This is a genomic window from Amycolatopsis orientalis DSM 43388 (genome assembly GCF_000411975.1).
Classification (GTDB): Bacteria; Actinomycetota; Actinomycetes; order Mycobacteriales; family Pseudonocardiaceae; genus Amycolatopsis; species Amycolatopsis orientalis_D.
This window is the reverse complement of record NZ_ASXG01000004.1, coordinates 1-56138: the sequence shown is the minus strand read 5'-3', so window position 1 is coordinate 56138 and position 56138 is coordinate 1. Positions and strand designations below refer to the sequence as shown.

Genomic DNA, 56138 nt, shown 5'->3' with positions numbered 1-56138 from the left:
GGATTCTACCTGTTCTCGTTGTTCGTCATCACTTATGTCACGACGGTGCTCAAAATGGACAGTTCGGTCGGGTTGACGGCGGTGCTGGCCGGCCAGGCGTGCGCGGTGGTGACGATCCCGCTGTTCGCGCTGCTGGCCGACCGGGTCGGCCGGCGGCCGATCTACGTGGTCGCTTCGGTGGCCACGATCGGCTGGGCGTTCGCGTTTTTCGCGCTGGTCGACACGCGGAGTCCGGGACTGATCACGGTCGCGGTGGCCGGCGGGTTGCTGATCTTCGCCGCGTACAGCTCGGTGATCGGGGCGTTCTTCGCGGAGTTGTTCCCGACTGAGGTGCGGTATTCCGGCGTTTCGCTGGCGTACAACCTGGCGTCGGTGCTGGCTGGTTCGCTCGCGCCGATCATCGCGATCGGACTGTACGCGAAATTCGGCACCGGGTATGCGATCGGGGCGTACCTGGCGGTGATGGGCTTGATTTCGCTTGTCGCCTCGCTGATCGCGAAGGAGACGAAGTCGGTCGATCTCGGTGCAGTGGCGGAGAAGGCGGAGGAGGAAGTTCGTGCACCCGTTGAATGAGTATCTGGACGCTTACGGTCGCAGCGAGGAGGAGCTTCTCGACGGCGAACGCGAGCAGATCGCGGCCGCCGATGCGGACTACGCTACGGACAAGCACTGGGCGTTCGAGATCAAGCCCGAAGAATGCGCGCTGATCGTGGTGGACCTCCAGGAGGATTTCGTCCGCCCGGACGGCCCGATGCGGGTGCCGGAGGCCTACCGGCAATTGCCGCGGGTGCAGGCGTTGATCGAGGCGTGCCGGGAGGCTGGGGTGCCGGTGCTCTACACCGAGCACACGATCGCCCCGGATGTCGCACACGACTTCTACGCCTTCTGGCCGCCGATCGCGAACGGCGCGATCGCGGAGGGCACGCCTGGCGCCAAGCTGTACCACGGGTTGAAGCCGCGGGACGACGAGCGCATTATCTCCGCGAAGCACACGTACGATTCCTTCGCGGGCACGGATCTGGACTACGCGTTGCGCTGTCAGGGAATTCGGACGCTGATCGTCTGCGGCACGCTTACCAACTTCTGCTGCGAATCCACCGCTCGCACCGGTTATTTCCTCGGCTACCACATCGTGTTCGGTTCAGACGTCAACGCGACGGACAATGCCGAAGCACACCGCGCCACCCTCCGCACCATCCGGCGCGGTTTCGGCCGGGTAATGGATCACCAGGCGATCATCGCGGCGCTGAATGAAGGTGACACCCTGCACCGCGAGGCGAAACTCAAGACAGCGCCCGGACATGCAGCAACTGATTGACATGCGCGGTGAGCGCCGCCGCTTGGTCGAGGTCGATTTCCCGGAACGTGACGGTGTCTCGGCCCGGCCGGAGCTGCCCGACTTTCCACAGCGAAGCCGACGCGACGGTGGCGATCACCGCGAATCCGCCGGAAGTGTTGCTGTCCGGGCCCAAAACGGGGGACCGAAGCGACTACCGTCTCCGCACTCAGCAGCCCGCGGATTCCCTGAACTAGCAAGAAGGTTTCCTGTCCACGTCCTGCTCCACGCCCCCGCTGACGCGGTGTGGCGGGAGCTCGGCGACCCTGCCTCGGTCGCGGAGTAGTTGCCGTCGATTGAGTCCTCCACTAGCGACATCCGGCACCGCACCGTGGTCCTGGAGTCCTTCACGGCCTTTCCGCGAGCCGGTAACCGGAGCCGTGGCGGATCAGGCGGCCGCCGGTGGGCGGGGTGAAGTGCGTGCCCAGCACGAGAGTTCCCGAATCCGCCAGCTCGGCGAGAAGGCGGCGGCGGGTCTTGTCCGATTCCGCCGGGTCGATGTCCACCGACGCGCCGATCTCCGGGTGCGCGAACTGCACGGGATGGTGCACCGCGTCCCCGGTGATCAGCGCGGTTTCGCCGGCGCTGCTCAGCTCGATCGAGACGTGCCCGGGGGTGTGGCCGGGCGTCGGCAGCAACCGCACGCCGGACACGATTTCCACGCCGTCCGCCGGGATGTCGACCAGGTCCAGCAGTCCCGCGCGTTCCACCGGCAGCACCGAATCCTCGAACATCTGCCGCCGCGGTCCGTCCATGTCGTAGCCGGCCCAGAACTCCCGTTCGGCGCGTGCGGTGACGTGCCGGGCGGAAGCGAACGTCGGCACCCACTCGCCGTCTTGCTCGCGCGTGTTCCAGCCGACGTGGTCCGCGTGCAGGTGGGTGAGCAACACGAGGTCCACCTCTTCCGGCGCGAATCCGGCGGCGGCCAGCGCGGTGAGGTAGCCGGTGTCGAGGTCGTGCCATGCCGGGTTGGCTCGGGTCTTCCCGTTGCCGATCCCGGTGTCCACGAGGATCTTCGTGCCGTCCTTCTCGAACGCGAAACTGTGGCTGTGCAAGCGGATCGCGCCGCGGTCGGCGAAGTCCGGCCGCAGCCAGGCCTCGCGCGCGACGACCTCGGCGGTCGCGCCGGGAAGCAGCCACGGTCCGGTCGCGGCGGGGAATTCGATCTCGTCGATCCGGTGGACAGTGATCTCGCCGATGGTCCAGAACATGGCCAGCGCCTCCTTAACGCAACATGTTTGCGTTAAGCGACGATAGTGGCTACCGTCGCTTAACGCAAACACTTAGCTTTTAGGAGTGCTCGTGTCCGAACTGACTCCCGACGAGGCGGCTCGTCTCGCCGCACGCGCCGGGTTGCCGCTGGCTGCCGCCAGACACACCACGGTGGCGGCCGTCGCCAATCACATCCATTCCGTCGTGAGCGTGCTGCGCGACCTGGATTTCGGCGACACGCCACCGGCTTCCGCGTATCGAGTGGAGGAGGGCGGCCGTCATGTCGCTGGCTGACCTCACCCTCGCCGAAGCGTCCGCCGCGATCCGGGACCGGCGCGTGTCGCCGGTCGAGCTGGTCGAGGAGGTCCTCGCGCGCATCGACGAGGTTGAACCCCGGCTGCACGCGTACGTCGCGGTCGACGCGGAGCGAGCCCGCGCGGAAGCGGCGGAACTCGGGGAAATCCGCGGCCCGCTGCACGGCATCCCGATGGGCTTGAAGGACCTGATCGACGTCGCCGGAACCGCGACCACCGCCAGTTCGCAGGTCCGCGCCGGGCATCGCGCCGAGCGGGACGCCACCGTCGCCGCCCAGCTCAAGGCCGCCGGAGCGGTCCTCCTCGGCAAGACCCACACGCACGAATTCGCTTACGGCCTCACGACTCCGCAGACGCACAACGCCCGCGATCCGTCGCGCGTCGCCGGGGGATCCAGCGGCGGTTCCGCGGTGGCCGTCGCCTCGGGCACCGCGACGTTCGCCCTCGGCACCGACACCGGCGGCTCGATCCGGGTCCCTGCCGCGCTGAACGGAGTCGTCGGCCTGAAACCGACCTACGGCCTCATCCCGCGCAACGGCGTGACGTCGCTGTCCTGGTCGCTGGACCACGTCGGCCCGATCACCCGCACCGTCGAGGACGCCGCACTCGTGCTGTCCGTCCTCATCGGACAGTCGTTACCGGCCGGCGGCGACCTGGCCGGGCTGCGCGTCGGAGTTCCCGGCAACTACTACTTCGACCACGTTGACCCGGCAGTGGAAGCCGCCGTCCGAGCGGCTGTCGACGAGCTCGCGGAACTGGGTGCCGAGCTGGTCGACGTGGAAATCGCGATGACGCGCTACCTCCAGGCGGCACAGTGGGGCCTGATGGTCCCGGAGGCAACGGCCTATCACGAGCGCAGCCTGCGCACCGTGCCGGATCAGTACGCCGCCGACGTCCGCGTCCTGCTCGAAGCCGGCGAGCTGATGAGCGCGGGCGACTACCTGCGCGCCCAACGCGCTCGCACGCTCATGCGGCAGGAGTGGGCGCAGCTGTTCGAGAAGATCGACGTGCTCGCCGCGCCGACCGTCCCGATGACCGCCGTCCCGGCTGGTCAGGAGACGGTCACCTGGTCTGACGGGAGCGTCGAGGCAGTCTCGGACGCGTACGTGCGCCTGTCGGCCCCGGCGAACATCACCGGTGTGCCAGCCTTGACCCTGCCCGTCGGCGAGGACCTCGACGGGATGCCGATCGGCCTGCAACTGCTCGCCCGGCCGTACGGCGAGCCGGTGCTGCTGCGGACCGGACATGCCCTGGAACGGACGCGGCTTAAAGTGGCACGGTGAGCCAGAAGCGGATGGTGCGTCCGGGCGGGCGCAGCGCGCGAGTCCAGGAATCGGTGCACGCCGCCGTCCGCGACCTGATCGCCGAATCGGGCCGGGACGCGCTGACCGTGCCGCAGGTCGCCGCGCGGGCGGGCGTCACGCCGTCGACGATCTACCGGCGGTGGGGCGATCTGCAGGAACTCCTGTCAGACGTCGCGGTCGAGCGGCTGCGCCCGGAAGCCCCGCCGGAAGACCACGGTTCGCTGGCCGCGGACCTGACGGCGTGGACCGAACTGTTCCTGGACGAAATGTCCTCACCCGCGGGCCGCGCGTACATCCGCGACGCACTGCTCGGCGACCCGGACGGCAGCAACGCCGGACAGTGCTCGGCGTACGCCGCTGACCAGGTGGAAGTCGTCCTGGCCAGGGCGGCCGCCCGGGGCGAGGCGGCCCCGTCCGCGGAGACGGTGATGGACCGCGTGGTGGCTCCGATCATGTACCGGATCCTGTTCCGCCCGTACGGTCTTGACGCTGCGTATGCCCGCCGGTTGGCCGCTGAGGTGCTGGCGTAGCGGCCGGTCCGTGCGGGCGGGCGGGGGCTTAGAACCAGTGCACGCAATGCGGCGCGCGGTCGGACCGGAACAGCGCGTCCGCCAATCCGGCCGCCTCGGTGTTGTGGGCGACAGGTCCGGCGCGAGGTCCGTTCGCCCGTACGGTCTTGATGCTGCTTATGCCCGCCGGTTGGCCGCTGAGGTGCTGGCGTAGCGGCCGGTCCGTGCGGGCGGGCGGGGGCTTAGAACCAGTGCACGCAATGCGGCGCGCGGTCGGACCGGAACAGCGTGTCCGCCAGCCCGGCTGCGTCGCTGTTGTGGGCGTGGATGTGCCCGGCCCGGGCCAGGACGCTCGGCAGTGTCCCGCCGAGGTAGATCGACCCGAGGTCGCTGATGTCCAGCGACAGGTCCGGTTCGACGTCCGTCCGCACGCACTCCGCTTTCCCGTCCCGCACGGTCAGCCGGTAGCGGCCGTGGTTCTCGAGGAACGGGTCGGTCACGTCGAGGACCAGCGAACCGTCGGTGAACCAGCCGCGGGTGGTCAGGGCGCGCGGCACGTCCAGCAGGCGCACCCAGAGCCAGTCCGTCGTGGTGGGCTCGCCCGCGCGCAGGTCCGCCAGCTGCCAGCGCAGCGGGTTGCCCGGCGGGAGGTGCTTGAACTCGATCTTCCCGACCAGGTCGTGGCCGAGCAGGAACTGGGTGAGCGAGGCGAACGCGGCGTCGTCGGCCGCGATGACCTCGTCGACCGTCAGGGTGCCGTCGTTGACCAGGTAGCTCGCGTATCCGTCCGCCGTTCCCGAAGCGTCCCGGTGCACGGCCAGGTACCGCGGCTCCGGGCCGGTCGGCGGATGGCCCGCGCCCAGCTCCCACCAGCGGTGCGGCCGCGACAGCGCGCCCGGCTGCGTACGGCGGTAGCGGTCGTAGATCTCTTCCAGCAGCTCGCCGCAGTCGGCGCGGCGGAGCAATTCGACGGAGCCGGTCGCGACCGCCGTACCTCCGCGCGGGACGCCGAAGGCAGAGCGGTGCCGCTCGACGGTCATCCGCTCCGTGTAGGTCGCCGGTCCGTAGCCGAACCGCCGGTAGATCACCGCTTCGGAGCAGAGCAGGACGGACAGGAACTCGCCCCGGGCGCGGACGTCGGCGAGGTGCTCCCGCATCAGCTCCCGGAGCACGCCCTGCCGCCGGTGCGTCGGCAGCACGCCGACCGCGGTCACCCCGGCGGCGGAGGCGAGCACGTCGCCCGGCAGCGTGAGGTCGAAGGAGTACGCGCCGGCGGTGCCGACCGGTTTCCCGTCCGGCGCGCAGGCGAGCAAGCTCCGTTCGCTCTCGAACGCGCCCAGGATGCCGCTGCCCGGCGAGTCGGGCCAGTACCGGCCGAACGCGGCTTGGACGGTGCGGAAGAAAACGTCGTAGTCGTTGTTGCGCCGGATTTCCATCGCAGAAGGCCCCCAGGAGCTGACGGTGTCTCCCCGTATCCCAGCCGTGCTCCCGGGGGCAGGCAAGCGATTTACGCCGGAAGGGCTCCCGGCCGGACCCGCGCGGAGAATTTCTGCAGCAAGGCCGCCGCGACGCTCACCGCGATCACCGCCGGTTCCTTCCCGGTCAGCTCCGGCAGCCCGATCGGGGTCGTGATCCGGGACAGCGCCGCCTCGTCGTGGCCGAGGTCGGTCAGCCGCTTGCGGAACCGAGACCATTTCCCCGCGGACCCGATCAGCCCGATCGACCCGCACGTGCCGCTGCGCAGCGCCGCGTCGCACAGCGCGATGTCCTCGGCGTGATCGTGCGTCATGATCAGCACGTGCGTGCCCTCCGGCAGCTCCGACAGCACCGTTTCCGGCAGCAGCGGGACCTGGTGGACGTGCACGCTCGCCACCGCGTCGTCGAGCACGGCCAGCCGTTCCGCGGTCAGCTGCGCCGGCCGGCTGTCGATCAGGTGCAGCGAAACCTCGTGCCGGGCGAGGATCCGCGCCAGCTCCAGGCCGACGTGGCCGACCCCGAAGACCGCCACCGCCGGACGCACCGGAAGCGGCTCGAACAGCAGCGTCATCGTGCCTCCGCAGCATTGCACGCCGTGCTGGTAAGGAGCTTTGTCGGACAGCGAAAGCGTTTGCAGCACCGGCGCGGTCGCGTTGTCCCGCAACAGTTCCCGGGCTCGCTCGATCGCCACGGCTTCGGCGTTGCCGCCGCCGATCGTGCCGTGGCATTCCGCCGAGCCGACCACCATTTTCGCGCCGCCCTCGCGGGGAGTGTGCCCGCGCGAGGACGTCACGGTGACGAGCACGCCCGGCAGCCCCGCGTCCCGCAGGTGCTGGACCGCGCTGATCCAGTTCACGGCTGGCCCACCAGATCCGGTACCTGCTCCTCGACCACCGGTGCGGGGGCGACCGCACGGTCGATCGCCCAGAACACGGCTTCCGGCGTGGCCGGGGACGCGAGATCGACGCTGTGCCCGGGCTCGCCGAACGCGGCGACCGCCTGCCGCAACGCTTCCCGCACCGCGAAGGCCAGCATCAACGGCGGTTCGCCGACCGCCTTCGAGCCGTAGACCGCGCCTTCTTCCGCGGCATCGGCGAGCAGCGTGACGTTGAATTCCTCCGGCATCTCCGACAGGCTCGGCAGCTTGTACGTGCTGGCCGCCTGGGTCGCGAGCCGTCCGCGGGTCGGCCGGTCGGACTCGTCCCAGCGCAGGTCCTCCAGGGTCAGCCAGCCCATGCCCTGCACGAACCCGCCCTCGATCTGGCCGATGTCGATCAGCGGGGACAGGCTGTCGCCGACGTCGTGCACGATGTCGACCCGCCGCGTCCGGTACGCGCCGGTGAAGTCGTCCACCTCCACCTCGGCCAGCGCCGCGCCGTAGGCGAAGTACTTGAACGGCGAGCCGCTCATCGTGGCGGAATCCCAGCTCAGGCCCTCGGTCCGGTAGTACCCGGCGGCCGACAGGTGCACCCGGTCGAAGTAGGCCGCGTGCACGAGTTCGTCCCAGCCGATCTCCTCGCCGGACGGGGTGCGCGCGGCCCCGCGGACGATCCGGACGTCGCTTTCCGGCACGCCGAGCTTGCCCGCCGCGACGGCGACCAGCCGGTCGCGGATCTGTTCGCAGGCGTTCTTGACCGCGCCGCCGTTGAGGTCCGCGCCCGAACTCGCCGCGGTGGCCGAGGTGTTCGGCACCTTGTCGGTGCGGGTCGGGGCCAGCCGCACCTTCTCCGGCGGCACGCCCAGCGCGGTCGCGGCCACCTGCAGCATCTTCGTGTGCAGGCCCTGGCCCATTTCGGTGCCGCCGTGGTTGATCAGCACCGAGCCGTCCTTGTAGACGTGCACCAGCGCGCCGGCCTGGTTGAACGCGGTGAGGTTGAACGAAATCCCGAACTTGACCGGCGTGATCGCGAGGCCGCGTTTGGAGTGCGCGTGTTTCGCGTTGTACGCGGCGATCTCGGCCTGCCGCCGTTCGGCGTCGCCGGAGTCCAGCAGTTGCTGCCAGATCCGGTGAATGCGTTCCGGGTGCCGCACCGGCATCCCGTACGGCGTGTCCTGGCCTTCGGTGTAGAAGTTGCGCCGCCGCAGCTCGGCCGGGTCGATGCCGAGCAGCGGGGCGCAGCGGCCGAGGATGTCCTCGATCACCAGCATGCCCTGCGGCCCGCCGAATCCGCGGAACGCGGTCTGCGACGTCTTGTTCGTCTTGGCGATCCGACCCATCGCGCGCACGTGCGGAATCCAGTACGCGTTGTCGACGTGGCACAGCGCCCGGGCGAGCACCGGCTCGGACAGGTCGAGGCTCCAGCCGCCGTCCGCGGTGAGCACGACGTCGAGCGCCTGCAGCTTGCCGTCGGCGTCGAAACCGACGCTCCATTCGGCGTGGAAACCGTGGCGCTTGCCGGTCATCGTCATGTCCTGCGTGCGAGTCAGCCGCAGCCGCACCGGACGTCCGGTGAGCGTCGCGCCGAGCGCGGCGACGGCGGCGTATCCATGCGGCTGCCATTCCTTGCCGCCGAACCCGCCGCCCATCCGCAGGCTCTGCACGGTGACCTCGTGGCTGTGCTTGCCCAGCACGTGCGCCACGATGTCCTGCGTTTCCGACGGATGCTGCGTGCTGCTCTGCACGAAAACCTGGTCGGACTCGTCGAGGTGCGCCAGCGCGCACTGGGTTTCCAGGTAGAAATGCTCCTGGCCGGCGAAGTCGAACTCGCCGCGGAAGACGTGCGCCGAGCCGGCCATCCCCGAGTCGACGTCGCCGCGCGCGACCACTCGCGGCTCGCCCTGGAAACTGCCCGCGGCGATCGCGTCGCCGACGGTCACCAGCGACGGCAGCGCTTCGGTGTCGACCTCGACGGCCGCCGCGCCGAGCCGCGCCGCTTCCAGCGTTTCGCCGAGCACCCAGCACACCGCGTGGCCGTAGAACATCACCTCGGACGGGAACAGCGGTTCGTCGTGGTGCACGCCGGAATCGTTGACGCCGGGCACATCCGCTGCGGTGAGGACGCGGACCACGCCGGGGACGGCTTCCGCGGCTTCGGTGCGGATCGCGAGCACCTTCGCGTGCGCCTCGGGTACCTGTACCGGGTATGCGTGCAGGACGTCTTTGGTCCGGGCGACGAGGTCGTCGGTGTACAGCGCGGTGCCCCGGACGTGCGCCGCGGCGGCTTCGTGCGGCCGGGCGATCCCGATGGACGGGCTTTCCGGGCGTTCGGAGAGTGCGCTCATGCTCGTGCTCCCTCGAGAGAGTCGGCGTGAAGTTTCAGCAGGCTGCGGCCCAAGGTCGCGGCGCGGTAGGCGGCGCTCGCGCGGTGGTCGTCCATCGGCGTGCCCTCGCCGCGCAGGATTTCCGCCGCGGTGCGGACGGTTTCCTCGTTCCAGGTCTGTCCGACGAGCGCGGCTTCGGTGGCTTTCGCGCGGATCGGCGTCGCGGCGACCCCGCCGAGCCCGATCCGCGCGGTGCGCACGAGACCGTCCTCGATGTCGAGCGCGAACGCCACGGCGACGCTGGAGATGTCGTCGAACCGCCGTTTGGCGACCTTGTGGAACGCGGTGGTCCCCGCCAGCGGCAACGGAATCCGCACCGAACGGATCAGCTCGTCCTCCCGCCGGACGCTCTGCCGGTAACCGGTGAAGTACTCGTCGAGCGGCACCTCGCGCTCTCCGTCCACTGAGGACAGAACGACGCTCGAGCCGAGCGCGAGCAGCACCGGCGCGGAGTCGCCGATCGGCGAGCCGGTGCCGAGGTTTCCGCCGAGGGTGGCGGCGTTCCGGATCAACCGCGACGCGAACTGGGGAATCAGCTGGCTCAGCAACGGAACCCGGCCGTCGAGGCGGCGGTCCATTTCGGTGAGGCTGAGCCCGGCCCCGATTTCGATGGTGTCCGCGCCGATGTCCAGCGCCTGCAGTTCCGGCACGCGATCGATGGCGACGACGCAGTCCGCTCGCACGCCGCGGATGTTCACCTCGACGCCCCAGTCCGTCGACCCGGCTACGAAGGTCGCGTTAGGACGGTCGTGCCGCAGCTGCAGTGCTTCGGCCCAGGTCGCCGGACGCAGGTAGGCGCGGCCGTCGCGGTGCAGCTGGGTCGCAACGGGTTTCGGTGCGCCTCGCGTGCGTCGCTGCGCCAGCGGGTCGTCGGCCGGGGGAGCGCCGAGCGCGTGTGCGGCATCGCGGATCGGCCGGTATCCGGTGCAGCGGCAGAGGTTTCCGCTCAGCGCGTGGATGTCGAAACCGTTCGGCGCGTGGTCGTCGCCGGATGCTTCGCGATCGCCGCGGTAGTACTCGGCGGCCATACTGCAGACGAACCCGGGCGTGCAGTAGCCGCACTGGGATCCGCCGCGCACGGCCATTTCGTGCTGCACCGGGTGCAGGTCCTCGGCGGAACCGAGGCCCTCGGCCGTCCACACTTCCTGCCCGTCCAGCGCGCCGACCGGGGCGAGGCACGCGTTGATCGCGACCAGGTCGGTCGGGGATTCGACGCCGGGCCGGGCGACCAGGATCGCGCACGCGCCGCATTCGCCTTCGGCGCAGCCCTCCTTGCAGCTGGTCAGGCCCTGCCCGCGGAGCCAGTCCAGTGCCGTGGTGTGCACGGGGACGGCGCCGATCGCGGTGCGTTTCCCGTTGACGGTCACCTCGGGGTCGACCATCGGAGTTCCTCTCGTCTTTTCTCGGCTGGGGCCACGGCCGCCGACGCGCCGATTCGGCGGAGGTCAGGGACCGTGGGGGTGCAACGGGACCAGGGCCCGTGCGAGAACGCGACCGAGCGGGGAGACCGCTCAGTGCCGCGTTGGCCAGCCGTGCGCGACGCGCCCCTTGTTCCAGGCGGACTGGCGCGTGCGCTGACGGAGGTCGGCGAGCTGTCCGGAAGTCAGAAGCACGCGCACCTCCTCGAGAGCGAACGGAACGGGCGGTGCGGGCGCACCGCCGTTGACGAAGCGTAACGCCGGGCACAGCCCGAGACAAGGGTCCGCGTCGCCGGGAAGGAGACCCAGGACACACTTCCATATACCCCATAGGGGTATAAAGTCCGGGTCGTCGAGAACGAGCGAAGGAGAAAGCGATGAACGTCAACGGCACCGCACTTTCGACCGGCGAGGTCCAGCTCGGCGTGGTGCACGCCCCGGTTCGGGCGGGAGAGGACGGCGAGCTTTCGTTCACCGTCACCACTGCCGGCGGACAGCCGGTAACCAAATACGAAGAGGCGCACGGCAAGCAGTTGCACCTGATCGTGGTCCGCACCGACGGCGCGCACTTCCGGCACCGCCATCCAGTGCTCGACCCGGAAACCGGCGTCTGGACGATCCCGTGGACCTGGGACGCGGCAGGCACGTACCGGGTCTTCACCGGCCTGACCCCGGCGGGCGGCGACAGCGTGACCCTGTCGCGGACGGTGGAAGTGGCCGGTGACTACCAGCCGCGGGCTGCGGAACCGGTCGCGCAGAGCGTGGTGGACGGCTACGAAGTGACCCTCGAAGGCACGCTCGCCGCCGGTGCCGGGACGATGCTGACCGCCCGCGTGACCCGCGGCGGAGAGCCGGTCACCGACCTGGAGCCGTACCTCGGTTCGTTCGGCCACCTGGTCGCGCTGCGCCAAGGCGACCTCGCCTACCTGCACATCCACGCGCTCGACGACGGAAAGCCCGGTCCGGAAATCCGCTTCCACGCCGAGGCCCCGACGACCGGCCGGTACCTGCTGTACCTCGACTTCCAGGCCGAGGGCGTCGTGCGCACCGCCGCCTTCGTCCTCGACGCGGCCTGAGCAGCTCTATGCCGTGCTGCCGATCCCCTTGAAGAGAAAGAGAAAACGATGACTACTCCGCCGGAAACCCGGCCGGACACCCTCCGCTGGTGGGCGCTCGGACTGCTCGCCCTCGCCCAGTTCATGGTGATCATGGACACCTCGATCATCGGCGTCGCCCTGCCGCGCATGCGCGACGCGCTCGGCTTCACGCCCAGCACGCTGTCCTGGGTCTTCAACGCTTACGTGATCGCCTTCGGCGGGCTGCTGCTGCTCGGCGGACGACTGTCGGATTTGTTCGGCGCCAGAAGGCTTTTCGCCGCCGGCTGGGCGATTCTCCTGGCCGGTTCGGTGCTCGCCGGAGCGGCCGGGAACGTGCCGGTCGAACTCGCCGGCCGGATCGTGCAGGGCGCGGGAGCGGCGCTGATCGCCCCGTCCGCGCTGACGCTGCTGATGCTGCTCTTCGGCGGCACCCCGAAGGAGCTCACCAAAGCCCTTGCCCGGTACGGCGCGGCGGCCCCGGCTGGCGGCACCGCGGGAGTGTTCCTCGGCGGGGTGCTCACCGAGTACCTGTCGTGGCCGTGGGTGTTCTACCTGAACGTGCCCATCGCGGTGCTCGCTCTGTTCGCCGCTCCCGCCGTTCTGCCGAGGGGAGCGACCGGCGCCCGCGGCAGCGTCGACCTCCTCGGCGCGCTGACCGTCACGCTCGGCTTGGGCACGCTGGTGTACGGGATCGTCCGGGCGCCGGAAGCGGGCTGGACAGCCACCGGGATCGCGCTCGGGGCAGGTCTCGCGCTGCTCGCGGTTTTCCTGGTCCGGCAGGCGAAAGCCGGTACTCCGCTGATGCGGCTGTCGATCTTCCGTGTCCCGCGGCTCGGCGCGGCGAACCTGGCACAGGTGTTCTTGGGCGCGGCCTGGATTCCGATGTGGTTCTTCCTGAACCTCTACCTGCAGCAGGTGCTCGGCTTCCGCGCCTTCCCGGCCGGCGCCGCGCTGCTGCCGATGACCGCGCTGATCATGCTGGGGATGATCGCCTTGGCCCCGCGGGTGATCGGCCGCTTCGGCCCGAAACCGCCGATCGTCGCCGGGCTGCTGATCCTGGCGGCCGGGCTGGGCTGGCTGGCGCTGGTGCGCGCGGACGGCAGCTTCTGGGCCGACGTCCTGCCCGCGTCGCTCGTCGCGGCGCTGGGGATGTCGCTGGCGTTCATCCCGTCGCTCAGCGCCGCGATTTCCGCCGCTCGGCCGGAAGAAGGCGGGCTCGCGTCGGGGATCGTGAACACCGGTTACCAGGTGGGTTCGGCGCTGGGCCTGGCCGTGCTGACCGCTGTGGCGGCCGCTTCGGGCGCGGGTGCGCTCGGCGACCCGGCGGCGTTGACGCAGGGGTACTCAGTCGCCTTCATCGGCTCGGCAGTGATCGCGCTCGCCGGCGCCGGACTGGCCGCTCTGACCTTCCGCCGCCGGTAAGTCCGTGAAGGGCTCCTTGCCGGAAGCAGATTCCCGCAAGGAGCCCTTCACGTCACGCCTTTGCTTCGGCGGCCTTCCCGATCCGCCCGTGCAGGCCGACGAAAAGCAGGACGAACGCGACCGTCAGCAGGATGTGTCCCAGCCCGGCGATCCCGGCGATCGCCGCGCCGGATTCCTTGCCCAGCACGGTGAGCGTGCCGTGCACGACCATCCCGCCGACGGTGAGGAGCATCCCGGCGTGGTAGATCCAGAAGAACGGCGCGAACGACCTCGTCGCCGACAGCGTGAACACCTTGTCCAGCACCAGCACGATCAGGAACACCAGCGTCCCGAGCGCGAGCAGGTGGGTGTGCACGACGGACAGCTGGGTGTCGCCGGTGAAGTGCTCCGCCTTGGTCAGTTCGCGGTAGTAGAGCCCGGCCAGCAGGCCGAGGATCGTGTAGATCGCGGCGGCCCAGTAGATCTTCTTCGTCATCGGTTCTCCTCGGCGCCGGCCCGGGCCGGCTGGTGGATCCGTCCGTCGACGACCTCGTGCACCGAGTCGACCCCTTCGAGGTGGGAGCGGTCGTGGGTGACCAGCACGGTTGCCGTCGCCTGTTGACGCGTGATCGTAGTGAGCAGATCGACCACCGCCGCGCCGCGGTCCTGGTCCAGCGCGCTCGTCGGTTCGTCGACCAGCAGCACGGCCGGCTCGTTCATCAGGGCGCGCGCGATGTTCACCCGCTGCTGCTGTCCGCCGGAAAGCCGCCCCGGACGGTGTGCCGCGCGATCGGCGAGCCCGACCGCGTCGAGCAGCTCCTTCGCTCGTTTCGTCGCCTCGCGGCGCGGAGTTCCGTTGAGGTGCGCCATGACTTCGAGTTGTTCCACCGCGGTGAGCGAGGCGAGCAGATTCGGTTGCTGGAACACGATCCCGATCGTGGTGCGCCGCAGCTCCGCCAGCCCGGCCCGGTCCAGGTCGGTCGTGTCGACGCCGCCGACGACCACGCGTCCGCGATCGGGCCGGATGAGCGTCGCGGCGACGGCCAGCAGGCTCGATTTGCCCGATCCGGACGGTCCGACCACTGCGGCGACGTTCCCGGCGGGCACGTGCAGGTCGACCTGGTCGAGCGCGGTGAGGCGGGAATCGCCGTCGGGGTAGGTGAGGGTGATGCCGGACAGATGCAGGCTCATCAGTGCGCTCCGGAGGCGAGGGCGGTCAGCGGGTCGACGGAGGTGATGCGGCGGACTGCCAGCGCGGCGCCGAGCACGCCGAGGACGATCAGCACCGCGGCCGGGCCGAGCACCGTGCCGGCGCTGCGCACGAACGGCACGGTTCCGGACGCGACCGCTCCGAGCGCGGCGGCGAGCCCGGTTCCGAGGACGGTCCCGCCGATCAGCAGCACCGCGGCTTGGCCGAGCGCGTCGCGCAGCAAGTACTTCGTGGTCGCGCCGAGCGCTTTCAGCACCGCGATGTCGCGGCTGCGCTGGATCGTCCACACGGTGAAGAACGCGCCGATGACCAGTGCCGCGATCACGAACAGAAAGCCGCGCATGAGCCGCAGCGAGCCGTTTTCCGCCGAATAGGAACCGATCGCGGACAACGCGTCGTCCTTCGTGACGGTCTGGGTGCCGAGCCGGGCGTCCGCGGCGGCGAGATCGGCGGAGGAGTCCGCGGTCACCGCGAGGACTGTCGCGTTTGGACCGGCGAAGTGCGTCCACACGACCGGGAGATGGCTGTAGAACGCGTCTCCGTCGATGCCGGACACGGTGACTTTCTCGCCTTGCAGGGTGAGCTGGTCGCCTGCACTGGCCTGCAACGCGTCAGCCGCCCCCGCGGACAAGACGACCGTGCCCGGGCTCGGGTTCCGGACGCCGAACGCCGCCACCGTCGCGGTGCGCCCGCCGCCCGCCGCGCCGGCCGTGCTGATCGCGATCGGCTCCGCGCTGGTCACTCCCGGAACGCGGGCGTACTGCCCGGCCTGCTCGCGGGTCACTGTGGACTGTCCAAACGAGAGCGAGCCGCTGCCGGGTTCGGCGAAGACCAGATGATCGGCCTTCAGCCCGGTGATCGCGGACGTGCTCTGCTCGGCCAGTCCCGCGGTGAGCCCGGACAGCAGCCCGACCAGCAACGTCATCAGCACGACGACGGTCCCCAGCAACGCGAACCGGCCCTTGGCGAAGCGCAGATCCCGCCACGCGACGAACATGTGCGTACCTTCCTTCTCGGTGTGCCGTCCAGCTTCGTCCGGCGGGGACGCGGGAACATCGCGCCGCGGACGGCCTTCCCGGAATCGATGGGTGCACCCGGCGCTCAACCTTTCGATTGATGCGGATTCCGCAGCGGACCCGGACAATCGAGACAGGAGGCTTTCGTGAACCCGCACACCCTCGACCGGCCGTTGCGCGTGCTGCGCGTCTGCCTGCACCTCCTGCTGGCCGGGTTGCTGGTGCTCGCCGTCGCGCGCGCGTTCGCCGGAGGGTTCTCGAACGCACCCGCGGTGCTGGCCGGCGCGCTGGTGATGGGCGGCGTCTACACCGCGGGTCCGTTGCTGCCCCGGGTCGGCCGGTTCCCGGGCGCGACGGCCGGATGGCTGGCCGTGCTCGGCGTCGCGTGGTTAGCGCTGCTGTGGCTCACCCCGGACGGGGTGTGGCTGGCTTTCCCGCTGTATTTCCTGCAGATGCACCTGCTGCCGACGCGCTGGGGTCCGGCGGTGGTCGCGCTGACCACCGTTCTGGCGATCGCCGGTTTCACCCGCCACCAAGGCGGATTCAGCGTCGGCGTGCTCCTCGGCCCGGCGCTCGGGGCGGCGGTCGCGATAGCCACCGTCCTCGGCTATCAGGTGCTCTACCGCGAAAGCGAACAGCGGCGGCAGCTCATCGAGGAACTGCGCGAGACCCGCAACGACCTGGCCGCGATGGAACGCTCCGCGGGCGTCCTTGCCGAACGCGAACGCCTCGCCCGGGAAATCCACGACACCCTGGCGCAGGGCCTGTCGAGCATCCACCTGCTGCTCCGCGCCGCCGAACGCGCGCTCCCGGACCGTCCGGACGCCGCGGTCCCGCACGTGATGCAGGCCCGGCAGGCCGCCCAGGACAACCTCGCCGAAGCCCGCCGCCTCGTCTACGCGCTGGCCCCGGTGGAGCTGGAAGGCGCTTCGTTGCCCGCGGCCCTGGAACGACTGTGCGCGACCACGCAACAGCGTTCCGGCCTGACTGTCCACTTTCACCTCAGCGGCACCCCGTTCGACGTGCCCACCGCGTACGAGGTCGCGCTGCTGCGGATCGCCCAGTCAGCACTGGCCAACACCGTCCGGCACGCCGCGGCCAGCCGGGCCGAGTTGACCTTGAGTTACATGGACACGAGCATCACCCTGGACGCCGTGGACGACGGCATCGGCTTCGACCCGCAAGCAGTGCGCGGCGGCAGCGGCTTCGGCCTGCCCGCGATGCGCGCCCGCGCCCGGTCCCTTGGCGGCTCGTGGACAGTGGAATCGTCGCCGGGCAACGGCACCGCGCTGGCCGTGAGCTTCCCCGTGGACGCGCGATGATCCGCCTCCTGCTGGCCGATGACCACCCGGTCGTGCGCGCCGGTTTGCGCGCCGTCCTGGAAACCGAACCGGACCTGGAAGTCGTCGCCGAAGCGTCGTCCGCCGAGGAGGCCGTGCGCCTCGCGGGCGGCGCGGACGTCGTGCTGATGGACCTCCAGTTCGGCTCTGGCATGTCCGGCTCCGAAGCGACCGCGGCGATCACCGCGCCGGCGGACGCCCCGAAAGTCCTGGTCCTGACGACCTACGACACGGACGGCGACATCCTGGCCGCGATCGAAGCGGGCGCGACCGGGTACCTGCTGAAGGACGCGCCGCCGGAAGACCTCGCCGCCGCGGTGCGGAACGCCGCCGCCGGGCAGACCGTCCTGGCCCCCGCGGTCGCCCACCGGCTGATGAACCGCATGCGCACCCCGGCCGCCGCGTTGTCGCCGCGGGAAATCGAGGTGCTGGGGCTCGTCGCGGACGGATTGTCGAACCTGGAGATCAGCAAGCGGCTGTTCCTGAGCCAGGCGACGGTGAAATCGCATCTGGTGCACATTTACTCGAAACTTGGGGTGGATTCCCGGACCGCGGCGGTGGCGGCGGGGAAGGAACAGGGGCTGATCCGCCGCTGACGGCAGGCAGCTGCGCACCCGCGGCCTCCGTCGCCGAGGTCCGTGAAGGACTCCTTGCGGGAATCAGATTCCCCCAAGGGGCCCTTCACGGACATTCGTCGGGCGGGCAGGGATCGCTTCGCGCGCCGTGGGCACTGTCCGCTGCGGAGAAAGCGCCGAGCTGCGGCGTGCTTGTGCCCGGCCGGCCGATCGCGCGCCGCGGTTCCGCGAGCGGACCGCATCCAGGTGATGCGGACTAGCCCGGGCAGCCGCGCCGGGCGACAATGCTCGGCGGGAGGAGGCGCGCCGATGACCTTGTTCGCGATGGCGGTCGTCCTTCTCGCCGGCCTGGCCGGGCCGCTGCTCGCCACCCCGCGACGGGCCCGGATCCCGATCGTCGTCGGGGAAATCCTGCTCGGCGTCGCGGTCGGCCGGACCGGGCTCGGCTGGGTGAACGCCGAGGAGCCGATCCTCTCCTACGTCGCGTCGGCCGGGTTCGCGCTGGTGATGCTGGTCGCGGGAAGCCATGTGCCGTTGCGGGACCCGGCGTTGCGCGTCGCGGCCGGGCGCGGGGCGTTGCTGGCCGCGACGGCGGGCGTGTTGTCCGTGCCCGCCGGGTTCGGCGTGGCGGCGCTCGTCGGCGCCGGGCACGGGCTGCTCTACGCCGTCCTTATCGCGTCCAGTTCCGCGGCGCTGGTGATGCCGGTGCTGAACGAGGCGAAACTCGGCACGCCGCCCGCGCTGGCGCTGACCGTGCAGGTCGCGATCGCGGACACGGCGTGCATCGTGGCACTGCCGCTGGCGGCCGCTCCGGCGCGGGCCGGGCGGGCCGCGCTCGGGGCGCTGGCGGTCGTCGCGGCCGGTGCCGTGTGGTTCGCGGTCCTGCGGTGGCTGCATGCCCGCGGGCTCGTCGACAAAGCGCACGACCTCAGCAAGTCCCGGCATTTCGGACTCGAACTGCGGATCGCGCTGATTGTCCTTTTCGGACTCGCCGGGCTGGCGCAGCTCGTCGGGGTGTCGGTGATGCTGGCCGGGTTCGTCGCGGGGCTCGCCCTGGCCGCGGTGGGGGAGCCGCGCCGGCTGGCCCGGCAGCTGTTCGCGGTGACCGACGGCTTCCTCGGGCCGGTGTTCTTCGTCTGGCTGGGCGCTTCGCTCGATCTGCGCGCGCTCGGCCAGCATCCGGTGATGTTCGTGCTGGCGGCGTTGCTCGCGGCCGGCTCGGTGGTGGTCCACGGTGCGACGCGGCTGCTCGGGCAGCCGTTGCCGCTGGCGGTGCTCGCGGGCGCGCAGCTGGGCGTGCCGGTCGCGGCGGTCACCATCGGCACGCACGAACGATTGCTCGCTCCGGGCGAAGGCGGAGCGATGCTCGCCGCCGCGCTGATCAGCGTCGGCGTCACCGCGTGGGCCGCGTCCCGCGCGGTCCACGAGGTCGAGGTCCGCGCTGCCGAATCGAGGGAGGACCCATGAAGGAACACTGGAAAAACGAGCCGGACGACCACGATTATCCGGCCGCGTTCGACTATCTCACGCTCGTCGCGCCCGAGGAGACCGCGACCGGCTTGATCGGCCAGCTGAAAGAAGCGGAGCTGACCCACCGCAAGGCGAAGGACATCCTGCGGGCCAGCAGGCTGAAGCTCCTGCCCGAGGACAACGTGCACGTCGCGAAGGACCTCGAGAAGGTCAAGAACGGCAAGGCACTCTCGCCGGTCCTGCTCGTCCGCGGCCACGGCCACCCCGGTTTCGAGACGGCCGACGATCTCGTCATCGCGGACGGTTACCACCGCGTGTGCGCTTCGTATCACCTCGACGAAAATGCCGACATTCCGTGCAAATTGATTTGAGTGCCGCGAAGATCCCGAAATGATTGCGAAGCACCGCTGCTCGTAACGCCTCCCCGCGGTTGTCGATCTTCGAGGCAGGATCGACGACGCGAGGCGGGCAAGTGGACGAGCACGACATCGAGCGCCACCCGGACCTGATGGATCCGGATTGGCAGCGGCACGCCGAGAAGGAAGCCTGGACCGGCTTGCGCCGCGACCGCCGCCGGGCGCGCCGGCGCAGGACCGCGGCCATCTGGGCCGGGGTGGTGCTCGTCGTGGCGGCGGCCGGGTTCTACGTGTGGAAGCAGGGGACCAGCCCGGAGGAAGTCGCCGGGAAAAGCCCGGCTGCGTCCGCGTCCGCGCCGGCCGCCACCACCGCGCCCGCGCCGACCGATCTCCCGGACTCGGGGCACGTCGACCTGGCCCGGCCGTTCCTCGACACCCCGGCGCAGAACTGGCCGGAGGGCATCGCCGGGCTGGCGATCCCCGCCCCGGCGAAGGCCGGCTCGTTCTCCGCGAAGCAGGTGGGCGAGGCGCAGGAGCAGGTCAAGCACGCGGTCGAGATCGCGCAGTTCGACCCGGACACCCAGGTCGGGCGGCATCCGGGCGGGTACGTCGGCCTCTTCGCCCCGGACGCGCGCAAGGACGTGGAAGACCACGTGCAGGGCTACGTGACCTACTTCGCCGAGGGCTACCACCTGCTTCCCGTGCCGCCGCGGATGACGGGGAAGATGACCGTCCGCCCGGGCGCACCCGGCGAGTTGACGGTGCACGTCTCCTACGTGGTGGCCTACGCCTTCGACCCGGGCAACCGCGTCGTCGAGGGGCCTGGCGACCTGGCCCCGTTCGTCCGGGTCGACCGCGACTACATCCTGCGCAGCGGCTCGCGGTGGGCGCCGGGCAGCCGCGGCCTGTGGCTCGGCGACGGCGGCGGGTTCTACACCAGCATCGCGTGCCACACCGGCAACCCCGAGGACCTCGCGCCCGCGTTCAGCGACCCGGACTACGGCGCTCCCCCGCTGAGCCGGGAACCGGGTCAGTTCGACCCGGACAAACCCTTGCCCACCAAGGGAAACTGCACTCGGTAACCAAGCCCGGAACCGAACGGGGGATTCTCTGGCGGCCGCCCGGGCACGGCCCGGTACCATCTCTCCCGATGATCACGAATGCGTCTCGGCGGTCCGCGTCCGGTGTCGTCGCCCCGTGGCGGGTCGACGAGGTCGGCCGGAAGGTGCGGCTGCGCGAGGTCCGCCCCGGCGACCAGCGCACCCTCGCCGGGTTCGACCGGGACTCGGTCCGGGCGCGGGATCCGCAGGTCGGCGGCTACCGGCACTGGGCGACGCACCGCGCGCACTCGTCCCCGGACGGCTTCCACTTCGCGATCGAGACGCTGCACAACCGGACGCTGGTCGGCTCCGTGTGGGTCGAAACGGACCCGGTCGCCGGCCGGTTCAGCTACGGGATCGGGGTCGGCCCGCAGCACCGCCGCTGCGGTTACGCCGCCGACGCGGTCGCGCTGCTGCTGGCGTTCATGTTCGGGCGGTGCCGGTACCGGGCGTGCGAGGTGAGCGTCAACGGGAGCAACTTCGCGTCGTTGTCGCTGCACGGCGAGCTGGGCTTCCGCGAGGAGGGCCGGCTCCGCGACGCTGAGTTGCTGCGCGGGGAAGTCAAGTACCCGGTTCTGATGAGCATCACCGCGGAGCAGTTCGCGGAACGTCACCTGGCCCTCGCGGCCCGCGGCGACGGCCGGTCGTCGTCGCGCGGACGGCATTGGCGGGTCCAGCGTCCGGGACGGCACCGCCGCGTCGCCTACTCCGCCGGCGGCTAGCTCCCGTTTCTCCAAGCCGTCGGCCGCGGCGGTCTGCGACGCTGGCCGGGTGATCAAGCGCATCATCGCCTACTCCGAAGGCTCCGACGACGCCGCGACCCGCGACTTCTACGTCCGCGTCCTGGGGCTCGACGTCGCCATGGACGACCCCGTTCTCGGTTTCCGCGGCGGCGACCGCCCGGCTGCTCAGGTGCTCGTCCTCCCGCCCGGAAGCACCGACCCGGTCCCGCGCTGGGGAATCGACCTCGGCGAACCGGAGGCGGTCGACGCGGCGCACGCCGAGGCGGTCCGGCGCGGGCTGCGCGTCGTCTATCCGCTGACCGACGAACCGTGGGGCGTGCGGCGGTTCTTCGTCGAGGACCCAGGCGGCACTGTCGTCAACGTGCTCGCCCACCTGCCGGGATAGCAGACCGCGTTCCCCTTGCCGCGTAGACGGCGGTGCACTGTCCACTGAGGACCCAGCAGTGCCGGCGGAAAGGGGAGTCGCTACCCGTGGCCCGGAAGCACCCGTGACCGGACCTGGAACCGGACCCCTTCCGGGGCTTCGAGGGAGAACTCGTTTCCGCGGCCGGGCACGACGTCGACGGTCAGGTCGTTGTGCCGCCAGTGCTCGTACTGGTCGGCGCTCATCCAGAACGGCGTGCCGCCGGCCAGTTCGCCGATCAGGACGTCGGAACGGCCCAGCCGGAATTCGCTGTGCGGATGGCACATCGGCTCGCTGCCGTCGCCGCGGCCGCCGGTCTGCTGGACCATCAGCGGGCCGTGCCGCCGCCGCAGCCGCAGGATCAGGTCCTCGGCGGCCCGGGTGATCCGCACCCGGACGTAAGGCCCGGTCGCCGTCCCGGATTGTCCTTCCACCGTGTCCCCTTCCTCGCCGGTCTCGCGTGACGGGGCTCACGATGCGCGCGGAAGGTTGGCACGGGGTTGGCGCCCGGCGTCACTCCTGCCGGGCGACGGCGAGGCGGCCGGCGGCGAGGGCCCGGCGGGCGTCGCCGCGGGGGAGCGAACCGAGGGCGTGCTCGTGGATTTCCGCGTCGTACCAGGCACGTTCGCCGTAAGCGAGTGCGGGTTCCGGCGCCTCGCTGGCGAGCACCGCTTCCCGCATGGTCACCTCCAGGTGGTCCCGCCAGCGCACGATGCCGGGTGCTTCCGACTGCGGCAGCAACGGACCGCGGTACAGCCGCACAGCCGTGGCCAAATCCCGGCGCTCCAACGCTTTCAGCACGTCCACCGCGTCGCATTCGATCGGCACCGTCGAGGCGTAGCGGCGGGCGGTGAGGACGCCGCCGAGCGCGTTGCGCAGGTGGGAGGCCTCGGCGCGGACCGTTGTCGTGCTCACCATCCGGTCGCCGTACAGCGCTTCGCGCAGCGCGTCGAGGGAGTATCCCTCCGGCTGCAGCGCGAGCAGAGTCAGGATCTCGAGCTGCCGCGGGCGCAGGTTGAGCCGCACGCCGTCGCGGGCCGCCGCGGCCACTCCCAGCGCCGACACCCGCAGTCCGGCGGGCGGCGCCGCGGGCAGTCCCGACTCGATGGCCGAGACCAGCGATCGCACCGTCGACATCGCCAGCGGATGCGAACGGTCCCAGGTGCTCGACAGGTCGAGGACACCGAGCACCTGGCCTCGCGCGTCCCGGATGGGAGCGCAGTAGCAGACCCAGCCGTGCAGCGCGGCCACCAGATGTTCGGCCGAGAACACCGCGCTCGGCCGTCCGGTGCGCAGCGCGAGCGACAGCGCGTTGGTGCCCATCGCCGTTTCGTCCCACCGCCCGCCGGGAGCGAAGTTGACCTGCTCGGCCCGCCGGCGCATCACCCGGCCGCCGCAGGTCCACAGGATCGTGCCGGTCTCGTCGGTCACCGCGGCGATGAAGCCCGCGTCGTCGGCGATCGTCCGCAGTTCGTCCTCGACGCGCCGCACCGGCTCGCGCAGCGGCGACCCGGCCCAGCGCGGCCGGACGACGCCGCCGTCGGCGACCGGAGCGCTGTCGGTCGCGGGATCCACGGTGGACAGCGATCTGATCCACGATTCGGCGACCTCGCGGCGGAGCATCAGGTCGCCGGATCCGGCCCGGGGCGCCGCCTGCCGCAGCCGGGGCACCGCCTCCGCCCACCGCTGTTCGAGATCGATCCTGCGCCGGCGAAGCGAATCGAGTTCGTGCATGGACATCCCGACGTCGTCGTCTTGTGTGCCAGTCGTCCATCCTCGCAAGCGCTTCCGCCGTTCGCACCTGTCCGACCGGACAGGTGCGAACGGCCGCGAAGGAGGGGGCGCGGCGGGCGGCGGGGGCTTACGCTGGAGGACGCTGCGCCGGGCGGCGGAGGGGTTACCCTCGTGCAGGCATCACGCTCCTCAGCAGGTCGGGAGGTCCCGATGCTCCGACTCGCGGAAGGCGCTGCGATCACCATGGACCACGGGGCGGGCGAGGACGGGCCGGCGGAGCTGTCCGGCCCGCAGGTCGTCGGCGCGCACCCGGCGCGCGGACCGGCGGGGCTGGCGAAGTTCCACGCCCCGGAGATCGTCTTCGGGCCCGGTTCCCTGGCCGAGCTCGGCCACTGCACGCTGCGGGTCGGCGCGCGCCGACCGTTCCTGGTCACCGACCCCGGGCTGATCGAGGCGGGCTGGGTCGACGAGGCCATCGGGCACCTGCGGCTGGCCGGGCTGGCTCCGGTCGTCTGGCACGGCGTCACGCCCAATCCCAAGGACCACGAGATCCAGAGCGCCTTCGAGCGCTACTGCGAAAGCGGCAGCGACGTGATCGTCGGACTCGGCGGCGGGTCGTGCATCGACGCGGCGAAGGGCGTCGCGATCCTGTCCGGCAACGGCGGGCGCATCCTCGGCTACGAGGGCGTGGACAAGGTCGTGCACCCGATCCCGCCCACGGTCATGGTGCCCTCCACCTCGGGCACCGGCGCGGACGTGTCGCAGTTCGCCGTCGTCACCGACACCAGCCAGCACGTCAAGATCACCATCATCAGCCGGACGCTGGTGCCGGAGATCTCGGTGATCGACCCGCGGCTGCTCACCACGATGCCGGACCTGCTCAACGCGGCGACCGGCCTCGACGCGCTGACCCACGGCATCGAGGCGTTCGTCTCCAAGGCGCACAACCCGCTCACCGACAACCACGCGCTGCAGGCCGTCGGGCTGATCACCCGCAACCTGCTGCGCACGCAGCTCAAACCGCGCGAGGCGCGGGCGCGCACCGCGATGGCGCAGGGCTCGCTGGAGGCCGGGATGGCCTTCACCAACGCGATCCTCGGCGCTACGCACGCGATGAGCCACCAGGTCGGCGGTCTGCTCGACGCGCCGCACGGCGTGGTCAACGGGGTGCTGCTGCCGCACGTGATCCGGTTCAACGCCGCGCGGGAGCCGGAGCGGTTCGTCCCGCTCGCCGCGGCCGCCGGGATCGACACCGAGGGGCTGCCCGGGCTCGAAGCCGCGCACCTGCTCGCCGACCGCGCCCGCCAGCTCGCCGACGAGGTCGGCGTGCCGCGCGGACTGGCCGGGCTCGGCGTCACCGAGGACAAGATCCCCACGCTGGCCCGCACCACGATGAAGGACGCGTGCCTGGCGACCAACCCGCGCCAGGCCCGGGTGGAAGACATCGAGGCGCTGTTCCGGGCGGCGCTGTGAACGATCCCGAGCGAGTCGCGGCCGACCTGGGCGTCCTGACCGGGGTGCGGTCGGGCAAGCGGTCGTTCTATCCGGAGTACGTCCGTTCGACCGAACGGGTTTCGCGGGCGGTCGAAGCGCTCGACGGCATCTCCCGGGCGCTCGTGCGCACCGCGGAGGGGCCGCGGGCGCTGGTCGAAGCGGTGCTCCGGGCGGCTTCGGAGCACCTGCAGGCGGACTGGCTGCTGCTCGCGGTGGCCGACGGCGCGTTGCGCGCGGCGCGGCCGAGGTTCGTGCTGAACGTCGGCGGGACGATCGTCGACGACCGGGCGGACGTTCCCGAGGAGGTCCTCGAACATCTCGACGTGCTGCGCACCCGGCCGTGGGAACTCGACGCGTGGCCGCACCGCGACGGGTTGGTCCGCGCGACGATGACGCTGGACGACGAACCGGTCGGCGGGATCGTCGCCCGGCCCGCGCCGGGCCTGGAGGTCGCCGCCACCGACGTCGCCATCCTGCGCGTGCTGGGCAACCAAGCCGCGGTCGCGCTGCACAACTCGTTCCTGTTCCACGCGGCCGCCCAGCTGCGCGGCCGCACCGAACGGCTGTCCGAGGCGGCCGAACGCCAGGCCCGCGACCTCGCCGCGCGCAGCGCCGAGCTGGCCCAGACGCAGGAACGGCTGGTCGAGGTCATGCAGCGGCAGGTGCTCGACGACGAACGGCACCGGATCGCCCGCGAACTGCACGACAGCGTGGCGCAGTCCGTGCTGGGCGCGGGCATGACGATCGAGGTCTGCCGGGCCGAGCTGGCCGCGCTGGGCGGCCGGGCCGCGGAGATCGCCGAGCAGCTCGCGCCCGCGAAGGAAATGACGAGGCAGGCGGTCGAGCGGCTGCGCGCGTCGATTTACGCGCTGCACCACGCTTCCGGCGAAACGCCCGGGCCGTTGCCGGTGCTGCTCGAACGGCTGTCCACTGTGCACGGACTGACCGAACTGTCGGTCCAGGTGCGGGTCGCGGGCAGCCCGGTGGCGCTGCCGCCGCGGGCGGAGCAGTCGATCGTGCGGATGGCCGGCGAGGCGTTGTTCAACGCGGCCGCGCACGGCAAAGCCGAGCGCGCGCTGGTGCGGCTGCAGTACCGGCCGGACGGTTCGGCCGTGGTGCTCAGCGTGTCCGACGACGGCGACGGCGATCCCGCGCAGATCCGCCGGGCGCTGCGGCTGACCAAGGCGGCGGACCTTTCCGGGCGGCACCGCGGCCTGGCGAACATGCTGGCCCGAGCGGAGGAACTGGGCGGGGAGCTGACGATCCGCCGCTCCCGGATGGGCGGGATCCGCCTGCAGGTCCGGGTGCCGCTGCCGGTGCCCGCGGAATGGGAGGCACCCGATGACGGCTGAGCAGACCGTGCCCGCCGGCCCCGTGCGGATCGTGCTCGTGGACGACCACGCGATCGTCCGGCAGGGCCTGCGCTCGCTGCTGGAGCGCGAAACCGACCTGCAGGTCGTCGGCGAGGCCGGGGCCGCGGACGAGGCGCTGGCGGTGATCGAGTCCGTGCGGCCGTCGATCGTGCTGCTGGACCTCAAGCTGTCCACCGGCGCGGACACCGAAGGGCTGGACCTGTGCGCCCGGCTCACGCGGCGCTATCCGGACCTGGGGGTGCTCGTGCTGACGACGTTCCTCGACGACGCGCTGGTGGTCGACGTGGTCCACCACGGCGCGCGCGGCTACGTGGTCAAGGACGTGGACACCACCGAGCTGCTGCGCTCGATCCGCGCGGTGGCGCGCAACGAAAGCGCTTTCGATTCGCGGTCCGCGGCGGCGATGGCGCGGTCGATGCGGGTGGCCCGGGAACGGCCGTCGTTCACCGACCGCGAGCTGAACGTGCTGCGGCTGCTGGCGAACGGCCTGAGCAACCGCGTCATCGGCGGCAAGCTGTACATCTCCGAAACCACGGTGAAGTTCCACGTCCGCAACATCATGCGCAAACTCGACGCCAGCAGCCGGGCCGAAGCGGTCTACGAGGCCAGCAAGGCGGGCGTGATCTGAAACGGCCGGTCCGCCGCGGACGGAACCCACGCGACGGACCGGCCGGGCCTGCTTCAGCCGACCACCGGACGGCCGAGCGGGAGCCCCTTTCCTCCGGTGGCCAGCGAGGCGGCGTGGAAGAACAGGTAGACGCCGACCGCGACGAACGCGAACACCCCGATGCCGCCCGCGGTCTGCAGTGTCGCGGAGCCCTGGGCGGTCGCCGTCAGCACCAGCGCGAGCGCCACGTCGACGAGCACGAACAGCAGCGTGAACGCGAGCGGCAGCCGGAGCGTGGCGAGGGTGAGCAGGACGATGGTGACCAGCCAGGAGAGCAGGAACAATTCCTGCGTCGCGGCGGTGTTCGCGGCGGGGACCGCGAACCAGTTGTGCAGCAGGCCGAACACCAGCACCGCGTAACTGAGCCAGAATCCGGAGAAGACGCCGAAAATCCCGGCGACCGCGTTCTGCCCGAGCGCCGCCGCCCACACCGCGGACACGAGCTGGCCGATCCCGGTGGCGACGAGAATGATCGCCAGCGGCGCGCCGACCGCGGCGGCCGGGACGAAACCGACCAGCGTGAGCCCGAGCGCGATCGAGCCGACGAGGAAGGTCGGCACGCCGATCAGGGCCGGATCGCCGCCGAGCGGCGAGGGCGCCGGGTCCGGTTCGGCGGCCGCGGGCGAAACAGGGACGTCGATTTCCGCTGCAGTCATCATTTCCTCCTTAGGTCGCCGCGCATCGCCTGCGCGGCAGTCAGCGGGGATGCAGGACGAGCCAGCCGCCGTGGTGCTGGTGCACGCTGAACCGGCGGCCCGAGCGCGCTCCGAGCCGGTGCAGTGCGGGCAGGTCGAAGACGCGGACGTGTCCGTACTCATCGGCGGGTTCGTCCTCGAACGGCACGGCGATCACCACCGGCCCGCGCGCGAGCCGCAGTGCTTCGCGCACGACCTCTTCGCCGACGTCCGGATCCAGGTGCTCCAGAAGGTGCAGCAAGGTCACGGTGTCCGCCGACGCGTCCGGAAGCGGCAGCCGGGCCGCGTCGCACACGAGCGTTTCCAGCGGGAGGTCCCGCCGCGTCGCGTACGCCTCGAGCAGCTGCATGGCACCAGCTGACACGTCCGAGGCGACCACTTCGTTGCGGCCGCGTTCGGCGAGCAGCAGCGCGAAAAAACCGAAGCACGAGCCGAGGTCCAGCACCCGTCCGGGCGGCGTGAGGCGCAGCGCGTGCTCGTACACCGGCGCGAACCCGGCGATCACCGAGCGGCCGGGCCGCCGCGGCGGCTCCCGCAGGCACGCGCGAATCCGGCCGAGCGTGTTGTCGTAGAACCGCAGCCACGCTCGCCTCGGATCGTCCACAGTGGACTTGACGATGCCGGTGAACGCGTGCTCGAAAACCTCGGCTCCGGACAGCCAGCCGGGCGCGAAGAGTTCGTCGGCCAGCAACCCGGCCAGGTCGTTGTCGAGGTCCTCCGGGCGCAGCCGGTGCCGCAGCTCCACCCGGCGGCCGTCCTTGTGCAGGCTGAAGTGCTCGGTCCGGACCAGCGGTTCGCTCCCGTCCCGCCGCGCGGTTTCCCTGGCCACGGCGAGCGGCCGCGCGAAGTACGCCCCGGCCAGGACGGGGGCGAGCGGATCGAGATAGCGGCCGGCGGTGCTCGGCGCGGTCGTGGTCATCCCAGCACGTCCTCGGCCAGCCGGAACGCTGTCCGGTCGAGGCTGGCCAGGTCCGCGACCACCTGCACGTGGTCGCAGAACTCCGCGTACGCGGGCAGATCGCATCCGCCGAGCCGCCACGAATACCGCGGTTCCGGGGTCAGCCACAGGGTTTGCCGCACGCGCCGGGTGATTTCCTCGAACACTTCGAGCTTCGGATCGTTCCCGTTTCCGCGGCCGTCTCCGAGCACCAGCAGCGTCGTGCGCCGGTTCAGCGCGGCGCTGTGGTCCTCGAGCAGTTGCTCGAACGCCTGTCCGTAGTCGGAGTTCGCGTCGACGTCCAGCAGCCCGCCCGCGGGCAGGCCGTCGAAAACCAGCCCCAGTGCCCGTTCCAGCGGGTGTTCGGCGAACAGCTCGGTGATCTCGGCCGGTTCGTCGACGAACGCGAACGTGCGCACTTGCCCGAAAAGCGATTGCAGGCCGTGCACCAGGTGCAGGGTGAACCGGGCGGTGGCGCGCACCGACAGCGAAACGTCGGCCAGCACGAGCAGCCGCGGCTTGTCCTCGGCCCGGGTGACGGTCACCGGGCGGAACGGCACGCCGTCGTACCGCATGTTCCGCCGCATCGTGCGGGCCGGATGCACCCGGCCGCGCAAGGTGTTGCGTTTGCGGCTGGTCAGCGCGCCGCGCAAGGTATGTGCCAACCGCCGCAACGACTCTTCCAGCTGTGCACGTTCGCGTTCGTCGACCCGCTCGGCCCGCGCGGCTTCCACCACTCGCGTCTCCACCGCGGTTTCGGCGAGTTCGGCCAGCTTCTCCAGATGCCGCCGCAGGAGTTCCGGAAGGTTCTCCAGCACCCCAGCCAGTCCGGGCGCCAGTTGCGCGAGGTCCACTTCCGCGTCGTTCAACCAGCCGAGCAGGGCGTTTTCCTGGGCGACGGTGAGTTCGACGTCGAGCCGGCGCCCGGTGGCGGGCGCGAGTTTGCCCGGCACGCCGGCGTTGTGCAGCGACGAGGTTTCCAGTTGCACGCTCGGCGTGGCCGCTCCGCCGGACGCGGTGTCCTTCGAGACCACGATCTCGTCGGTCATCGCGGCCAGATCGATCTTGTTCGCTTCCTGGTGCAGGTTGTACTGCTGGGCCAGGTCCTGCTGATCGAAATAGTCCCGGATGTCGGCGGGCTTGCCGTGGCTGTGCCCCTGCTCCGGAGTGTCGGACGGCTCCGGCGAGACGGTGAACGTTTCGAGTTCGCCGGTGTCGGACAGGTCGTCGTGGCCGTGCCCATGGCCGGTTTCTTCGCGCAGCCGCTCGATCTCCCGCAGCGAAAAGTAGGCGTCGAACGCTTCCTCGAACAGTTCGTCGTCGCGCTGGTCCTTGACCAGCGTCATCCGCAACGCCTCGCGCAGGGCGGCGCGCTCCGCGAGCACCCCGGCCTGGGCCGCCGCGCGCATCGCGTCGGTCGCCTCGGAAACCGACATGCGCAAGCCGAACAGGCGCAGCAGGCGCACGAACCGGTGCAGGCTGCTTTCCACGGCCGCCGCCTCAGACCGGACGCCGTCGGGTGAACGCGTCGAACGCCCGCCCGCCCTGACTGCCGCCGGCCCGCTGCGCCGGGCCGGCGCCCGGAGAACCGTAGTAGTTCTCGTCGTGGCGGCCGGGCTGGTCCTTCGCCAGCCGCGCCGCCCGGCCTCCGTCGTCGTCGTGGTGCGAATGGCCGTCGTGGCCGTGCCCGTGCCCGTGGCTGTGCGGAAGTTCGGCGGGCAGTTCCCGGTTCGGGTCGACCAGATCCGGCAGCACCTGCAACGCGCGCCCCAGGTCGCGTTCGTACTTCAGCACCACATTCGCCGTCTCGGCGAGGACCTCCGGCGACAGCTCTTCGACGCCGAGCACGGCGAGCGTGCGGGCCCAGTCGATGGTTTCGGAGATGCTCGGGCTCTTGCGCAGCCGCAGCCCGCGAAGCTTCCGCACCACCTCGACGAGCGTGCGCGCCGCGGCGTCGGGCAGGCCGGTTTTCTTGGAACGCAGGATCTCCAGTTCGCGTTCAGTGTCCGGGTAGTCCAGGAACAGGTGGAGGCAGCGCCGTTTCAACGCGGCGGAAAGGTCGCGCGTGTTGTTGGACGTGAGCACCACGAGCGGCGGGACCTTCGCGGTGTAGGTGCCGACCTCCGGCACCGAAACCTGGTACTCCGCAAGGCATTCCAGCAGCACCGCCTCCAGCGCCTCGTCCGCGCGGTCCACCTCGTCGATCAGCAGCACCGCCGGCTCCTCGCCGCGCACCGCCTCCAGCAGCGGCCGCGGCGCGAGGAAGTGGTCGGAGAAGAACACGCTGTCCTGCGCGTCGATCCGGGCGACCGCGCTGGCCAGATCCGGCGCGTCGGCGATCACGTCGCCGATCTTCTCGCGCAGCATCTGGATGTACAGCAGCTGCTTGCCGTAGTCCCACTCGTACAGGGCTTTCGTCTCGTCCTGGCCCTCGTAGCACTGCAGCCGCAGCAGCCGGCGGCCGGTGACCTCGGCGAGAGTCTTCGCCAGTTCGGTCTTGCCGACGCCGGCCGGGCCTTCCAGCAGCACCGGTTTGTCCAATGCGGACATCAGGTAGACGGTGGCGGCCAGTTTGCGGTCCGCGATGTAGCCGGCGCCGGCGAACCGGTCGGCCACCTCTTCGATCGAGCCGAACCGGGCGTGGTCAGGGGTTGCGGTGGGCACGTCGCCTCCGGTGCGTCGAAGTCGGGAGGAGGCGCGGCGGGGCCGGAGCGAGCCCCGCCGCGCGGGTTCAGCCGAGCAGGTCGTCGAGATCGCCATTGAGGCAGTGCTCGACGACCGGGCGGACCGTGTCGAAGGTGCATTCCTTCGCGTTGCCCGGGGTGCACGCGTCGCCGAGGACGTGGTTGGTGATGCGGTCCGCGTCGGCGTCGTCGCCCTTGATCACCTTCGCCCGCTCGTAGTACTTCGTCGGGCCCTGGCCCAGCCGGTTCTTCGAGTAGGAGTCCGCGGTGACGTCGGTGAACTTCTCCGGAATGCCCACGTCGCGCAGCAGCCGGATCGCCGCGGCCAGCGCGGCGTCGGCGGCCTGCACGTCGGTTTTGCCGTAGGTGTCGACGCCGAGCGCCTCGGCGATGTCGGCGAACCGCTTGTACGCGGCCGGCATGTTGAACGCCCACACCCGCGGCAGCGCGATCGCGTTGTTCAGGCCGTGGTGGGTGTCGTAGAACGCGCTCACCGCGTGCGAAATCGAGTGGATGATCCCGAGCCCGCCGGAGTTGAACGCCTGCGCGGCGATGTACTGGGCGTACATCATGCCTTCGCGGCCGGCCAGGTCCTGGCCGTTCCACACCGCGGCCCGCAGATTCTCCCCGGTCAGCTTGATCGCGTGCAGCGCGTTGCCCAGCGACGGCTCGAAGTTCAGCCGGGACACGTACGGTTCGGAGGCGTGCGCCAGCACGTCGAAACCGCACTGCGCGGTGTAGTCGATCGGGCAGTCGTAGTAGAGGACCGGGTCGTCGATCGCCAGCGTGGTGACCGACGCGTCGTCGAACGCCACGTACTTGTGCGGGTTCTCCGGGTCGGTCGTGGTGTCGGTGATGACGTAGGCCCACGACGTCTCGGAACCGGTGCCCGCGGTGGTGGACACCGCGATGTGCGGCGGGTTCTTCGGGTTCTCGGATTTGTTGAACCCCTCGAACTCGTTGACGTTGCGGCCGTCGTGCGCGACCGAGATGCGCGCGCCCTTGCAGGCGTCGTGCGAGGACCCGCCGCCGATCGAGACGAACGAATCGCACTTGTTCTCCTGGTACAGCGTCACGGCGTCCATGACGTTGTAGTCCTTGGGATTCGACTCCACCTGGTCGTACACGACGACCTCGAGACCGTGGTATTTCATCGACTCCACGATCTTGTGCACGATGTCCGTGCCGCGCAGGCCGGACGTCATGACCAGCACCTTCTTGAACCCCATCTTGAGCGCTTCCGGCCCGATCAGCTCGTGCGAGCCGGGACCGAGCAACGCCCGGGGGAACGGGTGGAACTCCTTGATGGGAAACGGTTTCAACAGCTCATCGACCTGCATGATCGCACTGGTCCTCTCCGCACGTCCGGGCGACGTGCGTGCGGCGGGCGGCTGCTCCGGCAAGAGCACGGACATCCGGAAAGCTAGGCGCCGCGCCGCGGTCCGGGAACCCGGCGCGGGCCGATCCCGGCCGTCCGGAGACCGTGCTCGGCACGATCGGACGGGGCCCGCCTGTCCGATCGGCCAGGTGCGCGGCGCGGTCGCGGCGTACCTGCCCGGCCGGACAGGTACGCCGCGACCGGAAGCACGGCGAGAACCGGGTCCGGCGGGACCTACCGTCGGGCGGAGGACCGGCCCGCGCCCGCGAAACCTGAGGTGATGCCTGATGACGTCGATCGCGAGTACCCGCCCGGAAACGCGCCGCCCGCTGTCGCGCCGGGAACGGGCGCACGTCGGCGGGATGGCCGCGTTCATCGCCCTGCTGCACGTCGTGGGCTGGGGCGTGCTGCTCCTGCTCGTCGTCCCGGGCCACTACCGGATCGGGACGGGAGTGTTCGGCGCCGGGACCGGGCTGACCGCCTACCTGCTCGGGCTGCGGCACGCCTTCGACGCCGACCACATCGCCGCGATCGACAACACCACGCGCAAGCTGATCGCCGAGGGCAAACGCCCGCTCTCAGTGGGATTCTGGTTCTCCCTCGGGCATTCCACCGTGGTGGTCGTGCTGACGCTGCTGCTCGCGTCCGGGATCCGGACGCTGGGCATCGAACTGGCCGACGACGGGTCGCCGCTGCGGAAGTTCGGCGGCCTGATCGGCACGGTCGTGTCCGGCGGGTTCCTGTGGCTGCTCGGCATCGTCAATCTGGTCGTGCTCGTCGGGATCGTCCGCGTGTTCCGCCGGATGCGCCGGGGCGAGTACGACGAGGCCGCGCTGGACACGCACCTGGAGAACCGCGGTTTCGTCACCCGGATCCTGCGCCGGACGATGCGCGCGATCTCCGCGCCGTGGCAGATCTACCCGGTCGGCATCCTGTTCGGACTGGGCTTCGACACGGTCAGCGAAATCGCCCTGCTGGTGCTCGCCGGCACGAGCGTCGGCGCCGGACTCCCTTGGTACGCCGTGATGTGCCTGCCCGTCCTCTTCGCGGCAGGCATGTCGCTGCTCGACACCATCGACGGATCGTTCATGAACTACGCCTACGGCTGGGCGCTGTCTCAGCCGCTGCGCAAGGTCTACTACAACCTGACGCTCACCGGCTTGTCCGTCGCGGTCGCGCTGCTCATCGGCACGGTCGAGCTCTTGTCCGTACTGGCCGAAAAGCTCGGCCTGACCGGCGGGCTCTGGGACTGGGTCGCCGAACTCGACGTGAACCGGATGGGGTTCGGCATCGTCGGAGTGTTCGCGCTCGGCTGGGCGATCGCGATCGGGGTGTGGAAGCTGGGGCGGCTGGAAGAGCGGTGGCCGGCGGGTGCGGAGCCGGTTCGCGGGGAGGGAACGGACCGGGCGGGTTGAGCGAGGCCGGGTCAGCTGCTTTCGGTGCTTTCCCGGGCGAGCAGCGTATGCGGTGCGATGAACTCCTCCGCCGGCAGCCCGGGGTCCTCGATCCGCGCGGCGAGACGGGCCACGGCCGTTCGGGCGATGAACGGCGTGTCCAGGGAAACGGTGCTCAGCGAGGGACGGGAGTAGCGCCCTTCCTCGATGTCGTCGATGCCGATGATCGCCACGTCTTCCGGCACGCGCAGACCGGCGTCGAACACCGCGCGCATCGCGCCCATCGCGAGGAGGTCGGAGTAGCAGAAGATCGCGTCCGGCGGCGGTGACTTGCGCAGCAGGGAGGTCGCGGCGGCGTAGCCGTCGGCGCGGCCGTAGTGGGCGGCGGTGCGTTGCAGCGCGTTCACCGGTTCGAGCCCGCGCTCCGCCAGGGCTTTCCGGAAGCCCTCGGTGCGTTGCAGCGGGGTGGCGTAGGTCTGTTTCGGCTGGGCGCCGATCGCGGCGATGCGGGTGCGGCCGCGGTCGAGCAGGTGCTTCGTCGCGTCGTGGGCCGCGAGGACGTTGTCGATCGCCACGTGGTCGAAGCGCTGGTCGAAGACATGCTCGCCGAGCAGGATCAGCGGCGACGACCGGGCCGGGTCGACGTCGCGCAGTTCGTCGCTCGTCGCGAGCGGCGCGAACAGCATGCCGTCGAACAGGTTGCGCCTGCCCCCGCCGCGCAGCAGCTGGCGTTCCCGCTCGTGGTCGTGCCCGGTCTGATCGATCATCACCTGGAAGCCGAGCCCCGCGGCGGCGTCGATGACCTCGCGCGCGAGCTGGCTGAAGTACGGCACGTCGATTTCCGGCACGACCAGCGAGAGCAGGCCGGTCTTGCCCGTGCGCAGCGTGCGCGCGACCGGATTCGGGACGTAGCCGAGCTCCTCGATGGCCCGCAGCACGCGCTGGCGCATCTTGGCGCTCACGTGCTCGTAGCCGCTGACGACGTTCGACACCGTCCGCACCGAAACCTGCGCCCGATCCGCCACGTCCCGCAACGTCGCCGCCATGAAGACCCCCTTCGTCCGGAAGACACCCTACCTTTTGCAACGTGTGCAAGCATGTCGTAGAGTTTGCGTACGATGGCAAAAGAGCGGTGCCCCTCTCCGCGCGCCGCCTTGTCACCGTCCCGCACAAAGGAGTGCCATGAAATCCACTCTCGGACGGAGCGGACGCACCGCCCGCCTCCTCGCGCGCCGCGGCGGAACGGTCGCGGCGGCGGCCCTGCTCGTCGCCGGGCTGACCGGCTGCGGCCCGGACATCGGCTCCGGCGGCGCCGCGGACAGCGCGGTCCTGCAGGCCCCGGCGGACGACGCGCCGAAGGGCGAGATCACCATCTGGGACCGCTCCGGCGACCTGTACAAGGTCTTCGACTCCGCGATCAAGAAGTTCACCGCGAAATACCCCGGCGTCACGGTCAGGCACGAGGCCGTCGACATCGACTCCAAGCTGCAGAACACGCTGATCACCGGCACCGACGTGCCCGACGGCGTCTTCCTCGACGACGCCAAGGTCGGCGGCTACGTCAGCCACCTGTGGAATCTCAAGGACGTGCTCGCGCCCTACACCAAGGACATCGCCAAGCAGAAGGTCGACGTCAACACCGTGGGCGGCGGCATCTACGGCGTGCCCTTCGACCTCGACCCCGGGCTGCTGTTCTACAACGCCAAGGCGCTCAGCGCGGCCGGGATCGACCCGAACGGCATCAAGACGTACGACGATCTGCTCGCCGCGGCGAAGAAGTACCAGCAGTACAAGCCGGGAGCGAAGCCGATCCACCTGGAGCAGAACGCCTTCAACAGCCAGCTCCAGCTCGAGATGTTCGCCAGCCAGCTCGGCACCAGCCTCGCCGGTCCGGACGGCGCGCTGCGGCTGAATTCGCCGCAGTACCACCAGATCCTGACCTGGCTCGACACCGTGCGGAAGGACGGGCTCGGCACCCGCGCGGAGTACCTCAAGCCCAGCGACGTCAGCGCACTCGACTCCGGCGACGAGGTCTTCTACCCGTGGGCGATCTGGTTCGATTTCGCCCCGCAGCAGCAGCTGACGGCGACGAAGGGCGACTGGCGGGCGATGCCGTTGCCGGCGTGGACCGCGGGCGGCGCGCGCAGCGGCGCGATGGGCGGCTCGTCGTTCGTCATCCCCAAGGACGCCAAGAACCCGAAGCTGGCTTGGCTGTTCTACCGCTTCCTGGCGTTCGACCAGGCCGGCTACACCGGCGTCTACGGCCCGAACTCGGTCTACCCGGGCGGCCTGAACACGTCGATCCCGGCGTACCGGCCCGCCGCCGACCCGGCGAAACCGCTGTTCCGCCCGATCGACGCGATGGGCGGCCAGGACCTGTGGAAGACCGCGGTCGAGGCGAGCCGGGAAATCCCCGGCGGCGCGCCGATCCCGGCCTGGTGGTCCGGCGCGGTCGACTACCTCGGCACCGACCTGCAGAAAATGCTGGACGGCGCGCTCGCCCCGCAGCAGGTGATCGACCAGGCGGGCAAGGACATCCAGACCAACCTGATCGACCGCAAATGACCACTCGATCCGTTTCCGTCCCGGCGAAGGCGCTCCGGGAACCGCCGCCGGCTGTCGCCCGGCGAACCCGGGCGCCCCGTCGGCGGCGGAGCGCCCTGCCGTTGCGCCGCCGGCTCGCCCCGTATGTCTTCGTGCTGCCGTTCGTGCTGGTGTTCTTGGCGTTCAGCGTCTACCCGCTGTTTTTCACGCTGCGCCTGAGCTTCACCGACTGGCACGGCTCCGGCGCCGCGCACTGGGTCGGCCTCGACAACTACCGGTACCTGCTGACCAACGGCGGCTTTTGGTCGTCGCTGGGCAATTCCGGCGTGCTGTGGCTGCTGATCGTCCCGGCGCAGATCGTGCTGGCGGTGCTTGTGGCGGTGCTGCTCAACGCGATCAAGCGGCTGCGCGGCTTCTACCGGGTGGCGTTCGTCGTGCCGTTCGTGACGCCGCTGGTCGCGGTCGCGCAGATCTGGATCGTGCTGTTCGACCAGGACAACGGCGCGGTGAACGCGCTGCTCGGCGCGGTCGGGCTGCCGCCGGTCGGCTGGCTCGTCACGAGCGGATGGGCGAAACCAACGCTCGCGTTGCTGTTTCTCTGGAAAACCACCGGGTTCGTGGTGCTGATCGTCCTTTCCGGACTCCAGCAGATCGACCGCGGCCTGTACGAGGCGGCCTCGCTCGACGGGGCCGGCCGGGTGCGGCAACTGTGGTCGATCACTGTTCCGCTGCTGCGCCGTTCGCTGATGTTCAGCGTCGTCCTGCAGACGCTGGCGGTGTTCCAGATGTTCGCCGAACCGTACGTGGTGACGAAGGGCGGACCGTACACCTCGACCACCACCGCCGGGCTCTACCTCTACCAGCACATCACCCGCGCGGACCTCGGCACCGGGGCGGCGAACTCGTTCCTGCTGGTGATCGTCGTGATGGCGGTGTCGCTGCTTTTCGTGCGGATGCTGCGAGCGGAGGACTGACATGACCACCCTCGGCGTCCGCGCCCGGCGGACCACCGCCCGGCCGCTGCTCGGCTCGCACGCGTTCCTGATCGTGCTGACCGTCGCCCTGCTCGCCCCGGTGGCGTGGGCGATCCTCTCGTCGTTCAAACCGGCGGGCGAGATCATCCGGGACCCGCTCGGATTCGATCCGGCCACCTTCACCCTCGCCAATTTCCGCGGGATGTTCCAGGACGTCCCGATCGGCAGCGGGTTCCTCAACACCGGCGTCGTGCTCGCGGCGAAGGGCGCGATCACGATGTTCTGCGCGCCGCTGGCGGCGTACGCGTTCGCGAAGTACCGCTTCGCGGGGCGGAACCTGATCTTCGGGACGGTGCTGCTGACGCTGATGCTGCCGACGATCGTGCTGATCATCCCGCTGCTGCTGGAGATGAAGGAACTCGGCTGGGTCAACACCTACCAGGCGCTGATCCTGCCCGGTTCGGTCGACGCGTTCGCGATCTTCTGGATGCGCCAGGTGATCGCGGCGGTCCCGGACGAACTGCTCGACGCCGCCCGCGTCGACGGCTGCGGCGAGTTCGGCATCTTCTGGCGGGTGGTCGTCCCGGCGATCCGGCCGGGCCTGGCCGGGCTCGGCGTGCTGACGATCATGAACATCTACAACGATTTCGTCTGGCCGGTCGTGGCGGCCAGCTCCAGCCGGATGGCCACCCTCCAGGTGGTGCTCTCGACGCTGGCCCAGAACATCTCGGGCAACCGCGTCGACGCCGACTACGCGACGGTCACCGGCGAGCTGCTGGCCGCCGCGTCGCTCGCGCTCGTCCCGCTCCTGATCCTGTTCATCGTGCTGCAGAAGCATTTCATCAACGGCATCCTCGCCGGAAGCGTAAAGGGCTGACACACATGACGATTGCCGAGAACGCCGCCGAGCCGACCGTCGCGGAGGCGGTCGCGCGGCCCGGGTATCCGCGTCCCGACCGGGACCGGTCCGCGCGGTGGCTCACCCTGAACGGCCGCTGGAGATTCACCGCCGACGACGGAGCGCCCGACTCGATCGTGGTCCCGTTCGCGTGGGAGACCGCGGCTTCCGGCGTGCAGCGGACCTGGCTGCCGCACGTGGTCTACGCGCGCACCGTCACCGTTCCGCCGGAGTGGTCCGGACACCGCGTGGTGCTGTGCTTCGGCGCGGTGCACCACCGGGCGGTCGTCTCGATCGACGGCGTGCCGATCGGCTCGCACGTCGGCGGGCACAGCTCGTTCGAGTTCGACGTCACCGACGTGCTGGAACCGGGCCGGCCGGCCGAACTGACCGTCGAGGTCGAAGCACCGGCGGACAAACGGGAAATCCCGCACGGCAAACAGCGTTCGATCCCGCGCGACGACTACGACGGCGTGTCGTTCACGCCGACGTCGGGAATCTGGCAGCCCGTCTGGCTGGAGGCACGCGGTCGCACGTATGCCGCGGAGGTCTCGGTGCGCGGAGATTCGCTGACCGGGTTCGACCTCGCCGGCGAACTCGCGGGCGACGCGCCGGACAGTGCGGTCGTGGTCGCTCGGCTCGAAGGGCGCGAGATCGTCCTTCCGGTGCGCGACGGGCGGTTCTCCGGACGGCTGGACGTTCCCGAACCGCGGTTGTGGAGCCCGGAATCGCCGCATCTCTACTCCATCGAAGTGCGCGTGGGCGAGGGCGACTACGCTGACCGGCTGACCGTGACCGGGGGATTGCGCCGGATCGAAACGCGCGGCGAAGCGCTGTACCTCAACGGGGAACGGCTGTACGTGCGGGGCGTGCTCGACCAGGGCTACTGGCCGGAGAGCGGGCTCACCGCCCCGGACGACGAAGCGCTGGTCCGCGATCTTGACCTGGCGCGGGAACTCGGCTTTTCCCTGGTGCGCAAGCATCTCAAGGCCGAGGAGCCGCGGTGGCTGGACTACGCGGACCGGATCGGGATGCTGGTCTGGGCCGAACCGCCGGGCCCGAGCCGGTTCAGCCCGGCGGCCGCGGCGGCTTTCGAAGCACAGCTGCCCGATCTCGTGCGCCGCGACGGCAACCATCCGTCGATCGTGATCTGGGGCCTGTACAACGAAGAATGGGGCCTCGACTGGGACATCCCCGGGAGCCCGGAGCGCGCCGCGGCGGCCGAGCACGCGTACGACCTCATGCGCTCGCTCGACGACACCCGGCCGATCGTGGAGAACTCCGGCTGGGCGCACGTCAAGACGGACCTCGTCGACTGGCACTACTACGACGAAAACCCGCGCCGCTGGGCGGAAAACGTCGCCGCCCTCGCGGCTGGGGAGCGGGAGACGTTCGAGGTCAAGCTCCGGCCGGATTTCCTGGTCGACAAATCGTTCTACGGTTCGGCCGGCTTCCCGCGCTCCGGCGTGCCGGTGCTGAACAGCGAGTACGGCGCCGGGTTCACCAGCCTGGAACGGGCGTGGCACGTGCGCTGGCAGACCCAGGAAATCCGCAGGCACGACCGGTTCTCGGGCTACATCTACACGGAACTGACCGACGTCGAACACGAAATGGCGGGCCTGCTGGACGCGCACCGGCGGCCGAAGGACTGGGGCGGGCTGAACCCGGCCGACGCCTTCGCGGAGACGACGCTGGTGGTCGACCTGGTGCCCGCGCACGCCGGCGCCGACCTGCCGGTCCCGACCGGGCCGTTGACCCTGGAGGTGCACGTCTCGCACACCGGCCAGGAACCGATCGCGGGAACGCTGCACGCGGGGTGGGGCGCGTCGGGCTCGCGTGGCCTGCCCTCGGCTTCGGCTTCTCTTGCCGCGCAAGCGAAACCGTTCCGGCTCAGCGACGCGTTCCCGCTGACCGTCCCGGCTCCCGGCGGTCCGGCGCGGCTGCATCTGTGGCTGGAAGCGGACGGCGAGGTGGCCGCCCGGACGTTCGTGGACGCGGCGGTAGTCGAGGAGCTGAACCGGCGCGGCGCACGGGATTGACGGTATGGGGAAGGGCGGTCAGCGTGGGTGCTGGCCGCCCTTTCCGCTCCGGTCGGAACATGCTCTGGGGGCGTACGGAGGCGCTGGATCGGCGAGTGCTTGCTGTCGAGGGGATGTTGCCTGCTGGAGGCCGCGTCGGGTTGGTGTGGGGTTCGGTTTCTCTTGCCGCGCAGGTTAAGCCGCTCCGGCTCAGTGGCGCGTGCCCGCTGACCGGCGCGGCCTCGGACGGCCCGGCGCAGCTGCGGCGGTGGAGGAGCTGAACCGGCGCGGCGCACGGGATTGACGGTATGGGGAAGGGGTGTTGGCCGCCCTTCCCTTGTGCTCGGGGTGAATGGGTCGCTGCGGGGTCGCAGTCCGGCACAGTGGCGTTCGCGATGGTTCCTCGGGGATCGCGTGGTCCTACTCGGCTTCTCCAGACGAAACCCTTGCGGTGCAGCGGAAAGGGGCGGCCAGCCCGCAAGCCAGCCGCCCCTTCCCGCTCAGGCCGGGACGTGCCAGACCTGGGTGAACAGCCCGTTGCAGTCGTAGATCTGCAACTGCGTGCCGTCCGCGGTCTGTGCCTGCGGATCGTCGAGGCAGCGACCCGAGCCCGGGTTGTAGATCGATCCGTCCGACCGGACCTGCCACTGCTGGGAGGGCGTGCCGAGACAGTCGCGAAGCTCCACTTTGGACGAGTTCGCGGTCGCGCCGCCGACGACGTTGAGGCACTTGTCGAAGGCGCGGATCGTGCCGTCGGTTTCCAGCGACCATTGCTGGCCGGTCGCGATGCCGCAGGTGTAGAGCTGAACCGCGTTGCCGTTGACCGACCGGTTGGTGTTCACGTCGACGCATTTGCCCGTGCTGCCCGGGCCGGTGATCTGCCCCTGTGCGTTCGGCAGCGTCGCGGTGCCGAAGTCGGTTTCGCATTTGCCGGTCGACAGATGCGTCCCCGCGAGCATGAGGAAGGTGTTCCCCGACGGCGCGCCGAGCAACGGCGAACTGTACCCGGCACAGGCCGTCTCGCCCGCGTCGTAGCCGCCGGTCGGGGCGGTGGTCACCGGCGTGGTGATCTCCTGCCAGGCCCCGGACCCGAGGTTCCGGTTCACGAACAGCACGTGCCCGTCCTCCGGCTGGATCGCCAGCGAACCGTCCGTGCCCGCGACGACCCGTTGACCGGACGCGATGAGCGTGCCGTTCGCGCCGCCCGCCGGTGACCACGTCAGGTACGGCGTGTGCAGCAGGAAGCGATGGTCGGCGGTCTCGATCCGTGTGCCGAGGCTGCCCGGATTCCACGATTCGGCGTCCGGGGACGTTTTGAAATAGACGTCGCAAGCCTGGTCCGGATCGGCGCCGGCTTTGCAGTCCTCGTAGGTCATCACGTAGGAGCCGTTGGGCAAGGGGACGACCTTGGCCATCCCGGGCCGGTCGACGCCGTTCTGCAAGGCGACGTCGTAGACCTCGTTGCCCCAGGTCAGGCCGCCGTCGGTGGAGACGGCGTGCGCGAGGACCTGGGCATAGTCGTTCACCGAGGGACGCTCGTCGGAGAAATAGCAGAGGAGGCCGCGGTCGGTGACGGCGAACTCCGGTTCCCAGATGCCGTGGCCGATCGTGTTGGCCATGCCCGACTCGGCCGCGCACGAACTGCGGTAGGTCCAGCTCGCGCCCTGGTCGGTGGACGCGAAAACCTCGACTGCCTGCTGGGTGTAGTCGCCGTGGTTCCACGCGGTGCCCGCGGCGAGCAGCGTTCCGGCGGGCAACGCGCCTTCGGCACGCGGCAGCTCGTACAGCGTCGGGCCGTCGAGATCCCAGCCGTGCTGGGTGTCGGTGACCGTGCTGATCGGCGAGGACGTCCAGGTCACGCCGTTGTCGGTCGAACGGTACAGCGGGAAATTCGCCTTCCCGACGCCCGTGCCGGAGTGGGAGAAAGTCGCCAGCAGCGTGCCGTTCGCGGTGCCGTTGTGCGCGAGCCGGACGACGCGCGGATAACTCGCGTCCTCAGTGGAACCGGCCGCGGTGCTGGGCCGGTAAAGCACTCCGCCGGACGTGGTCGCGGCGTGTCCCGGCGCGGCGGCCAGCACCGCCGCGCCGAGAACTGCCGCCGCGACCAGCGCGGCGCGTCTGAAGCGGGGACGAAAAACCAGGGGACCAGGGGCCATGGGACCTCACTCCTCGGACGGGAAGGCGCGGTGGCCCGCGGACGGCTTGGCGCACCCAGGCGCGGAGCCTCGTCGCGCGTCGCAGCGGAACGCACGAGCGTTGCGGCACGACTCGCGTGCTCGCGGCGGGTCATTTTGCCATCGTGTGCAAGCAGGGTACTGCCGCTTTGCACACGATGGCAACCATGGCTCGGCCGCGGCTCGGCCGACTGGGTGGCGCACTTTCGCGAGGCAGGCGGCCGGGGAGCACGGGAATCCGGTGGTCCGGTCGCCCCGCCGGAAGCCCCGGACCGGTTCTGTCCACAATGGAGGAAGCGACGCCGTCCCGGCGGGAGCGCCGTAGCCGCGGAGAATCCGAAACTCGGCGACGCGAGCACCCCGGCGGTCACGGCCGGGAAGCCGGGCTGCCGCGCGTTCGGCGATACCCGGCAACCACGGGCCAAACGCGGCGTCGATGCGCGGGGGAAGAGCACGGGCGCTGTCTCATCCCGAGCAGGCAGCCCAGCTGTTCGGTGCCGCGCTCAGCACCAGCAGCGCCGCCGGGCGTGCGGGTTTCCGCCGATCCCGCGCATATACCTCCGTTATCGCGGGTAGTGCTTGATCGAACGAGAGGAGGCGGCGATGAACAAGCTGCTGTACCGGCCGCTGGGCATGCTGTTCGGCGTGCTGGGCGGGCTGGCCGCGAACGCGGTGTTCGAGCGGGTGTGGAGGCTGATCTCCGGCAGCCGGAAGGCGCCCACCCCGACCCAGAAGGACCGCGGATGGGGCGAGGTGCTCCTGGCGGCGTCCGTCCAGGGAGCGATCTTCGGCCTGGTGAAGGCAGCTGTCGACCGAGGCGGCGCGACCGGCTACGACAAGCTCACCGGCCAGTGGCCCGGGGACACCGGCAAGCACGACCGCGACTGAGATCCCCAGCGGGCAAGGGGGCGCCCAGGCGAACGCGTGAAGTCCTCAGTGGGTGGTCAGCGGCACGTCGTTCGGCGGGGGCAGCGTGCCGCCGCCGCGCAGCAGGACGGGCCCGACCGGTGCCGGTTTGGCGACCGGGGGCGGCGGGACCGGGGTCGGGGTCGGAGTGGGTTTCGGCGGTGCCGGCTGGGTGATCGCGGTGCCGTGCGCCGGGGGCGGAGGGTTCAGTTTCGCGCCGGCGGAGAGGTCGACGAGGTCGGCGAGGCCGTGGTCGCCGTCGACGCGCGGGACGCCGAGTTTCGGCAGTCCCAGCAGGTCGATCACGGTTTTCGGGATGCTCGGATGCCAGGACCAGCGGTGGTCGATGCCGGGCTTGACCCGTCCGCCGAAGATCAGCAGCGGCACGCGCGGCCCGTAGGCGAGCTGAACGCCGTCCGGGGTGATCTCGACGTTCGGCGTGGCGACGTGGTCGTCGAAGCCGCCCCAGTCGTCCCAGGTCAGCAGGAAGACCGTCGAGTTCCAGAGCCCGGCCTTCACGATCGCGTCGACGACCTGCCACACGGCGTCCTCTCCCTTGCTGACGTCCGCGGGCGGGTGCTCGTCGTAGGGGGAGTCGTGCCAGACCATGGACAGCGCGGGCAGCGCGCCGGCTTGGGCGTCGGCGATGATCTGGGCCGAGCGCACGATGTTGGGCGACCCCTTGAGCTGCTGGTAGAACTCGACGGGATAGCCGCTGGTGCCGGTGTAGGCCTTCCAGCTCACCCCGTGGTCGGCGGCGAGCCCGGGCAGGGACGGCATGTCCCACACCGGGTCGGCCTGGCTGCGAGGCGGGTTGCGCAGCGTGGGGGTCTGGCCGCCGACGATGAGCAGGTGGTTCGGGGTCGAGTTGGTGCCGTACCCGGCGCAGTGGTTTTCGACGAACGCGCCGCTCGCGGCCAGCCAGGCGTAGAACGGCAGATCGGCGACCGTGTCGAACTGGACGTGCGCCCCGGTGCTCTTCTTCGTGAGCCAGCGGTAGTAGGCCTTGCGGTCGTGCGGCTGGTCGGATTTCGGCGGGTTGGGGGAGACCGGCCAGTCGGTCGCGACGTTCGCGCCGAACGCGGCCATCGAACGGAAGTAGTTGTCGGTGGTGTGGTTTTCCTGGACCAGGACGACGACGTGGTCGATCGGGCCGGTGGCGGCCATGGCGATCCCTTCGCTGCTCCGGCGGGCGGGCCGCGCGGCCGGGGGCTCCGGTCGCGCCGGTTCCGCTGAATGATCGCCCGCCGCGGCCGCGGCGGCCACCGGAAGACCCGATCAGAGCAACCGGATTCCCTTGTCCTGCCCGGGATATCGCCGATTGCGCGGAAGGAGCTGTTCGCCGGGTTCGCGCCGGGCGCCCGGCTGCGCGGATCAGCGTTCGGCGGCGACCGCGTACCGGTGGGTCGGCCGGCCCGCGCTTCCGTATTCCAGTTCGAGGCTGAGGAATCCTCGGCGGTGCAGTTCGCTCAGGTGGCGTTGCGCGGTGGGCCGGCTGATGCCCAGTGCGGTCGCGAGTGCTTCGGCTCCTAGCGGCTCCCCGGCGCGGCGGAGCGTGTCGAGCACTTTGCGCATGGTCGGGGGAAGCGGATCCGGGCGCGGTGCGGCGCCGCGGAGAATGGAATACAGACTGTCCACAGTGGCCTGGTCGACCTCGCCGCTTCCGGCGGCGCGTTCGCACCAGCTCCGGTACGCCGTCAACTGCTCGCGCAACTGCTCGAACCCGAAGGGCTTGACCAGATAGTAGGCGGCGCCGAGACGGATCGCGGAACGGACCGTGCCGAGGTCCCGGGAAGCGGTGATCACGATGCATCCGGGCGGGGTGCCGGCCGAGCGCAGGTCGCGCAGCAGGGAAAGGCCGTCCTCGTCGGGCAGGTAGATGTCGAGCAGCAGCAGGTCCGGCCGGAGTTCTTCGACGCGGGCACGCGCTGCCGCGGCGGTGTGCGCCTGGCCGACGGCGGCGAACCCGGGCACGCGGTCGATGCTGGCGGCGTGGATCGCGGCGACGCGGTAGTCGTCGTCGACGACGAGAGTCCGGATGGTCATGCGTGCTCCGCGGGTTCGAGCTCGGCGCGGGAACGGGAGTTCGGCAGCAGTACGTCGAATCGCGCCCCGGCCGAGCCGTCCACGGTGATCGACCCGCCGGCCCGGCGCACCAGCCGGTAAACGAGGGCGAGACCGAGGCCGCGGCGCATGCCCGGGCGCGCGGGTTTCGTGGTGTAGCCGTCGGCGAAGATCTCGTGCAGCGCGTCTTCCGGAATGCCGGGGCCGGTGTCGGAGACGACGATGCGGACGTCCGGGCCGAGCGCGTCGACGAGAACGCGCACTCGTCGTTCGCCCGGCTGCCCGGCCACCGCGTCGACGGCGTTGTCGACGAGGTTGCCGAGAACAGTGACGAGCGCGCCGGGGTCGGTGGTGCTGAGATCGAGCCCCGAACCCGGGTCGACCTCGAGGCGCACGTCGCGTTCCGCGGCGATGGCGATCTTGGCCGAAAGGAGCGCGGCGAGTTCGGGCGGCGAGAACCGGGCGCGCAAATCGGTCGCCTGCGCGGCGGGACCGTGCGCGATTTCGGTGAGGTAGCGGCCGGCTTCTTCCGCCTCGCCCAGTCCCAGGAGCCCGGAGAGGACGTGCAGCCGGTTGGCGAATTCGTGTTCCTGGGCACGCAGCGCGGTCGTCAGGCCGGTGACGGCGTGCAGTTCGCGCACCAGGCCTTCCATCTCGGTGCGGTCGCGCAAGGTGATCACCGAACCGGCGTCCTGCCCGGCGAGGACGACCGGCATTTTGTTGACTACCAACAGGAATTCGTCGGTGAGGACGACCTCGTCGTCGGCGGCGGGCGCGGTGAGCAGGTCGCGGAGCCGGCCGGGCGGCACGAGTTCGCTCAGGTCCCGGCCGCGGGCGGCGGAGGGGAGCGCGAGCAGCCGGCGGGCTTCGTCGTTGAGCACCTCGACGCGGCCGTGCCGGTCGAGCCCCACCATGCCCTCGCGGATGCCGTGCAGCATCGCTTCCCGTTCTTGGAGCAGGGCCGCGATCTCGGAGACCTCCAGCCCGAAGGTGGCGCGCTTGATCCGGTGCGCGAGCAGCCAGGACGCCGCCGTCCCGATCGCCAGCGCCAGCCCGGAATAGAGGAGCACCCAGGGGATGTCGCTCACCAGCTCGCTCGTGACCTGTTCTTCCAGGATTCCCACCGACACCTGGCCCTCGATCCCGCCGCCGGGGCCGGGAATCGGCGCCTTGCCGTTCGCGGACCGGCCGAGGCTGCCGTTGTCGATGCCCAGATGGCCTTGCCCGTCCAGGGCCGCCACGGGTTCCTCGATGCGCTCGCCGACGAGTGCGGTGTTGGGATGGGAGTACCGCAGTCCGGACCGGTCGGTGACGACGACGTAGGACGCGCCGGTGGCCCGGCGGACCTGCTCGGCCTCCGCCTGGATGGCGTGGCCGGGATCGCGCCGCGCGAGGGCGTCGCGGACGGCGGGCATCTGCGCGACGGTGTTCGCGATCCCGAGCGCTCGCTGGCCGTATTGCGTGTCGAGGGTCTGCCCGGCGAGCTTCACGTAGAGCAGGGCCCCGGCGGAGACGGTGGCGAGCAGGATCCCGAGCACGGCGAGCAGGATCTGCGAGGCGAGAGGACGGGACCGCCACATGATCGCTCCGCTCTGCCACTTGTCATAGGGGCGTCCCGCATGACACCACGAGACCGCGCGGATGCCAAGAACGCGCGGCCGGTACGCCCGGATCGTCCGGTCCGGCGTGCACTTAATGAGCAGAAACCGAGAAAAGCGCACTGATCGCTGGTATCGCACGCAACGTTCCGCCGCGCCGCGGCGCTTCTTAGCCTCCTCGAACGGAATCGGCCCCGATCGAGAGGACGCCCCCGTGCACGCACCCAGATCCGGACCGCCCGGCGGCGACGCACCGGCCGCCATCGCCATGCGGGACGTCACGAAGCAGTTCGCCACCGAGGGGCCGCAGCCCTACACCGCGCTGCGCGACCTGGACCTCGAGGTGGCGCCCGGAGAGTTCTGCGCGGTCGTCGGCCCCACCGGCTGCGGCAAGTCCACGACCTTGACCCTCGTCGCGGGCCTGGAGCAGCCGTCGGCCGGCTCGGTCCGGGTGCACGGCGCGCCCGTCTCGGGCATCACGCCCGGGGTGGGGTTCATGTTCCAGACGGACGCGATCCTGCCCTGGAAAACGGTGCTGGACAACGTTTCCGCGGGCCCGCGGTTCCGCGGAGTCGCGAAGCGGACGGCGGTGTCCGGCGCGCGGGACTGGATCCGCCGGGTCGGGCTGAGCGGATTCGAGGACCGCTACCCGCACCAGCTGTCCGGCGGGATGCGCAAGCGGGTGGCGCTCGCGCAGAATCTCATCAACGAGCCGCGGATCCTGCTGATGGACGAGCCGTTCAGCGCGCTGGACGTGCAGACCCGGGCGAAGATGTCCGACGAACTGCTGTCGCTGTGGGAACTTACCCGGCCCGCCGTGGTGTTCGTGACCCATGACCTGGAAGAGGCGATCGCGCTCGCGGACACGGTGGTCGTGCTGACCGCGGGCCCGGCGGCGACGGTCAAGGCCCGGTTCGCCATCGACCTGCCGCGCCCGCGGGTGGTGCAGGAAATCCGCTTCGAGCGCCGGTTCGTCGACCTGTACCAGCGGATCTGGGACGCCCTGCGCACGGAGGTCGACCTGGCGTACGCGCAGACCACCCGGGTCGGCGGGGAGGGGGGAGCATGACTGCCGAAGCGAAATCGCCCGCGAAGGCCGCCGCGGGCACGGAAGCCGCGGCCGCGCGCCGTTCGCGCCGCCGGACGCGCACCGTCTTGGTGCACACCGTCCAGGCGGCCGTGCTGGTCGTCGTTCTCGGCGGCTGGCAGCTGCTCGTGCAAGGCGATCAGCACGCGATCGTGCTGTACGGGCTCCCTTCGGGGATCTACGACCGGTTGCGTTCGTGGGTCACCGAAGGCACCGCGATCGGTTCGCTGGGCAGCCAGATCTGGACCACGATCGAAGAGGCGCTGATCGGGTTCGCGATCGGCACGGTGCTCGGCATCGTGTGCGGCATCGCGCTCGGCCGGATCCGGTTCCTGTCCGAGGTGTTCGGGCCGTTCATCAAGGTGCTCAACGCGATTCCGCGGATCGTGCTCGGCTCGGTGTTCGTCCTGGCGTTCGGCCTCGGCCTGGAATCGAAGATCCTGCTGGTGATCGTGCTGGTGTTCTTCGGCGTGTTCTTCAACGCCTTCCAAGGAACCCGCGAGGTCGACCGCACCTTCATCGCCAACGCCAGCATCCTCGGCGCCTCGCGGTGGCAGGTGACCCGCCAGGTCGTGCTGCCGTCGGCGTTCACCTGGATCATCGCGAGCCTGCACGTGAGCTTCGGGTTCGCGCTGATCGGCGCGATCGTCGGCGAATTCCTCGGCGGCTACGCCGGTCTCGGCGTGCTGATCAAGAACGCACAGGGCACGTTCGACGCGAGCGGCGTCTGGGCGGCGATGGTGATCATGGGCATCGTCGCGCTGCTGGCCGAATGGCTGATCACCCGCCTCGAACGCCGGCTGCTGCGCTGGCGGCCCGCGCAGCTGTCCGGACCGGACCTGTGAACCCCCGTTTTCCCGCACGAACAAAGGAGATGCCCGTGTCCGCGAAGAAATTGGCGGCCGTTCTCGCGGCGGCGCTGCTCGCCGTGGCCGGCTGTGCCTCGAAGGCGAGCCAGAACGCCGGCACCAGCTCGACCGGCGGAACCGGAACCCCGGTGAGCATCATGGTCGGCGGCCTGAACAAGCAGATCTATCTGCCGTTCATGCTCGCCCAGCGGCTCGGCTACTACCAGAAGCAGGGGCTGAACGTGACCCTGCAGGACGAGGGAGCCGGCGTCGACGCGACGACGAACATGATCGCGGGCAAGGTCGACGGCGTCGGCGGGTTCTACGACCACACCATCGCCATGCAGGGGCTCGGCCAGTCGCTGGAGTCCGTGGTCTCGATGCTCACCACCCCCGGCGAGGTCGAGCTGTGCCGCCCGGAGGTGCGGGGGCAGATCCATTCGCCCGCGGACTGGGCCGGACGCAACCTGGGCGTGACCGACCTCGGCTCGTCGACCGACTTCCTGACGCAGTACCTCGCCCAGAAGAACGGCGTCGATCCGGCGAAGATCCACCGGGTCGGCGTCCAGTCCGGGGCCACGCTGATCGGCGCCCTGCAGCACGGCAACGTCGACTGCGCGATGACGACCGAGCCGACCGTTTCGACCGCGCTGGCCCAAGGCGCCGCGTTCATCCTGCTCGACATGCGCTCGGCAGCCGGCACGAAACAGCAGCTGGGCGGCGAGTACCCGGCGACCTCGCTGTACATGACCACGAAGTACGTGGACAGCCACCCGGACGTGGTGCAGAAACTGGTCAACGCGTACGTCGAGGCGCTGAAGTGGATCCAGGCGCACAACGGCGCCCAGCTGGCCGACGTGATGCCCGCCGACTACTACGCCGGTCCCGGCAAGGACGCTTACGCGAAGGCCTTCGACAACGAAAAGGGAATCTACAACCCGACCGGGATCATGCCCCCGGACGGTCCCAAGACGAACCTCGCCGTGCTGCAGGCGTTCAACCCGGACGTGAAGGGCAAGCAGATCGACCTCGGCAGGACTTACACCGACAAGTTCGTCAAGGCAGCGCACTGACGCGGAGCTGCTGTGCCCGGACGTCCGCGCCCGGGCACAGCAGCACGCGCGTCCGCCCCGGTCCCGAACTCGGCGCTGAATCCTGTTCCGTGCACTGCCGCGGCTCGATCCGGGCCGACCGCTCCCGTCCGCGACGGTGTGCTGAGCCGGCTCAGTCGCCGCGGACTCGATCCGCAGCGCGCAGCGGGGCGCCGAGCTGATGCAGGTGGCCGAGGACCTGCCGGTAGGAGGGCAGCAGACCCGTTTGGGCGTACGGGATTTCGTGGCGGCGGCAGAAGCGCTCGACGATCGGCTGAGCGCGGCGCAGGTGCGGGCGGGGCATGTTCGGGAAGAGGTGGTGCTCGATCTGGTAGTTCAGCCCGCCGAGCACGAAATCGACGACTTTCCCGCCGCGGATGTTGCGCGAGGTCAGCACTTGCCGGTGCAGGAAGTCCGCCGGCTGCCCGGTCATCGTGGGCATTCCCTTGTGGTTGGGCGCGAACGAACATCCCATGTAGACCCCCCAGAGGGCTTGGTGCACCATGACGAACGCGACCGCGAGACCGGGGGAGAGCACGAGGAACACCGCGGTGAGGTACCCGGCGACGTGCGCGGTCAGCAAAACCCCTTCCAGCCGGCGCTTTTTCGTCTCGCCGCGCCACACCGCCCGGATTCCGGAGACGTGCAGGTTGAGCCCTTCGAGGGCGAGCAAGGGGAAGAACAGGAACGCCTGGTTCTTGGCCATCCAGCGGAGAAAACCCCGTTTCGCGCGGGCTTGCCCGCCGGTGAAAGCCAGCGCGGGGATGTCGAGATCGGGGTCGTGGTCCTCGTGGTTGGGGTTGGCGTGGTGCCGGTTGTGCCCGTCGATCCACCACTGGTAGCTCATCCCGATCAGGCCGCCGTGCGCGACGCCGACGGCGTCGTTGGGCTGGCGGGTCCGGAAAATCTGCTTGTGCCCGGCGTCGTGGCCGACGAAGGCCAGCTGCGCGAACACGACCGCGAGCAGGGCGGCGATCAGCAGCTGCCACCACGAGTCGCCCAGGAACGCGAAGCCGACCCACGCTCCGGAGAACACCGTCAGGTTCGCGGTGATGATCGCCGCGTAGTAGCCGTGGCGGCGGCGCAGCAGCCCGGCTTCGCGAATCTCGGAGAGCAGGCTGCCGTACGCCGCCGGAGCGGTCATCGGCGCGACGTCGCAGGGGCTCCGGAGGAGAACCGGACGCCGCGGCTGCGGCGCTGGTCGGCGTCGGAGAGCGGGCGCCTGGCGGCGGACGAGACCGGATGGCTGAACAGCACCGGCGAGACCGGGGCCCGGGTGCTGGGCGAACGTACTGGGTTGCGCGACAAAAGAAACTCCTGGGGAAGGGCCGGGCACGTGAACACGGCCGACGGGTGAGGCATGAGCACCGGCGGGCGGCGTCGAGCAGGTCGGCGCGCCGGCGTCGGGCAGAGGCTTGGTCGCAGGTCGGACAGCGTCGGCAAGGCACCTCATGACCCAGGGTCGAAAAGCGCGGCTCGAGCCTGCTGGCACCGACGGTACGCGCATCGGCGGGACACCACCAGTCCGGGGCGGGCGAGCGCCCCCTTGACGGCCGGCGTGCCGGTGTGCTCCGCTGCTCGCGGTTGAAGCTTTTTGTGCTCGTTGTTCCCGACGTCGCAGAGGTTTTTGGCGAGCGTCGTCTCCGTGCCGTTTCCGGCCTTCCTGGGTTTCTCGCTCATCACTCTGAGGTCCATTGTGGACAAGGAGGTGGCGTCGCGGACCACCCGCACCGCGGCCTGATGCCCGTCCGGGACGAACGACTGGGCTGGTCCGCAGCGATCGAACCACGCGGTGACGACCGCCAGCCGGTGATCCGCAGCCTGTGCGGCCACATCGCCCCCCGCCCGCCGCCGTCCCGACTCGCACGGGCGACCTTGGCACGCACGCGGCATCCAAGGGTTCGGCCACCCGCCCATCCCGAGCCCAGGTGGCGGGCCGCGATGGCGGTCACTGACTGTGTCGCGACCGTCACTGGGGCGGTTCGAGGTTGCACGGCGAGCCAGCACCGTTATCCTGCCACTAAGCAAGCGCTTAGCGGTGGCTGTCCAACGTCGGACGAGGAGACGGTGTGGTGGAGTCGTTCAAGGATCGTGTTGCCCTGGTCACCGGGGCCAGCCGGGGGATCGGGCTGGCCATCGCGAAGGGGCTCGTCGAGCGCGGGGCGAAGGTGTGCATCACGGCGCGCAAGCCGGAGCCGCTCGCGGAGGCCGTCGAGCAGCTCGGCGGGCCGGACGTCGCGATCGCGGTGCCGGGCAAGGCGGACGACGCCGCGCATCAGCAGGAGGCGGTCGCCGCCGCGATCGAGAAGTTCGGCAGTCTCGACCTGCTGGTCAACAACACCGGCATCAACCCGGTTTACGGGCCCACCCTGGACGTCGACCCGGCCGCGGCGAGCAAGATCTTCGCGGTCAACGTGATCGCGCCGCTGTCGTGGATCCGCGCCGCTCGGGACGCGTGGATGGGCGAGCACGGCGGGGCGGTGGTCAACGTCGCCTCGATCGCGGGCATCCGGACTTCGCCGGGCATCGGCATGTACGGCGTCAGCAAAGCCGCGCTGATCCGGCTCACCCAGGAACTCGGCGCGGAACTCGGCCCGAAGATCCGGGTGAACGCGGTGGCTCCGGCGGTCGTCAAGACGCAGTTCGCGACCGCGCTGTACGAAGGGCGCGAGGAGGAGGTTGCGGCGGCGTATCCGATGAAGCGGCTCGGGGTGCCGGAGGACATCGCGGGCGCGGTGGCGTTCCTGCTGTCCGGCGAGGCGGGCTGGATGACCGGCCAGACGGTCGTTCTCGACGGCGGCGTGACGCTCGGCGGCGGCCTGTGAGCGCCGGGGTCGTCATCACCGGCGGTGGCGGCGGGATCGGGGCGGCGCTGGCGCGCCGGTTCGCGGCGGACGGGGCTCGCGTGGTCGTCGCGGACCTCGACGGCGACCGGGCGGCCGAGGTCGCGGCGGAGGTCGGCGGGACGTCGTTCGCCGGCGACGTGGCGAGCGAATCCGGAGTCGCCGCGCTGATCGACGCGGCTCGCGAAACGCTCGGCGCGATCGACGTTTTCTGTGCCAACGCCGGGGTCGCGCCGTTCGGCGACGCCAACGCGGGCGAGGACGCGTGGTCGCTGGCGTGGGACGTGAACGTGATGGCGCACGTCCGCGCGGCCCGGCTGCTGCTGCCGGCGTGGCTGGAGCGCGGCGAGGGCCGGTTCGTCGCGACGGTGTCCGCGGCGGGCGTGCTCACCAGTCTCGGCTCGGCTCCGTATTCGGTCACGAAGCACGGCGCGCTGGCGTTCGCGGAATGGCTGTCGGCCACCTACCGGCACCGCGGCATCACCGTGCAGGCGATCTGCCCGCAGGGGGTGCGCACCGCGATGCTGGAGGAGACCGGGGAACGCGGCAAGCTGCTGATGGGCGCGACCGCGATCGACCCGCCGCAGGTCGCCGACGCGCTGTTCGCCGCGATGGCGGAGAACCGGTTCCTGGTGCTGCCGCACGCCGAGGTCGCCGACTTTTACGCCTTGCGCGCCACCGAAACCGACCGCTGGCTCGGCGGGATGAACAAACTGCAGCGGAAAATGGAGGCGCTGCCCGGCGACGCGTGACCCGATATTCTCCCCGGGGCGGCACGGGGCCGCGGGGGAGAACAGGGAGCCGGAATGACCGCACTCGCGCGGACCGACATGTCGCGCATCGCGATTATTCGCTAATCCGACCAAAAGCAGACCGACCCCAACCCGGCACGTAACCGTTGCTGCGAAGCCAGTATCGGCACCGCTATCGAGTTCTACGATTTATACATTTACGGGACCGCGGCGGCGCTGGTGTTCGGGAAGGTTTTCTTCTCGACGTTCTCCTCCACCGCCGGGGTGCTGGCTTCGCTCGGCACCTTCGCGGTGGGGTTCGTCGCGCGCCCGGTCGGGGCGATCCTGTTCGGACACTGGGGCGACCGGATCGGCCGCAAGTCCATGCTGGTCACGTCGTTGCTCGTGATGGGACTGTCCACAGTGGCCGCCGGGCTGGTGCCGGACTACGGCACGCTCGGCCTCCGGTCGCCGATCCTGCTGACGGTCGGGTTCTACATCCGGATCAAAATCGCCGAGACGCTGGTATTCCAGGCCGCATTGGACAAGTCCGAACAGGCGAAGGTCCCGATGTTCGAGCTGGTGCGGATACAACCGCGCGTTTTGGTGCTTTCGACGTTGTCGTTCGTGCTTGCGCACGCGCTTTCTGTACCGTCACGACATTTTGTCTTTCGATCGCGACGACCACGCTCGGCATCCCGCGCACGACTGTCCTGATCAGCCTGCTCATCGCGGCCGCGGTGATGGGCGTGGCGACGCTGGTGTTCGCGATGAAGTCCGACCAGTGGGGCCGTCGCCGGCTGAGCGCGGCGGCTGCGGTTTCTGTGGGGTGGGCATTTCCGCTGTTCGCCTTGCTGCAGACGGGAAATCCGGTACTGCTGACGCTCGGATTCGTCGGCGGCATGGCCTGTTTCGCGATGCGGTACGGGCCGACGGGCGCGTTTCTGCCGGAACTGTTCCGGGTGCGCTACCGGTATTCCGGCGCGTCGATCGCGTACAGCGTCGCCGGGGTGATCGGCGGCGGGGTAGTGCCGTTGATCTCGACCGGCCTGTGGGCGTCGACCGGTTCGACGGTGCCGGTCGCGCTGGTGCTGGTCGCGCTCGGGGTGCTGAGTTTCCTGTGCGTGCAGGCCCTGCCGGAGACCCGCGACCATGACTTCTCCGACGGGCTCGGCGAGGGGACCGCCGCCGGCCGCCCCTGACTTCCGGACCCGCCCGGACGGGGGAAATCCGGCCGGGCGCGGGCTTTCCGCTCCGGTGCGCCGTTCGGGCTGCGGCTCTTGACACGCCGATTTGGTCTAGTCCAGTGTGTGACCGCACCCTTCCGGGTGCACTCCTCCCGGGTTGATCCCGCCGCCTCAAACCGGAGGTGTTCCGTGGTGCTCGTGGGAGGAACACGATGAACTCAGTGCGTCGGCTGGCCGCGCTCGCGGCGGCGGCAGGGGCGGCCCTCGCGACCGCGGCCGGGGTGGCCACGGCCGCGCCCGCACCGCAGCTCGCGGCCGCTCCGGACCCGGTTCTGGCGTCGCCGTACCTGTACCAGTGGGCGGGGCAGACCAGTGCGTCGGCGGCGATGTCCGCGACCGGGATCAAGACGTTCACGCTCGCGTTCGTACTGTCGGACGGCGGGTGCAACCCGAAGTGGGACGGCGACCGCTCGCTGACCGGCTCGGACAAAACCCTGATCCAGGGCATCCGCTCCGCGGGCGGCGACGTCATCCCGTCCTTCGGCGGCTGGTCGGGCACGAAACTCGGCGCGAAGTGCTCCTCGGCCGCCGCCCTGGCGGGGGCGTACCAGAAGGTGATCGACGCCTACGGCCTGAAGGCGATCGACCTCGACATCGAGAACACCGACGAGTTCGAGAACGCGACCGTGCAGGACCGGATCCTGAACGCGGTCAAGATCACCAAGCAGAAGAACCCGAACCTGCGCGTGGTGATCACGATCGGCACCGAAACGTCCGGCCCGAACGACTGGGGCAAGCGGCTGATCAAGCAGGCGAAGGCGATCGGCGCGCCGGTGGACGTGTGGTCGGTGATGCCGTTCGACTTCTCCAGCGGCGGCGACATGGCGGGCAAGACGAAGTCCGCGGTGGACGGCCTCGCCGGACAGCTCAAGTCGACGTTCGGCTGGGACAGCGCCACCGCGTACCGGCACGCGGGCCTGTCGTCGATGAACGGCAAGACGGACAACGCCGGCGAGGTCGTGTCGGTGTCCGATTTCACCGCGATCCGCGACTACGCCGCCAGCCACCACCTCGGCCGCTTCACCTTCTGGGCGACCAACCGCGACTGCTCGGGCGGCGGCGAGTGCAGCGGAATCTCGCAGCCGAAGTACGCGTTCACGAAGATCGTGGCCGGGTACCACGGCTGACCTGGGCCAGGCCGGTGACGAGGCCGCCGTTCCGAGGGGTGCGGCCTCGTCACCGGCTGCCGCCGCGACCGGGGAAGAGATCGGAAGAGCG

General features: G+C 70.4%; 54 protein-coding genes (1 of these 54 running past the window's edge). 31 read left to right on the top strand and 23 right to left on the bottom strand.

Features of this window, described 5'->3' with window-relative positions; all coding sequences use genetic code 11:
• Positions 1-573: the 3' end of an MFS transporter gene (locus tag L942_RS00280; protein WP_037353219.1), read on the top strand. The gene continues 768 nt to the left of window position 1, outside the view; the window shows 573 of its 1341 coding nt (coding positions 769-1341); its start codon lies off the left edge, out of view; it ends in the stop codon at positions 571-573.
• Positions 557-1318 (top strand): cysteine hydrolase family protein, encoded by a 762-nt coding sequence (locus L942_RS00275; RefSeq protein WP_235078814.1) that lies wholly within the window; start codon positions 557-559, stop codon positions 1316-1318. Before L942_RS00280 ends, L942_RS00275 begins: the two co-directional genes overlap by 17 nt.
• On the opposite strand, the gene L942_RS00270 is transcribed toward L942_RS00275, so the two are convergent.
• Positions 1284-1472, bottom strand: a complete 189-nt coding sequence (locus L942_RS00270; protein ID WP_037353217.1) for a hypothetical protein — start codon at positions 1470-1472, stop codon at positions 1284-1286. The genes L942_RS00275 and L942_RS00270 overlap by 35 nt on opposite strands.
• A gap of 211 nt (positions 1473-1683) precedes the next feature.
• Positions 1684-2547 carry an MBL fold metallo-hydrolase gene (locus tag L942_RS00265; protein WP_051165634.1) on the bottom strand — a complete coding sequence of 288 codons (864 nt, stop codon included), beginning with the start codon at positions 2545-2547 and terminating at the stop codon, positions 1684-1686.
• A 91-nt stretch (positions 2548-2638) separates the two neighbouring features.
• On the opposite strand from L942_RS00265, the gene L942_RS00260 reads away from it, so the two are divergent.
• From L942_RS00260 to L942_RS00250, 3 genes are read left to right on the top strand one after another with little or no spacing between them, the layout of a single operon-like run.
• Complete coding sequence (locus tag L942_RS00260) at positions 2639-2842, top strand: hypothetical protein (protein WP_200862660.1); 204 nt, start codon at positions 2639-2641, stop codon at positions 2840-2842.
• Positions 2829-4145, top strand: a complete 1317-nt coding sequence (locus tag L942_RS00255) for an amidase (protein WP_037353212.1) — start codon at positions 2829-2831, stop codon at positions 4143-4145. Before L942_RS00260 ends, L942_RS00255 begins: the two co-directional genes overlap by 14 nt.
• Positions 4142-4696 (top strand): TetR/AcrR family transcriptional regulator, encoded by a 555-nt coding sequence (locus L942_RS00250; protein ID WP_037353209.1) that lies wholly within the window; start codon positions 4142-4144, stop codon positions 4694-4696. Before L942_RS00255 ends, L942_RS00250 begins: the two co-directional genes overlap by 4 nt.
• A 221-nt stretch (positions 4697-4917) precedes the next feature.
• Here L942_RS00250 and L942_RS00245 read toward each other — a convergent pair whose 3' ends face one another.
• The 4 genes from L942_RS00245 to L942_RS00230 all read right to left on the bottom strand — a co-directional run bounded on the left by L942_RS00245 (position 4918) and on the right by L942_RS00230 (position 10794).
• On the bottom strand, positions 4918-6111 hold the full coding sequence (locus L942_RS00245) for a GNAT family N-acetyltransferase (protein WP_037353207.1): 1194 nt from the start codon (positions 6109-6111) through the stop codon (positions 4918-4920).
• Between the two features lie 71 nt (positions 6112-6182).
• Positions 6183-7007, bottom strand: coding sequence for a xanthine dehydrogenase accessory protein XdhC (xdhC, locus tag L942_RS00240; protein ID WP_037353206.1), 825 nt, complete (start codon positions 7005-7007; stop codon positions 6183-6185).
• Positions 7004-9373: a xanthine dehydrogenase molybdopterin binding subunit gene (xdhB, locus tag L942_RS00235; protein ID WP_037353204.1), complete on the bottom strand. Its 2370-nt coding sequence runs from the start codon at positions 9371-9373 to the stop codon at positions 7004-7006. Before xdhB ends, xdhC begins: the two co-directional genes overlap by 4 nt.
• Positions 9370-10794 (bottom strand): xanthine dehydrogenase small subunit, encoded by a 1425-nt coding sequence (locus tag L942_RS00230; RefSeq protein ID WP_037353202.1) that lies wholly within the window; start codon positions 10792-10794, stop codon positions 9370-9372. The genes xdhB and L942_RS00230 overlap by 4 nt, the downstream gene beginning before the upstream one ends.
• 413 nt (positions 10795-11207) lie before the next feature.
• Between L942_RS00230 and L942_RS00225 the strand changes: the two genes are divergently transcribed.
• Together L942_RS00225 and L942_RS00220 are read left to right on the top strand one after the other, a co-directional pair.
• Entirely contained in the window at positions 11208-11906 is a 699-nt protein-coding gene (locus tag L942_RS00225; RefSeq protein ID WP_037353256.1) for a hypothetical protein, read from the top strand.
• Positions 11907-11954: 48 nt separating this feature from the next.
• Complete coding sequence (locus tag L942_RS00220) at positions 11955-13349, top strand: MFS transporter (protein WP_037353200.1); 1395 nt, start codon at positions 11955-11957, stop codon at positions 13347-13349.
• A gap of 52 nt (positions 13350-13401) precedes the next feature.
• Here L942_RS00220 and L942_RS00215 read toward each other — a convergent pair whose 3' ends face one another.
• From L942_RS00215 to L942_RS00205, 3 genes are read right to left on the bottom strand one after another with little or no spacing between them, the layout of a single operon-like run.
• On the bottom strand, positions 13402-13824 hold the full coding sequence (locus L942_RS00215; protein ID WP_037353198.1) for a DUF2871 domain-containing protein: 423 nt from the start codon (positions 13822-13824) through the stop codon (positions 13402-13404).
• Positions 13821-14519, bottom strand: coding sequence for an ABC transporter ATP-binding protein (locus tag L942_RS00210; protein WP_037353196.1), 699 nt, complete (start codon positions 14517-14519; stop codon positions 13821-13823). The genes L942_RS00215 and L942_RS00210 overlap by 4 nt, the downstream gene beginning before the upstream one ends.
• On the bottom strand, positions 14519-15535 hold the full coding sequence (locus tag L942_RS00205) for an ABC transporter permease (protein WP_037353194.1): 1017 nt from the start codon (positions 15533-15535) through the stop codon (positions 14519-14521). Before L942_RS00205 ends, L942_RS00210 begins: the two co-directional genes overlap by 1 nt.
• 165 nt (positions 15536-15700) lie before the next feature.
• Between L942_RS00205 and L942_RS00200 the strand changes: the two genes are divergently transcribed.
• The 7 genes from L942_RS00200 (at position 15701) to L942_RS00170 (ending at position 21523) form a co-directional block, all read left to right on the top strand.
• Positions 15701-16876, top strand: coding sequence for a sensor histidine kinase (locus L942_RS00200; RefSeq protein WP_037353191.1), 1176 nt, complete (start codon positions 15701-15703; stop codon positions 16874-16876).
• Positions 16873-17490, top strand: coding sequence for a response regulator (locus tag L942_RS00195; protein ID WP_037353188.1), 618 nt, complete (start codon positions 16873-16875; stop codon positions 17488-17490). The genes L942_RS00200 and L942_RS00195 overlap by 4 nt, the downstream gene beginning before the upstream one ends.
• 288 nt (positions 17491-17778) lie before the next feature.
• On the top strand, positions 17779-18936 hold the full coding sequence (locus tag L942_RS00190; RefSeq protein ID WP_037353185.1) for a cation:proton antiporter: 1158 nt from the start codon (positions 17779-17781) through the stop codon (positions 18934-18936).
• The gene (locus tag L942_RS00185) at positions 18933-19310 is read left to right on the top strand and encodes a hypothetical protein (protein ID WP_037353183.1); all 378 of its coding nucleotides are present in this window, start codon (positions 18933-18935) and stop codon (positions 19308-19310) included. The genes L942_RS00190 and L942_RS00185 overlap by 4 nt, the downstream gene beginning before the upstream one ends.
• A 101-nt stretch (positions 19311-19411) precedes the next feature.
• Positions 19412-20377 carry a hypothetical protein gene (locus tag L942_RS00180; RefSeq protein ID WP_037353180.1) on the top strand — a complete coding sequence of 322 codons (966 nt, stop codon included), beginning with the start codon at positions 19412-19414 and terminating at the stop codon, positions 20375-20377.
• A 143-nt stretch (positions 20378-20520) separates the two neighbouring features.
• Positions 20521-21117 carry a GNAT family N-acetyltransferase gene (locus tag L942_RS00175; protein WP_081654886.1) on the top strand — a complete coding sequence of 199 codons (597 nt, stop codon included), beginning with the start codon at positions 20521-20523 and terminating at the stop codon, positions 21115-21117.
• Between the two features lie 49 nt (positions 21118-21166).
• Positions 21167-21523, top strand: a complete 357-nt coding sequence (locus tag L942_RS00170; RefSeq protein WP_037353175.1) for a VOC family protein — start codon at positions 21167-21169, stop codon at positions 21521-21523.
• Positions 21524-21603: 80 nt separating this feature from the next.
• On the opposite strand, the gene L942_RS00165 is transcribed toward L942_RS00170, so the two are convergent.
• Together L942_RS00165 and L942_RS00160 are read right to left on the bottom strand one after the other, a co-directional pair.
• On the bottom strand, positions 21604-21975 hold the full coding sequence (locus tag L942_RS00165; RefSeq protein WP_051165633.1) for a DUF779 domain-containing protein: 372 nt from the start codon (positions 21973-21975) through the stop codon (positions 21604-21606).
• Between the two features lie 79 nt (positions 21976-22054).
• Positions 22055-23281, bottom strand: coding sequence for a GAF domain-containing protein (locus L942_RS00160; RefSeq protein ID WP_235078812.1), 1227 nt, complete (start codon positions 23279-23281; stop codon positions 22055-22057).
• Positions 23282-23485: 204 nt separating this feature from the next.
• Between L942_RS00160 and L942_RS00155 the strand changes: the two genes are divergently transcribed.
• The 3 genes from L942_RS00155 to L942_RS00145 are packed head-to-tail and all read left to right on the top strand — an operon-like array spanning position 23486 to position 26770.
• Positions 23486-24748, top strand: a complete 1263-nt coding sequence (locus tag L942_RS00155) for an iron-containing alcohol dehydrogenase (protein WP_081654883.1) — start codon at positions 23486-23488, stop codon at positions 24746-24748.
• Positions 24745-26121, top strand: a complete 1377-nt coding sequence (locus L942_RS00150) for a MadS family sensor histidine kinase (RefSeq protein WP_037353173.1) — start codon at positions 24745-24747, stop codon at positions 26119-26121. Before L942_RS00155 ends, L942_RS00150 begins: the two co-directional genes overlap by 4 nt.
• Positions 26111-26770 carry a MadR family response regulator transcription factor gene (locus tag L942_RS00145; RefSeq protein WP_037353171.1) on the top strand — a complete coding sequence of 220 codons (660 nt, stop codon included), beginning with the start codon at positions 26111-26113 and terminating at the stop codon, positions 26768-26770. The genes L942_RS00150 and L942_RS00145 overlap by 11 nt, the downstream gene beginning before the upstream one ends.
• Before the next feature lie 53 nt (positions 26771-26823).
• On the opposite strand, the gene L942_RS00140 is transcribed toward L942_RS00145, so the two are convergent.
• The 5 genes from L942_RS00140 to mdo form a co-directional block, all read right to left on the bottom strand.
• On the bottom strand, positions 26824-27465 hold the full coding sequence (locus L942_RS00140) for a GPR1/FUN34/YaaH family transporter (RefSeq protein WP_037353248.1): 642 nt from the start codon (positions 27463-27465) through the stop codon (positions 26824-26826).
• A gap of 40 nt (positions 27466-27505) precedes the next feature.
• Positions 27506-28423: a mycofactocin oligosaccharide methyltransferase MftM gene (gene mftM, locus L942_RS00135; protein ID WP_037353168.1), complete on the bottom strand. Its 918-nt coding sequence runs from the start codon at positions 28421-28423 to the stop codon at positions 27506-27508.
• A complete protein-coding gene (locus tag L942_RS00130) occupies positions 28420-29931 on the bottom strand; it encodes a VWA domain-containing protein (protein ID WP_037353166.1) in 1512 nt (503 codons plus the stop codon). The genes mftM and L942_RS00130 overlap by 4 nt, the downstream gene beginning before the upstream one ends.
• A gap of 10 nt (positions 29932-29941) precedes the next feature.
• Positions 29942-31105, bottom strand: coding sequence for an AAA family ATPase (locus L942_RS00125; RefSeq protein WP_037353164.1), 1164 nt, complete (start codon positions 31103-31105; stop codon positions 29942-29944).
• Positions 31106-31172: 67 nt separating this feature from the next.
• The gene (mdo, locus tag L942_RS00120) at positions 31173-32465 is read right to left on the bottom strand and encodes an NDMA-dependent methanol dehydrogenase (protein WP_037353162.1); all 1293 of its coding nucleotides are present in this window, start codon (positions 32463-32465) and stop codon (positions 31173-31175) included.
• Between the two features lie 325 nt (positions 32466-32790).
• Here mdo and L942_RS00115 point away from each other — a divergent pair, with 325 nt between their 5' ends.
• The gene (locus L942_RS00115; RefSeq protein WP_037353160.1) at positions 32791-33918 is read left to right on the top strand and encodes a HoxN/HupN/NixA family nickel/cobalt transporter; all 1128 of its coding nucleotides are present in this window, start codon (positions 32791-32793) and stop codon (positions 33916-33918) included.
• Between the two features lie 11 nt (positions 33919-33929).
• Here L942_RS00115 and L942_RS00110 read toward each other — a convergent pair whose 3' ends face one another.
• The gene (locus tag L942_RS00110; protein WP_037353155.1) at positions 33930-34943 is read right to left on the bottom strand and encodes a LacI family DNA-binding transcriptional regulator; all 1014 of its coding nucleotides are present in this window, start codon (positions 34941-34943) and stop codon (positions 33930-33932) included.
• 136 nt (positions 34944-35079) lie between these two features.
• Here L942_RS00110 and L942_RS00105 point away from each other — a divergent pair, with 136 nt between their 5' ends.
• The 4 genes from L942_RS00105 to L942_RS00090 are packed head-to-tail and all read left to right on the top strand — an operon-like array spanning position 35080 to position 40352.
• Positions 35080-36462 carry an ABC transporter substrate-binding protein gene (locus L942_RS00105; protein WP_037353152.1) on the top strand — a complete coding sequence of 461 codons (1383 nt, stop codon included), beginning with the start codon at positions 35080-35082 and terminating at the stop codon, positions 36460-36462.
• Complete coding sequence (locus L942_RS00100; RefSeq protein ID WP_037353149.1) at positions 36459-37415, top strand: carbohydrate ABC transporter permease; 957 nt, start codon at positions 36459-36461, stop codon at positions 37413-37415. The genes L942_RS00105 and L942_RS00100 overlap by 4 nt, the downstream gene beginning before the upstream one ends.
• 1 nt (position 37416) lies before the next feature.
• Entirely contained in the window at positions 37417-38292 is an 876-nt protein-coding gene (locus L942_RS00095) for a carbohydrate ABC transporter permease (protein ID WP_037353145.1), read from the top strand.
• Positions 38293-38297: 5 nt separating this feature from the next.
• Positions 38298-40352 (top strand): glycoside hydrolase family 2 protein, encoded by a 2055-nt coding sequence (locus L942_RS00090; RefSeq protein WP_037353143.1) that lies wholly within the window; start codon positions 38298-38300, stop codon positions 40350-40352.
• 479 nt (positions 40353-40831) lie between these two features.
• Here the strand turns inward: L942_RS00090 and L942_RS00085 are convergent, their stop codons facing one another.
• A complete protein-coding gene (locus tag L942_RS00085; RefSeq protein ID WP_051165632.1) occupies positions 40832-42487 on the bottom strand; it encodes a sialidase family protein in 1656 nt (551 codons plus the stop codon).
• Positions 42488-43108: 621 nt separating this feature from the next.
• Here L942_RS00085 and L942_RS00080 point away from each other — a divergent pair.
• Positions 43109-43393, top strand: a complete 285-nt coding sequence (locus tag L942_RS00080) for a DUF4235 domain-containing protein (protein ID WP_037353141.1) — start codon at positions 43109-43111, stop codon at positions 43391-43393.
• A gap of 45 nt (positions 43394-43438) precedes the next feature.
• On the opposite strand, the gene L942_RS00075 is transcribed toward L942_RS00080, so the two are convergent.
• The 3 genes from L942_RS00075 to L942_RS00065 form a co-directional block, all read right to left on the bottom strand.
• A complete protein-coding gene (locus L942_RS00075; RefSeq protein WP_037353244.1) occupies positions 43439-44578 on the bottom strand; it encodes an alkaline phosphatase family protein in 1140 nt (379 codons plus the stop codon).
• Between the two features lie 207 nt (positions 44579-44785).
• Positions 44786-45457, bottom strand: a complete 672-nt coding sequence (locus tag L942_RS00070; RefSeq protein ID WP_037353139.1) for a response regulator — start codon at positions 45455-45457, stop codon at positions 44786-44788.
• Positions 45454-47055: an ATP-binding protein gene (locus L942_RS00065; protein ID WP_037353136.1), complete on the bottom strand. Its 1602-nt coding sequence runs from the start codon at positions 47053-47055 to the stop codon at positions 45454-45456. Before L942_RS00065 ends, L942_RS00070 begins: the two co-directional genes overlap by 4 nt.
• 286 nt (positions 47056-47341) lie before the next feature.
• Between L942_RS00065 and L942_RS00060 the strand changes: the two genes are divergently transcribed.
• From L942_RS00060 to L942_RS00050, 3 genes are read left to right on the top strand one after another with little or no spacing between them, the layout of a single operon-like run.
• Positions 47342-48142 carry an ABC transporter ATP-binding protein gene (locus L942_RS00060; RefSeq protein WP_051165631.1) on the top strand — a complete coding sequence of 267 codons (801 nt, stop codon included), beginning with the start codon at positions 47342-47344 and terminating at the stop codon, positions 48140-48142.
• The gene (locus L942_RS00055) at positions 48139-49005 is read left to right on the top strand and encodes an ABC transporter permease (RefSeq protein ID WP_037353133.1); all 867 of its coding nucleotides are present in this window, start codon (positions 48139-48141) and stop codon (positions 49003-49005) included. Before L942_RS00060 ends, L942_RS00055 begins: the two co-directional genes overlap by 4 nt.
• A gap of 35 nt (positions 49006-49040) precedes the next feature.
• Positions 49041-50081: an ABC transporter substrate-binding protein gene (locus L942_RS00050; protein ID WP_106964748.1), complete on the top strand. Its 1041-nt coding sequence runs from the start codon at positions 49041-49043 to the stop codon at positions 50079-50081.
• Positions 50082-50232: 151 nt separating this feature from the next.
• Here the strand turns inward: L942_RS00050 and L942_RS00045 are convergent, their stop codons facing one another.
• Complete coding sequence (locus tag L942_RS00045) at positions 50233-51243, bottom strand: fatty acid desaturase family protein (protein ID WP_037353128.1); 1011 nt, start codon at positions 51241-51243, stop codon at positions 50233-50235.
• Positions 51244-51548: 305 nt separating this feature from the next.
• Positions 51549-51932 (bottom strand): hypothetical protein, encoded by a 384-nt coding sequence (locus tag L942_RS44080; protein WP_158684394.1) that lies wholly within the window; start codon positions 51930-51932, stop codon positions 51549-51551.
• Positions 51933-52171: 239 nt separating this feature from the next.
• Between L942_RS44080 and L942_RS00040 the strand changes: the two genes are divergently transcribed.
• The 5 genes from L942_RS00040 (at position 52172) to L942_RS00025 (ending at position 56047) form a co-directional block, all read left to right on the top strand.
• Complete coding sequence (locus tag L942_RS00040) at positions 52172-52924, top strand: SDR family oxidoreductase (RefSeq protein ID WP_106964749.1); 753 nt, start codon at positions 52172-52174, stop codon at positions 52922-52924.
• Positions 52921-53694, top strand: a complete 774-nt coding sequence (locus L942_RS00035; protein WP_037353123.1) for an SDR family oxidoreductase — start codon at positions 52921-52923, stop codon at positions 53692-53694. The genes L942_RS00040 and L942_RS00035 overlap by 4 nt, the downstream gene beginning before the upstream one ends.
• 162 nt (positions 53695-53856) lie before the next feature.
• A complete protein-coding gene (locus tag L942_RS45975; RefSeq protein WP_326929314.1) occupies positions 53857-54390 on the top strand; it encodes an MFS transporter in 534 nt (177 codons plus the stop codon).
• Positions 54391-54422: 32 nt separating this feature from the next.
• Complete coding sequence (locus L942_RS45970) at positions 54423-54875, top strand: hypothetical protein (protein ID WP_326929313.1); 453 nt, start codon at positions 54423-54425, stop codon at positions 54873-54875.
• Between the two features lie 197 nt (positions 54876-55072).
• The gene (locus L942_RS00025) at positions 55073-56047 is read left to right on the top strand and encodes a chitinase (protein WP_200862659.1); all 975 of its coding nucleotides are present in this window, start codon (positions 55073-55075) and stop codon (positions 56045-56047) included.
• Positions 56048-56138: the final 91 nt, after the last annotated feature.

Excerpts from the sequence above, each read along its gene's own strand:
- L942_RS00025 (WP_200862659.1), top strand. The coding sequence starts at position 55,073 with ATGAACTCAGTGCGTCGGCTGGCCGCGCTCGCGGCGGCGGCAGGGGCG.
- L942_RS00080 (WP_037353141.1), top strand. The coding sequence starts at position 43,109 with ATGAACAAGCTGCTGTACCGGCCGCTGGGCATGCTGTTCGGCGTGCTG.
- L942_RS00190 (WP_037353185.1), top strand. The coding sequence starts at position 17,779 with ATGACCTTGTTCGCGATGGCGGTCGTCCTTCTCGCCGGCCTGGCCGGG.
- L942_RS00160 (WP_235078812.1), bottom strand. The coding sequence starts at position 23,281 with ATGTCCATGCACGAACTCGATTCGCTTCGCCGGCGCAGGATCGATCTC.
- L942_RS00195 (WP_037353188.1), top strand. The coding sequence starts at position 16,873 with ATGATCCGCCTCCTGCTGGCCGATGACCACCCGGTCGTGCGCGCCGGT.
- L942_RS00255 (WP_037353212.1), top strand. The coding sequence starts at position 2,829 with ATGTCGCTGGCTGACCTCACCCTCGCCGAAGCGTCCGCCGCGATCCGG.
- L942_RS00220 (WP_037353200.1), top strand. The coding sequence starts at position 11,955 with ATGACTACTCCGCCGGAAACCCGGCCGGACACCCTCCGCTGGTGGGCG.
- L942_RS00110 (WP_037353155.1), bottom strand. The coding sequence starts at position 34,943 with ATGGCGGCGACGTTGCGGGACGTGGCGGATCGGGCGCAGGTTTCGGTG.
- L942_RS00210 (WP_037353196.1), bottom strand. The coding sequence starts at position 14,519 with ATGAGCCTGCATCTGTCCGGCATCACCCTCACCTACCCCGACGGCGAT.
- xdhB (WP_037353204.1), bottom strand. The coding sequence starts at position 9,373 with ATGAGCGCACTCTCCGAACGCCCGGAAAGCCCGTCCATCGGGATCGCC.
- L942_RS00105 (WP_037353152.1), top strand. The coding sequence starts at position 35,080 with ATGAAATCCACTCTCGGACGGAGCGGACGCACCGCCCGCCTCCTCGCG.
- L942_RS00145 (WP_037353171.1), top strand. The coding sequence starts at position 26,111 with ATGACGGCTGAGCAGACCGTGCCCGCCGGCCCCGTGCGGATCGTGCTC.
- L942_RS00100 (WP_037353149.1), top strand. The coding sequence starts at position 36,459 with ATGACCACTCGATCCGTTTCCGTCCCGGCGAAGGCGCTCCGGGAACCG.
- L942_RS00115 (WP_037353160.1), top strand. The coding sequence starts at position 32,791 with ATGACGTCGATCGCGAGTACCCGCCCGGAAACGCGCCGCCCGCTGTCG.
- L942_RS00060 (WP_051165631.1), top strand. The coding sequence starts at position 47,342 with ATGCGGGACGTCACGAAGCAGTTCGCCACCGAGGGGCCGCAGCCCTAC.
- L942_RS00055 (WP_037353133.1), top strand. The coding sequence starts at position 48,139 with ATGACTGCCGAAGCGAAATCGCCCGCGAAGGCCGCCGCGGGCACGGAA.
- L942_RS00185 (WP_037353183.1), top strand. The coding sequence starts at position 18,933 with ATGAAGGAACACTGGAAAAACGAGCCGGACGACCACGATTATCCGGCC.
- mdo (WP_037353162.1), bottom strand. The coding sequence starts at position 32,465 with ATGCAGGTCGATGAGCTGTTGAAACCGTTTCCCATCAAGGAGTTCCAC.
- L942_RS00090 (WP_037353143.1), top strand. The coding sequence starts at position 38,298 with ATGACGATTGCCGAGAACGCCGCCGAGCCGACCGTCGCGGAGGCGGTC.
- L942_RS00095 (WP_037353145.1), top strand. The coding sequence starts at position 37,417 with ATGACCACCCTCGGCGTCCGCGCCCGGCGGACCACCGCCCGGCCGCTG.
- L942_RS00070 (WP_037353139.1), bottom strand. The coding sequence starts at position 45,457 with ATGACCATCCGGACTCTCGTCGTCGACGACGACTACCGCGTCGCCGCG.
- L942_RS00155 (WP_081654883.1), top strand. The coding sequence starts at position 23,486 with ATGCTCCGACTCGCGGAAGGCGCTGCGATCACCATGGACCACGGGGCG.
- L942_RS00065 (WP_037353136.1), bottom strand. The coding sequence starts at position 47,055 with ATGTGGCGGTCCCGTCCTCTCGCCTCGCAGATCCTGCTCGCCGTGCTC.
- L942_RS00085 (WP_051165632.1), bottom strand. The coding sequence starts at position 42,487 with ATGGCCCCTGGTCCCCTGGTTTTTCGTCCCCGCTTCAGACGCGCCGCG.
- L942_RS00205 (WP_037353194.1), bottom strand. The coding sequence starts at position 15,535 with ATGTTCGTCGCGTGGCGGGATCTGCGCTTCGCCAAGGGCCGGTTCGCG.
- L942_RS00225 (WP_037353256.1), top strand. The coding sequence starts at position 11,208 with ATGAACGTCAACGGCACCGCACTTTCGACCGGCGAGGTCCAGCTCGGC.
- L942_RS00230 (WP_037353202.1), bottom strand. The coding sequence starts at position 10,794 with ATGGTCGACCCCGAGGTGACCGTCAACGGGAAACGCACCGCGATCGGC.
- mftM (WP_037353168.1), bottom strand. The coding sequence starts at position 28,423 with ATGACCACGACCGCGCCGAGCACCGCCGGCCGCTATCTCGATCCGCTC.
- L942_RS00265 (WP_051165634.1), bottom strand. The coding sequence starts at position 2,547 with ATGTTCTGGACCATCGGCGAGATCACTGTCCACCGGATCGACGAGATC.
- L942_RS00075 (WP_037353244.1), bottom strand. The coding sequence starts at position 44,578 with ATGGCCGCCACCGGCCCGATCGACCACGTCGTCGTCCTGGTCCAGGAA.
- L942_RS00245 (WP_037353207.1), bottom strand. The coding sequence starts at position 6,111 with ATGGAAATCCGGCGCAACAACGACTACGACGTTTTCTTCCGCACCGTC.
- L942_RS00215 (WP_037353198.1), bottom strand. The coding sequence starts at position 13,824 with ATGACGAAGAAGATCTACTGGGCCGCCGCGATCTACACGATCCTCGGC.
- L942_RS00045 (WP_037353128.1), bottom strand. The coding sequence starts at position 51,243 with ATGACCGCTCCGGCGGCGTACGGCAGCCTGCTCTCCGAGATTCGCGAA.
- L942_RS00140 (WP_037353248.1), bottom strand. The coding sequence starts at position 27,465 with ATGACTGCAGCGGAAATCGACGTCCCTGTTTCGCCCGCGGCCGCCGAA.